Below are 57,671 nucleotides of genomic sequence, written 5' to 3'. Positions count from 1 at the left end.
TGGAGCGCACCCACTTACCAGCAAGATCGCAATTGTCTCGGCGAGTACCGAGTCTGGGGTTGATCTCGACTATGAGTTTCTTCAGGTTGGCGTCGAGACCGGTGAGGTAAGCCGAGCTCAGACGTGTGGGAATCTGCTTGCCGGCGTCGTTCCATTTGCAATCGAGCGAGGAATCCTTGCGCCCGGTGCCGAGCGCACGAATGCCGTTGTTCGACTCACCAACACTGGCAGCCTCGCAACGGTCGCGTTTGCGAGCGCCGGCGGAGTACTCAGCTATGGCGGAGACTACGAACTGGCGGGAGTTCCTGGTTCGGGGAATCCAATTGAAGTGGCTGTCCAGAGCGGCGGTAAGCTCTTGCCGACCGGAGTGCCCGCACAGGAAGTGCTCGGGGTCGCAGTCACGCTGATCGACAATGGAATGCCAGTGGTCGTATTGCGTGCGGCCGATCTCGGGATTTCTGGGGACGAGGCGCCTGGGGTGCTCGAGGAGATGGTCGCATTGCGCGACAGGGTTGAATCGATCAGGCGCGCGGCTGGGAAGCTTTTTGGTCTCGGGGATGTGACAGAGCTATCAGTGCCGAAGATGATGCTCGTCTCGCAGCCGCGAGCTGACGGGGACATCACGGTTCGTGCTTTCATTCCGCGCCGAGTGCACCGGGCGGTTGGCGTTCTCATGGCGGCAGGTGTAGCTGCCGCCAGCAAGATTCCGGGAGCTGTCGGTGCTGAGTGGGGAACAGACAGCGAAGAGGTCTCAATTGAACACCCCGCTGGAATCTTTAGATCGCGAGTGAAAGTCGAGCGCGACCCAGAGGGGGAGTGGCGCGGCAGCTCGATCTCAGTGCGCACGGCCCGAAAGTTGTTTGATGGGCGCGTTTTTCCCATGCCAGTGAGCCCGTAACACTTTCTGTCGGCTTCGTAACAATTGTGTTATCCAAATTGTTAACGAAATGCTTGCCGATATTGAATACATCAACTAGCGTCGATGAACATCACGCGTATCAGGAGTCAAAGATGACAATCGTTGCAATGCTCGGTCTCGGTGAGGCTGGAGCTATTTATGCCCGCGGACTTCGCGATGCCGGTTACGAGGTTGCTGGGTACGACCCGTTCACCACGATTGACGAGCCAGGAATTCGGCAAGAGAAGCAACTGAGTGCGGCTCTCGAAGGGGCAGAGCTTGTGGTGAGTCTCGTCGGCGCTCGAGCCGCGTCAGGCGTCGCGGGTGAAGCGTTTGCACGCCTGACGGCTGGCACCGTGTATGCCGACCTCAATACGGGCAGCCCCGCGCTCAAGGAGCAGCTCGAGCATGAAGCCTCCGCTCGAGGCGTTCTGCTTGCAGATGTCGCCGTGCTCGCGCCGGTTCCGCGCTCAGGTGTTCGTACACCGCTCATGGTGAGTGGGCCAGGTGCGGCGCGTTTTGGTGAGTTGATCCAAGCCGCCGGTACCCCGGTCGATGTAGTCGGCGGCAAGGCCGGCGAAGCTGCCGGTAGGAAGCTGCTGCGCAGCGTATTCATGAAGGGTCTTGCCGCAGTGGTAATTGAGAGCGTCGGGGCGGCTGCGCTTGCGGGCGCTGAGGCATGGTTACGTGACCAGATTGCTGCTGAACTCGCTGGTGATGCGCATGCACTGATTCAGCGGTTGATTGATGGCTCATCTCTGCACGCGGCCCGCAGAGCACACGAGGTGGCAGATGCCAAGGAATACCTCGAAGAGCTTGGCCAGCCCACATGGATGAGCGCCGCTACGATCCAGTGGTTCGATGAGTTGCTCGGCAGGGCAAATGCAGCGCACACAAGCGAAGGAGCTCGCGCATGACTATCAAGATTGAAAACCTCACCCTCAGCTACGGTGATTCGGTTGCAGTGCGCAACCTGAGCCTGGAAATTGAACAGGGCGAGGCCCTCGTTTTGCTCGGCCAGTCAGGCTGCGGGAAGACGAGCACGATGCGTTGCATCGCTGGCCTGGAGACGCCTGACGAAGGGCGGATCTCGGTTGACGGTGAAGTGCTGTTCGACGCGGATCGAGGGGTCAACCGCCCCTCGCACAAACGCAACATCGGCATGGTGTTCCAGTCTTATGCGATCTGGCCGCACATGACAGTGTTCGAAAACGTTGCGTTCCCGCTGCGCATGAAAAAGCTCCCAAAAGCGGAGGTCGCTCGTCGCGTCGAGGAGGCAATCACTGTCGTGGGGCTCGACGGCTTTGCTGAACGCGGCGCGAGCATGCTCTCAGGAGGGCAGATGCAGCGTGTCGCTCTCGCCCGCTCGATCGTCATGGAGCCATCGGTGATGCTCCTCGACGAGCCGCTGTCGAATCTCGACGCGCGGCTCCGTCATCGCCTGCGCACCGATCTTCGCGAGCTACAACACCGCCTCGGTCTCACCGCGGTCTATGTCACCCACGACCAAGAGGAGGCGCTCGCGCTCGCCGACCATATCGCAATGATGCAGTTCGGCAGGATCGTACAGATCGGTCGCCCAGACGAGATCTATGGCCGGCCGCTCAGCGCGTCCATTGCCGACTTCCTCGGCGTCGCAAACATCATCCCGGTGCGCCCGCTTGACGCGCGCAGTGTCGGCTTTGAAGGCACTGACATCGGAATCCAGGTCGAGCCCTACGACGATCGTGCTGGTGAATTGCGTGCCTGCATTCGGGCGGAGGACATCCTGCTCGGGGACGATGCTCCGGCCGAATCCGCGAACACGCTCGAGGGCGAGATCGTCGCGCGCGAGTTTCTCGGCGCGACGGCGACCTTCCGAGTGCGGATCGCACCGGGCGTCGAACTCGACGTATTCGGCACGAAACAGCAGGCCAACCGCACCCGCGAGGGTGAGCGAGTGCGTGTGCACCTTCCAGTCGAGGCGATCCAAGTTCTTCCGACAGAGGCTCCTGAGCTCGCGGAGCACGTACGGGAGGGCGCAGCGTGACCACTCACACCTCACCACCGGATGCCACGGGAGTGATCACGACGCCGCGTGGATCGAAACGGCGCCCCGCCTCCTCGGCACAGGCCCAGCCACGCAAGGTTGCCGGCATCGTTGCCCTCTATGGCGTACTCGGGATTCTTATCCTTCTTCCTGTCGCGCTTGTTGTGCTCTCGGCGTTCACCTCTGAGACGCCGCGCCCCGGAAATATCTCGCTGTCGAACTTCACGCTGTCGAACTTTGGGACTGTGTTCGGGCCTGGAGCAATGCGGGCCGCGGGGAACTCGTTGCTTGTTGGCCTTGGGGGCTCAGCTGTCGCTCTCCTGTGTGGCGGGTTTCTTGCTTTTGTCACCGCCCGAACGAACGCGCCCGCGCGAAAGTTCCTGTACTTTGCGGGACTCGTCCCGATGTTTCTTCCGAGCTTTGTCGGCGCACTCGCCTGGGGGCTGCTCGGCGGCCCCAATGCAGGGCTGCTCAACATTCTTGCCCGAGACCTCGGGTTTGCGCCGTTCATGAATATCTACACCCTTCCCGGGCTCATTGTGTTGTTGGGCATCTATTACGCCCCGTACGCCTTCCTGCTGATTCACGCCTCATTCAGCCTGATGAACCCAGATCTCGAGGAGTCGGCTCGAGTGCACGGTGCGACCCCCGGGCAGGTGCTGCGTCGCGTGACTTTCCCACTTGCAACGCCCGCTATTCTTGGCGCCGCGATCCTCATCTTCACTTTGACCGTAGAGAACTTTCCGGTGGCGCAGATGATTGGTTCGGCTGGCGGGCTTGATACGCTCCCGACCTATATCTTCAGGCTCATGAACTCCGCGCCGTCGCGCGGCAACGAAGCTGCTGCTGTGGCGATCGCGCTGGTGCTTGTTGTGCTCATCGTCACCGCCTTGCAGCGTCGGGTGATCTCGAAGCGCACGTTCACCACAGTGTCGGGCAAGGGGCTGAAACCGGCGAAGGTCGACCTTGGGTGGTTCCGTGTACCGGCCCTCATCCTTGGGGTCCTGTACTTCGTCATTACCGCGGTGCTGCCGATCGGTGCGCTGCTCTTCGTGGCGATGCACGACTCACCGTATGTCGCGAGTGTGATCGGATCGATCCAGGCGGGCAATCTGAACTTCAACGCCTTCGCAGAGGTGTTGACAAATCCGACAGCACACAAAGCAACGATGAACTCGCTTGTGGTGTCAATCTCGGCCGCGGTGATCGGCACCGTGATCGCGTTCATCGTCTCCTACGTTGTCAACCGCACGCGGGTCCCGGGCCGCGCCGGTCTTGGATACATCAGTATGATTCCGCTCGCGGTGCCGGCCATTGTGCTGGGCCTCGGCCTCCTGTGGACGTGGCTGCTCATCCCGCTCCCCGTGTACGGCACGCTTGTCGTGATGGTGATCGCGTTCACCGCAGCGCAAATGCCGCAGGGATTTCAAGGGGCGAGCGCTGGCATATTGCAGATTCACCAGGATCTCGAAGACAGCGCCGTCATGCACGGTGCGAACCGGATCCGGGCTATCTGGCGTGTCACGGTGCCCCTGCTGCGTGTGCCGCTCACGTCAACATTTCTGCTGCTCCTCATGCTCTCGATGCGTGAACTGACGGTGCCGCTGTTCCTGTTCACCACAGACACGCGGCTGCTCTCAATCGTCATCTTCGACAACTACGAGAACGGCATCCTCCAGAGCAGCGCTGCAACGAGCGTGCTGTACTGCGTACTCATCTTCCTGCTTGCCTGGCTCGCGCGTCGATTCGGCGAAGAACGACAAAGAACTTCATGACCCACTCCGCACACCAAGTCAACGAACCACATTTCAGAGAGGAAATGCAATGAAAACACGGATCATCAGGGGGATAGCGGTTGCCGCAACTCTTGGGCTGCTCCTCGCAGGTTGCTCCGCCGGTGACACAGGCGAAGACTCCCAGGCGCCGGCGGCTGGTGAGGACTTCGTAGTAGATGGCGAACTCATCGCATCTGCTGAGGTCTTTGAGGCCGCAAAGCAGGAGGGCACCCTCGTCTTCTACACCGGCGCAAGCGAGGTCTCGGAGAAGGAAGTCACCGATGCATTCACGGCGCTGACCGATATCCCGGTAGAGATCGTGCGCCTCGCACCGAATAAGCTGCAGGAGCGAATTCTCAGCGAGAACGCCGCGGGCAAACTCGGTGCTGATATCGTGCGTATCTCGGGCGAGGACCTTATTGTGGCGCTTGCGGAAGATGGGGTCTTCCAAAAGACCGAGCTGACCGATGATATTGCTGGATCCCTTATTGCTGGTGCCACTTTTGACGACGGCCTCTATTACAACAGCTTCGACAGGGTCTACAGCTTCGGCTACAACGATCAGGTGATTGCCGAGGCTGACGCGCCGAAGAACTGGGCAGATCTTACGTCGGCCGACTATCGGAGCCAGGTTGGGCTTGTGCAGGTCGGTGCGGGCGGCAGCACAGCCGCGCTCACACGCTTCCAGTTCGATGAGCTCGGTGAGAAATGGATGAAGGATCTCGCCGCGAATGATCCGCGTGTGTTCGATTCCTCTGCAAACCTCACAGACGCTCTCGCCCGCGGCGAGATCGGTGTGGGCATGGTTCCGATCGGGACGGCGTACTCCGCGATTCTCTCCGGGGCACCGATCACTATCGCTATGCCCGAAGAGGGTGCTGCTGCCTACCCGTTCTACCTTGGGCAGACGAAGTCGACCGCGAGGTCGAACGCTGCGACGGTATTTGTGAACTGGCTGCTCTCAGCGAATGGGCAGTCACTCGCAGCTTCCATTGGGGACTACCCGGTGAATGAGCAGGCTCCGAACCCGACAATCGGGGACGTGGAATTGCCAGCGCTGGACTCCAACTTCCTGTATCGCTCAACCCTTGAGGAGTCGCTAGCGAACCTCGAGGCAGATGCGAAGCTCTGGATGCAGATCTTCGACTACACGGGATAGCCCGACTCGCTAGGTACAAGCTCAGCGGGCCGCGGGTGGAGCGGAATGCTCCATCTACGGCCCGCTTGACGTTTGCAGAGGAGAAGACGCGGTGAGACCCTCATCTCGAACAGGTGGCGAATCCGCCCACGTCCTGTTGCTCGTGCACGCTGCGCTGGTGCAAGTCATGAGCTATGGGCTGCGCGCCGCAATTGCCTACGAACTGCTCGCGCTTGGCAAAGATGGAGCGTGGCTCGGGTACTCGGCAGCTGCATTTGCGTTACCACCTCTCATGCTCGCTCTTCCTTCCGGGCGGCTTGTAAGGCGATTCGGCGAACGCACATCGATGGTGATCGGTGGAGCCGCATTCCTTGTTGCCGTTCTGATCGTGCTCTGCGCCGGCACGAGCCCGGCGGGCCTGATCGCCGCTTCGGCAATGATCGGCTGCGGGGTACTGTTCTCTGTTGTCGGAGAGCAGAGTTGGGTGATGAGCGTAGTGCCCGGGGGTCGACTTGATTTTGCCTTCGGAATATACACGCTCGCGACCTCCACCGGTCAGATGCTCGGTCCCCTCTTACTGCTGATCCGACCTCTCTCACCCGCGGCCGGTGCGCAGCCCGCCGCCACCGCACTGGCCGAGATTGCGTGGCTCTGTTTCGCGCTCGCTTCGGTTGCGCTCCTGCTTTCGTGCGTCATCTCTCCGAGCGGGGCTGGGGGAGCGGCGGCTCCTACTGGCGGAGTGCTGCAGCTGCTGCGCAGCCCCGGTGTACCAGCAGCACTCTACGCGAGCTCCATCGTGCTGACCTCCCTCGACATCGCGATAATGTATCTGCCGTTGCTCGCTGAGAGCCGGGGCATCTCGGCTGGTTGGGTGAGCGCGATGCTTGTCGCGCGTGGTGCTGCGACGATGCTCTCTCGGGTAACGCTTGCCGCGATGACGCGAACGTTTGGGCGTCGGGCGGTGCTCATTGGCGGTGGGGGAGTCGCAGGGCTCGCGCTCATTAGTCTGAGCCTGCCACTGCCCCCTCTCTGGGCTCTCGTATCTTTTGCGCTCTATGGGCTCGCTGCTGGGACGGTGCAGCCGCTCACGATGTCGTGGATGACACTCATTACGACACTTGATCAGCGCAGTATTGCGGCGTCGCTTCGACTGCTCGGGAATCGAATCGGCCAGACTGGGGTGCCGCTCGTCGCCGCGAGCCTCTCGTCATTCGGAGGCGCAGCAGCCGTGTTCGGTGCCGTGGGAACCGGACTGTTGGCGGCTGCTGTCTTGTCACGGGCCGCGCCGAACGACACCCAGTAGGCTACAGCCCCAGGTACTCCGGGATGGCCGCTACCGAGTCGAGCACCGCGGTCGGGCCCTCGGCCTCGAGGCTTGCGCGGTCGAGCTTGCCTGTGAGCACGCCGATCGAGATCGCGGCGCCCGAGTTCAGGCCCGAGCGCACGTCGACGGCGGTGTCGCCGGCGACGAGCACCTCGGCGACGTTCGCCACGCCCGTCGCCTCCATGACCCGGTGGATCATGTACGGAGCCGGGCGCCCCGCGGCCACGTCGTCGCCGCACGACAGCGCGTCAACGCGCACGGCGTCCACCTGGCTGGCGTCCACAGCGTCCGGCGCGCCAGCTTCCCCAACGGCCCACCCGAGCCCGCGCAGAATGCTCTCCGCGACGTCGCGCGAGAACCCGGTCGTGAGCGCCACCTTGATGCCGGCCGCCTGCAGCGCGGCGATCGCCTCGGGCACCCCGTCGATCGGGGTCGGTGGCTCGGCGGTGTAGTACTCGTCGAGCAGCGCGCGGAAGCGGGCGAACGTCGCGCTCACGAGGTCCTCTGAGACAGTGCCGCCGCCGAGCTCGATGAGGGCGGTGATGGCCTCGCGCTTCTCGACGCCCATCCAGGTCTGCAGGTTCTCGGGGGTGACGGTGACGCCCGTCTCAGTGACGGCATTCGAGAGCGCCCGGTAGACGGCGCCGCCGTCGTTGATGGTGGTGCCTGCCATGTCGAATGCGGCGAGGGCGACAGCGGGAGAGATGGCGGGGGAGGTCATGCGTAGTCCTTCATAGGTGTTGCGGCGTTCGCTGATTCGCGAATGAGCCTGGTGCGGTGAGCTGCGGTGTTTTCGATTGCGAATGTGGTCATTGATGGGAGGTGTCGGTCGTCGGCGTACTCGATGACAGTGCCGTCTTCCGTGGTCGAGGTACGGCGGGCCCGCAGCAGGGGGAACCCGGGCGAGACCCGCAGCCACTCGGCGTCGAGTGGGTGCGCGGCGACGGCGTCGATGACGTGGCGCGCACGGGCGGGAACGACGCCGATGCGCGCGAGCTCCTGGTAGATGCTGCCGCCGTCGAAGTCTGCGGCGAGCATGTGGCAGCCGATTTCGTATGCGAATGACGTGCGCTCGAACAGCGCGGGCTCGCCGTCGAGCGTTCGCAGCCGCACGATCTCGACGACGGTGTCCTCTGGCTTTACGCCGAGCTCGCGCGCGACGGTCTCGGTCGCCGGCCGCTTCACTGCCTCCACGACGTGCTGGCCGGGGGTGAACCCCGAGAGCCTGGCCCACTCGGTGAACGAGAGGAAGGTGCCGAACGACTGCGACGGCACGCCGCGCTGCACGCGGGGCGGTGCTCCCCGCCCGCCGGTGATGACGCCCTCGGCGCGCAGCGCTGCGAGCGCCTGGCGCACCGGGCCGCGCGAGGTGCCGAACTCGGCGACGAGCGACTTCTCGCTCGGCACGCGCTGCCCGGTCTGCCATTGCCCGGAGCGAATGCGCTGTGCCATCTCTTCATAGAGCTGGATGTGCAGCGGCTGGTTCTCGGTCATGTTGGTCAGCGTACAACTTGTCGATACCGATTTCGGGGCGGATCGGTGCCGCCAAGGTGAACGATTGGTGAGCGTTTTCTGGCCCGCTGGTGCGCCGGTGAACGTTCGACGAACAGGCTCGCGAAAAGTTGTCATGACTACTTTTGAACCCGCATTCTCGAAGCATGACTTCGCATATCGCAATCGTCGGCGCCGGGATCGTGGGCCTCTCCCACGCGGTAGCCGCCCTCGACGCCGGATACCGCGTCACCGTCATCGAGGAAGGCTCGGCGGCGCAGCTCGCGAGCATCCGCAACTTCGGCCACGTCTGCACGTCGGTGCAGGCGGGAGAGGTGGGCGAGCTCGCCCGCGAGGCGAACCCGATCTGGCGTTCGCTCGCCGAGCGCGCGGGGGTCGAGGCGCGGGTGTCTGGCACGCTCGCGGTCGCCCGTTCGGCGGCCGAGGAAGCCGTGCTCGTCGAGCTTGCCGGCCGCACTGCCGCGAACGAGCGCGAGCTGCTCACCGCGCAGCAGGTGGCGCGTGAGCTGCGGCTTGCAGAGCCGGGCGCGATCCGTGCGGGCCTCATGCTTGCGGGCGACCTCACCGCGAACCCGCGTACGGTCGTGGCCGACCTTGCGGCGTGGGTCGACGCGCACGAGCGCGGCGAGATGCGGTTCAGCACTTCGGTGCGGGGCATCCGCGAGGGCCAGCACCTCACGGTCGAAACGAATCGCGGCGACATCGCGGCGGATCGCGTCATCGTCGCAACCGGCCACCTCGTCGGCAGGTTGTTCCCCGAACTGGCCGAAGACGTGCGCGAGTGCGTGCTGCAGATGGCGAGGGTGCGCGCCCCGCACGACATGGGCCTCGGCCCGGCCGTGCTGAGCGGCACCTCGATGCTGCGCTACGGCGCGTTCGCCGGGCCCGCGCAGGAGGCGTTGCGGGCTGAGACGGCGCGGATCCGCCCCGATCTGCTCGACATCGGCGCGAACGTGATGTTCACTCAGCAACCCGACGGCACCCTGCTCGTCGGCGACTCGCACGACTACTTCGACACCGCCCCGCCCTTCCTCGACGAACGCTGGTCGGAGCTGCTGCTCGCAGACGCGGCTGCCCTGCTCGGGGCCCCAAGGCTCGAGGTGCTCGAGCGCTGGCAGGGTATCTACGCCTCGAGCTCCGAGCGCGAGCTGCTGCGCGAGCAGCCCATTCCCGGGGTGCACGTCGTCACCGTGACCACCGGCATCGGCATGACGATCGGCCCCGCGCTCGGCGCGCGCACCATCGCCGCGCTGTAACCCACATTCTTCCTGACCGCAGTACCCATTCCAACCCGCTTCACAACACCATCACCACAAGGAGCATCGTGAAGAAGAACACCCTCCTCGCCGCCTCGGCGATCGCCCTCGTCGGGCTCGGCCTCACCGGCTGCTCGCCGGCCGCAGACGAGTCTGGTGCAACCGCAGACGCCGCGAGCGTGACCTGCCCCGACGGCAAGATCCGCTTCGGCATTCTGCCCTACGAAGACCCGGAGCGCCTCGAGCCCGCCTACCAGACGCTCGCGGCCGCGCTGTCAGAGAAGCTCGACTGTGAGGTCGAGGTGCTCATCACCGAAGACTACGCGGCAGAGGTGCTCGCGATGGAGAACGACCAGCTTGAGATCGCGCAGTTCGGGCCCCTCGGCTTCGTGTTCGCGAACGAGCGCGCCGACGCGACCGCTATGGTCTCGTTCGGCGATTCCGAGGGCAAGCCCACCACCTACACCGGTGGCATCTGGGTGCCGAAGGATTCGCCGGTGCAGACGATCGAAGACCTCAAGGGCAAGACCCTTGCACTCGGCAGCCCAGGCTCGACCTCGGGCGACGCCCTCCCGATGTCGGCGCTCGCTGACGCCGGCATCGTCGACGACGTGACCGCTGACTACGCCGGCGGCCACCCCGAGGCGCTGCTCGCGCTCGTGAACGGCACCGTCGACGCCGCGCAGATCAACTCGCAGACGCTCGCGACCGCGACCGCGGAGGGCACGTTCGACGAGTCGCAGTTCCGCCAGGTGTGGGAGTCGGAGGAGATCCCGAACGACCCGATCACCGTGCGCGGCAACATGCCGCAGGAGTTCAAGGACGCGGTCTCCGAGGCGCTGCTCAGCCTCGACGCGGCAGACGTCGAGAAGGTCTCGGGCTTCCTCGGGGTTGACCCGGCCGGCCCGCTGATCCCGGTCACGAACGAGACCTACAAGCCGCTGTTCGACCTCGCCGAGACCATGGGTCTCACCGAAAAGGACGTGTAACCCGCATGACGATCACCGCGCACAGCCAGACCGCCCACGCAACCCGAAGCACTGAGCCCGAGGTGCTCCTCGACGTGCAGGCCATCTCGAAGAGCTTCGGCGGCCGCGTCGTGCTCCAAGACATGAGCATGCGCGTGCACGCGGGCGAGGTCGTCGCGTTTCTCGGGGCGAACGGCTCCGGGAAATCGACGACGCTGCGCGCGGTGAACGGCATCATTGAGGCGGACTCCGGCGACATCGAAATCGCTGGGGTTCGCCTCACCGAGGCGAGTGCGGCGAGGCGGGCAGAGGCCCGTCGATCCGCCGCAACCGTCTTCCAGAAAATCCACCTCGTGCCCCGGCGCACCGCCCTCCAAAATGTGTGCGCTGGCGGGTTCGCTCGGCTCCCAGCCTGGCGCTCGATCCCGCCGCTGTTCGGCGCCGAGCTCAAGGAGGAGGCGATGGCCTGCCTCGACCGCGTCGGCCTCGCCGACCGTGCCCACGACCGTGCCGACAGCCTCTCGGGCGGCCAGCAGCAGCGCGTCGCCATCGCTCGTGCGCTGTGCCAGCGGCCGCGTATGATCCTCGCAGACGAGCCGGTCTCGGCGCTCGATCCGCGCGCCGCCGACGACGTGATGCGGCTGCTTCGTCAGCTCGCCGTCGAGGAGGGCCTCGGCGTCGCCGCCGTGCTGCACCAACCGCACCTCGCCCGCGCCTACGCCGACCGCGTTATCGGTCTGCGTGACGGCCACCTCGTGTTTGACAAGCCCGTCGCAGAGCTCGACGACACCGAGCTCGCAGCCCTCTACCTCTAGGACACCCAGTGACTCACAGCTCAGCCGCCACCCGCCTCGAGGTGCCCCGCGACCCCAAGACCGTGTACCGCGCGGGGTCGTGGTCGGTCATTGTGGTGGTGCTTATCGTACTCCACGTGCTCGCGTTCGAAGCGACGGAGTTTCGGCCCGAGGCGCTCGTCACGGGCGCGAAGGGCATGTCGAACTTCATCTCCGAGGCCTTTCCGCCAGACCTCAGCGCCGAGGTGCTGCAGAAGGGCATCTCGGCCGCGCTGACGACCCTGTGGATCGGCCTGCTCGGCACCACCGTTTCTGTGCCGTTCGCGCTGCTACTCGCGGTGTTCGCGGCCCGCACGACGACACCGAACCAGGGCGTCTACCAGGTCGCGCGCGGCATCCTCTCGTTCTTCCGCGCGGTGCCAGACATCGTATTCGCGCTGATCTTCGTGACCGCGGTCGGCCTCGGCCCCTTCGCCGGTGTGCTCGCGCTCATCTGCCACAACACAGGCGTCATGGGCAAGCTCTGGGCAGAGGCGATGGAAGACGTTGACCAGGGGCCGGAGCAGGCGCTGCGCACCGCGGGCGCCTCGCGCTGGCAGGTTGTCGCGAACGCGACGATCCCGAATGTGCTGCCCCAACTCACGGGGCTGCTGCTCTACCGCTTCGACGTCAATGTTCGCTCGTCGCTCGTGCTCGGCCTCGTCGGCGCAGGCGGCATCGGGCTGCTCATCAACAAGGCGATCAAGACGTTCCAGTTCGACGAGATGCTGACCTATCTCATCATCATTCTCATCGTGATCATCGCGGTGGATCTCGCCTCGGCCTGGATCCGCAAGCGGCTGCAGTAGGGCGGGTTGGGGCTCGCCCGCCCCGGCCCGCTCCCGCCTCGCGCATATGGCAGTTCTGGTCGCCTGAACGAACGTTTGGCGACCAGAACCGTCATATGCGCGCTGCTCGTTACTCTTCGGGCCGCTCCTCGCCGGCGTGCCGGGAGCAGCGGGCGGCCGGGCCGTCTGCGGGCAGCTTGTCTGCAGACGCGTTGAACCGGTGCAGCCCGGAGCGAAGCGCCTCGAGCTCGGCGGGGCTCCAGTCGGCGAGGCGCTCGCGATACGCGTTCGCCCAGCGCTCGCGCACGCCGTCAAGCAGCTCGCTCGCATGCTCGCTCACGGTGAGCAGCTGCACTCGCCGATCCTCTGCCGACTCCGTCGCGACGATCAGGCCGAGGTCGCGCAGCTTGGCGACGTGCCGGCTCACGAGCGACTTGTCCATGTCGAGCCAGTGCCCGACTCCGGTCGCGGTGATCGGGCCCCGGCGAAATACGATCTGCAGCACGAGCATGCTCACCCCGCTGAGCTCCTGGCTCACCTCGTTCGCGTAGCGAGTCCACCGCGTGCGCGAGAACGCGAATGCCTCGGTGAACTCGGTGATGATGCCTGCGACGATCTCCTCTTCGTGTGCTGCAGAAGACATAGCCTGTCCTATCGTTGGGCCGAGCGGTCGGTGCCGGGGCGGTTGTGCGGCAGCACGATCGGGCCGGTGGTATCGATAAGAACCCTATCGACTGCGCGGGTAGCGCCAGCACCGACTGCAGATTCTTCACTGCTGTTTGCAAGGTTTGCGGCGTCGCCCCTCGCCGGCTCCGCGCCGCCGAGGTCGGCCTCGGCTGCCTTCAGGTCGGCGATCCGCTCCGCGTTGCTCTTCGTGTCAAGCGGAATGTTCGGCAGCAAGATGATCGCGATGAGCGCGACGATCGCGACCGGGGCTGCCGCAAGGAAGACGTTGCCGATCGCGTGGCCGTACGCCGACTCGACGACATCGCGAATCGGGGCGGTGAGATCTGCGATCTTGGGCAGCTTGCCGTCGGCGAGCGCCTCGGCCCCCGCGAGGTCTTTCGGCGCGAGCTTCGCGAGCCCCTCCTTGACGTAGTCGGCAACCTGATGGCCGAGCATCGCGCCCATCACTGAGATGCCGGCGGTGCCGCCGACGGTGCGGAAGAAGGTGACAGACGAACTCGCGACGCCCATCTCGAGCGGCGACACAGTGTTCTGCGTGACGAGCACGAGGTTCTGCATCGTCATGCCAACGCCCGCGCCGAGCACGGCCATCGAGATGCCGACGTACCAGTAGTTCGTGTCGTAGCGCAGCTGGCCCATGAGCACCATGCCGACGAGCAGCGCGACGGCGCCGGCCACCATGTAGCGCTTCCACTTGCCGGTGCGCGTGATGATCTGGCCGACGATCGTCGACGAGATGAGCACGCCGGCCATCATCGGCAGCGAGAGCAGGCTCGACTCGATCACCGAGCGGCCGCGCGCGAGCTGCATGTACTGGCCGAGAAACACCATCGTGCCCATCATGGCGAGGCCAACGGCGATCGAAGCGATCGATGCCATGGTGAACGTGCGGTTCTTGAACAGCGTCATGGGAATCAGGGGCTCGTCGACCCTGAGCTCAACGAACACGGCAACAATGAGCGCGACGATGCCACCGCCGACCATCAGCGCCGACTGCCACGACCACCAGTCGAAGTTCGTGCCGGCGAGGGTCACCCAGATGAGCAGGCTCGAGAAGCCGAGCGAGATCAGGGCCGCGCCCCAGTAGTCGATCTTGATCTTGCGCTTGGTCGTCGGCAGGTGGAGGGTGCGCTGCAGCATGACGATCGCGACGATTGCGATCGGGGCGGCAACGTAGAAGTTCCAGCGCCAGCCGACCGTGTCGGTGAGCAGGCCGCCGAGCAGCGGGCCGCCGACGGTCGCCACGGCCATGATCGCGCCGAGGATGCCCATGTACTTGCCGCGCTCGCGCGGGCTCACGATCTCGGCGAGTACGATCTGCGCGAGCGCGCCGAGGCCGCCGACGCCGATGCCCTGGAAGACGCGGCACACGATGAGCCACGTTGGATCTTGCGCGAAACCGGCGAGCGCCGAGGCGAGGATGAAGATGATGAGCGAGACCTGCAGCAGCATCTTCTTGCTCGTGAGGTCGGCGAGCTTGCCCCAGATGGGCGTTGCGATGGCGCTCGCCAGCATCGTCGCCGTGACGACCCAGGTGAAGGCCGCCTGGGTGCCGCCAATGTCGGCGATGATAATCGGCATCGAGGTGCCAACGACGTTCATCGCAAGCATCGATACGAAGTTCGCGAGGAACAGGCCTGCGAGTGCCAGGTTTTTTGCGCGGCCCGTGAGAATCTCGGGTTTGTCTTCCACTGCGGGCGCGGCGGGTGCGGCGGGTGCTGCGGGGGTGGTGCGGCTCATGCGGCTGAGGGGGTCCTCTCAATAGTTGATGACGGTCAACTATATAGCGATGGTTGATACAAGTCAACTAACGCTCGGGCTGGGTGCGGCATTCCCTGGTGCTGGCCGGCCAGTGGGGTCGCGCTGCGTCAGTCGATTGACACCCCTGGTCTACCCCTGCTGAGCCCCTGAGCAAACCCTGATTCGCCCCTGATGAGCCCCTGAAACCGGGGGTTTCTCACAGCGTGGCGACTGTACGCTGTGGAACGTGACCAGGCCGGAAGACGACGCCGAGAAAGCCGCGCGACTAGGTAAGCCCATCGCGCGATTCATGGCGCGCTGGCGAGCCGCAATTCGAAAGCGGCCATGGCTCGACGCGCTGTACCGGGTACTCATCACTGTGCTTGGAACGCTCATCGTGGTGGTGGGGCTGATTCTCGTTCCACTGCCCGGGCCCGGTTGGCTGATCGTGTTTATTGGCCTGACAGTGCTCGGCTCTGAGTACCACTGGGCCAGGCGGGTGCTCGGGTGGCTCAGGCGCGCGCTTGCCCGCTTCTGGGAGCGCTGGAACGCCTGGCGGGCGAGCCGCGCAGCCCGCCGCGCGGCTCGCTGACCCGGCCGCTGCGCAGCGCGCCGTGCCGGTCACCGAAATGCAAGCGGGCGGCCCGGGCAATGCCCGAACCGCCCACGCGCAGTGCGCTAAGAGCTACTTCACCATCGGTGCGTTGAACAGGAACGGATCGGTGCCGCCCGAACGGTAGGTCTCGCTCACCTTGGCTGCGGCCATGATGTGGAGAATCAGGCCACCGATGTGCGCCACGGTGAGCACCAGGCCGCCGATGAACGGGATAGCAACCAGAATCCAACCGAAGACGAGCAGCGCGGTGCGCAGCAACGAGAAGTTGAGGTTGGCGGCGTGCAGCGCGCGCACCTGCGGCGACGACTTCGGGCCGTCGACGAGGAAGAAGATCAGCGCGGGCACCCAGAAGAAGAATACCGACAACCAGTAGCTCGTCGTGAGGTTCGACAGCGGGTTCGCCTGGCCGGGCTGGGGCTGGTAGTAGCCCTGCGGAGCGCCGTAGGGCGGCTGCTGGGGAGCACCGTAACCCGGCTGCTGCGGAGCACCGTAACCAGGCTGCTGGGGAGCACCATAACCCGGCTGCTGCGGAGCGCCAAATGCAGGCTGCTGCGGCGTACCGTAACCCGGCTGCTGAGGAGCGCCGAGGGGCGGCTGATCGTAGCCGGCGGGCTGCTGCGGCGCTCCAAACTGCGGTGCGGGCTGCTGCGGCGCGATAGGCGCCTCGGTGCCCGCGGGGTACTCGGTGCCCGGTGCAACTGGCTGCGAAGCGTCGGCCGGGGCCGCGGGAGTTGCCGGGGCCGCGGGAGTTGCCGGGGCCTCAGGGGTTGCCGATGCCGGCGTCTCCGCTGCGGCGGGCGTGGCCGCCGCAGGGGCGCCTGGGGTGTTTTCCGAAGGGTTGGTGCCCTCTGGCGGAAGCGTGGTCATCGGAGTGTTCTCCTTTATTGTGCGTGTCTCGCGCGCGGTGTATGGGCGAACCCTCGTGACGCGCACTTCGAGACTACCGCGAAGCCTCAGCCTCGCCTAGAAGAAATCGGGGCTCGGTGACGACGCTGGCAGAATCGAAACGTCGGCGTGCCGGTCAAACCGGTACCCGGTGCCGCGCACGGTGCGCACGATGTCTTGGTAGTGAGCGAGCTTCACCCGGAGCCTGCGAATGTGCACGTCGATCGTGCGCGCGCTCGGAATCTCTTCGCCCTCGGCGTCTGCCCAGAGGGTCTCGATGATCTCTTCGCGGGCCACGGTGCGGCCCTCGCGCAGCACGAGGAACTGCAGCAGCTCAAACTCGCGGAACGTGAGGTTCGCCGGCACGCTGTCGAGCAGCACGCGCTTGCGCGAGAGGTCGAGCACGACGCCGCTGGCCGCGCGGTCAGCGTCATCCTGAGGCTTGCGGTGCGCGTGAGCGGCGGCAGGGTCGCCGAGCGCGAGGCGCACAACGTCGACGTCGCGGCCGCCCGTGCCCTCGGGGGCGAGCGCTACTGCCGCGTAAGTCTCGGCGTTCGGGGCGAGCTGCGCGACGAGGCGCTTGATCTCGTTCACGACGGCGCCGATTGTCGGGTCGGTGGAGTTGAGCTTGTCTTCGGAGAGGCCGACGTAGAGGGCGAAGCCGCGCACCTCGCTGTCGGAGGGTCGCTGACGGGTCGTGGCCTGGGCGGGGGTGGTGGCGATCGTTGCCATGATGATGAAGTCCTTTAGTGGGCTCCGGTGCGGAGCGGTGCTGCGAATGGGTGCGGCGGGCCGGGGTGGGCGAAGACTAGCGATCAGTGGATCGCGAGAGCCCGAGAGCGCCCGGCGCCAGAAACGAAGAAACGTGTGTGGCAGTTAGTTGCACATTCGGCAGCACATACCGTCGCGACCGGCCATCATCATGCCGGTAGTCCCAAAGTTCACCTCGGAGGCGGACTGGGTGCGAGCGAAAGTATGCATAACGCTAAGTTAAGCGAGGGCTTGCCTTTCTGTCAAGTAACTTCGTCGGGATTGTGCGTGGGGGAGAGCGGTTGTTCTAGCGCCCACGTTGACCCGGTGTGTAAACGACGCGCCTCCAGCGTTCGTTTCACGTGGGGGTAGCGAATAACGGCCCACACGGCAGCAGCGGCAGCGAGGGCGCCGATCGCAACGAGAACTGGGGTCGAAACTCCGGTCGACACGAGTAGGTAGCACTGGTAGAGAGAGATTGCCGAACCGAGCGTAACGAGTACCCAGTGCGTGCGGAGCCCGAGCTTGAACGGTGCTGCGCGGTGCATTTCGGGCCGCAACGCTCTCAGGCGTAGGGATGACACCAGTACGAAGACGAAGATGAGTTGAGCTGCTCCAGACACTGCGCTCGCGAGCTCGCCAAGTGGCACGCCCGCGAGTACGGGTGCGAGCCCGAGCAAAAGGAGAATGGTGAGCAGCCAGTGTGGGGTGCCAAACCTCCCGCTTACTGCACCGAGCCACTTGGGGAACCAGCCGTCGTCGATAGCGGCGAGCAGGCTCTTAGTTCCCGTGAGCATCTGTGAGTTCATCGTGCTGACGACCGCAACCATTGCCCCGCCGATGATGAAAAACACCCAGGCACCCGTGGGGAGAAACTCGCGCCCGACGATGCTGAGCGGTTGGTCGGCAACCTCAGAGATCGGGAGCACCCCCGCAGAGACCAGCGCAATCAAGATGTACATGCCCCCGGCAAGGGCTGTTCCTCCGATAAGTGAGATCGGAATAGCCCGCCCGGGGTTCTTCATTTCGCCACCTAGCTCAACGACTACCGTCGCCCCACCCGTCGCAAACGTGAGCAGCGCGGCGGCCTCGAGGAGATTGCCAAACCCGTCGGGGAGCACCGGTGGGTAGTTGACCCAGTCGACGCTTTGCAGGCCAACCGCAATGAATGTCGCGAACGCTGCGAGCATGATGAGGCTCAAGACAAGCCCCACGCGAGAGCCAATCACTGCCCCAGCTGTGTTTGCCAGAAAGAAGGCAACAATAATGACGACGGCGACGACCGTTTCGTGGAATGCTGGGTTCAAACTCTGCATGTATTGGCCAGCCGAGAGGCCGTACAGGCCGATGCTTGATTGGGCAAGGAAATTCACGAAGAGGGCTACGTACCCGGCACCTGGGTGGATGAGCCGTGAGGAGTATGTGTAGACGCCGCCCACCGCGGGCATTGCGGAGCCAATTGCGGCATAGGGAATCGACACAATAATGATCGTGGTGACGGCGATCGCGAAGGCGACGCTCACCCCGCCGCCGGTGAGGGCAATCGCGACGCCCGTGAGCGAGACAATGCCGCCCCCTACAATCTGGTTGAAGGCGACGCCAATCGCGCCGGGCGTGCTGATGGTTCGTTTAAGGTTGCTTTGATTGAGCTGCTCTGCGGTAGACATCGTTGTCTTCCCTCCGTGTTGCATCGGCAAAGTGGGTAGTGCAATCGGATAGTGCAATCGGCCAGGGCCGGTCAGCGTGCGGAACAACGGCGGCCCATCTTGGCTGGGAATTGAAAGTATCAACGCAGAGACAACCATTGCAACTCCTATTTGAAGTCGTTTACGATGTCGGGAGAAGCCGATCCTGGAACGGGAAGGTGCGAATGAACGTTACGCAGAGCATCGACGGTGAGCGCCTCATCGCCGTATTCACCGCGGTGGTCGAGCAGCTCGGGCGCGCGCTGCCGAGAAGCTACGAGCTCGTGCTGCACGACCTCAGCAAGCTCCCGAATTCGATCGTCGCCATCAGCGGCGAGGTGACCCCCAGGCTCGTCGGCGGGCCCGCGACCGACCTGCTGCTGAAACAGGCAGCGACCGGAAAGTTCGAGAGCAAGCTCGACTACGACACCCACGCGGCCGACGGGCGCAAGCTGCGCTCCTCGACGATGATCATCGAAGACGTGAGCAGCCGGCCGGTCGCGGCGCTGTGCATCAATGCCGATCTATCGGTGTGGGAGGAGCTGCAGGCAGTCACGCAGCAGCTCGTGCTCATGAACGCGTCTCCGGGGCTCGCGGAGGCGGCTCCCGCGGCTCCGCCGCCCCCGAGCCGGGGTGAGCGGGGGCAAGAGACCTTTGTGCGCGACGTTGACGAGCTCGCCGCGATTCTCATCGACGAGGCGATTCGGGGCATCGGGGTGCCCGCGGAGCTCATGCAAAAACAACACAAGGTTGAAGTGGTGCGCGATCTGAAGGCCCGTGGGCTCTTTCTGTTGAAAGACGCCGTGCAGCTCATCGCGACTGAGCTCAGCGTGACGCGCTTCACGATTTACAACTATCTCAACCAAATCGCCGAGGAAGAAGAGCCCGCAGGGCAAGATCCGGCCCCATCGGAAGGAACGTCACATGAGTAACCAATCATTTGCAGAGCGTGCCGATGCGATCACCGCCGCGGATTTGCGCGCGATCGGCGGCACCAAGTGGGCAGACCCCCAGGTCACCGGGGTTTTCGTTGCCGAGATGGATTTCGGCGTGGCCCCCGTCATCAAAGCCGCTCTTCACGAGGCGATCGACGAGGGCGCATTCGGGTACACCCCGCAGAAATACGTGAACGCGCTCAAGGTCGCTACGGCCGCGAGGCTGCGCAGCCACCACGGCTGGAAGATTGACTCCGACCAGGTGTTTCCCGTCGCCGACGTCATCACGGCGCTCGAGGCCGCGATCCGCCACTTCACCGCACCGGGCGCAAAGATCATCGTGCCGACCCCCTCGTACATGCCGTTTCTCAGCGTGCCGCCGATGCTCGGTCGCGAGGTCATCGAAGTGCCCATGATCGAGGTCGACGGGGTGTGGCGGTTCGACCTCGACGGCCTGCAGGCGGCCTTCGACGAGGGCGGCAGCTGCCTGATTCTTTGCAACCCCAACAACCCGCTCGGGCGGGTGTTCAGCCGAGAGGAGCTCACCGAGATCAGCGAGCTCGTGGAGCACAACGGCGGCCGCGTGTTCTCCGACGAGATCTGGGCGCCGCTCGTGTTCGAGGGCTCCGAGCTCGTGCCGTACGCGACGCTCAACGAAGTGGCCGCCGGGCACACCATCACGGCGACCGCCGCCTCGAAGGCATGGAACCTCCCCGGCCTCAAGTGCGCCCAGCTCGTGGTTTCAAACGATCGCGACCAGCAGACGATGGATGAGATCGGTCGGGTCGTCGGTCGCGGCACCGCGACGCCCGGCCTCATCGCGAGCACCGCCGCATACAACGACGGCGATGAGTGGCTCGGCGAGGCGCTCAGTTACCTGCAGGGCAATCGCGACGAGCTCGCCGCGCTCGTCGCCGAGCACCTGCCCGGGGTGCGCATGACGGTGCCCGAGTCGACGTACATCGCGTGGCTCGATTTCCGTGACACGGGGCTCGACAACCCCGCCGAGTTCTTCCTAGAGCGCGCCGGCATCGCGATGACCGACGGCGCGGCGTGCGGGGTGGCCGGCCGCGGGTGCGCGCGGTTTGTGTTCGCGATGCCGCGCCCGCTGATGCGCGATGCGATTGCGCGCATGGGTGAGGCGCTGCGGGTGCGGTAGCCGCCGGCGGTGCGGGATCCGCGGGTTCCGCTGGCGGTGCGGGATCCGCGGGTTCCGCTGGCGGTGCTGCATCGGCGGGCGGCGAGCGTGCGCGGTAGCCGACGGCGGTGCGGGATCCGCGGGTGTCGGGGATCCGCCGACTGTCGCGGATCCGCCCCCTGCGCCCGGCCGCGCTTTCCCCGCGCGCCCGGGCCCCGCAACCCTGGAAGAATAGCCGGGTGAGTGAAACATCCGTTCCCGAGCCCGCAGGCCCCTCTGAGGCGCACCCCGAGCGCACCACCGCGGGGGTCGGGCCGTGGCCTGGCGGCCGCGACGAGTGGCCGAGCGAGGCGCACTACGACCCGGAGCTGCTCGAACACGGCGACAGCCGCAACGTCATTGACCGCTACCGCTACTGGAGCATGGAGGCGATCGTCGCCGACCTCGACGAGCACCGCCACCCCTTCCACGTCGCTATCGAAAACTGGCAGCACGACATGAATATCGGCTCGATCGTGCGCAGCGCGAACGCGTTCGCCGCCGACACCGTGCAGATCGTCGGGCGACGCCGGTGGAACAAGCGCGGTGCGATGGTGACCGACCGGTACCAGCACGTCGAGCACCGGGAAGACATCGCGGGCCTCGTCGAGTGGGCGGCGGCCGAGGGCATTCCGATCATCGCGATCGACAACGTGCCCGGCTGCGTGCCGATGGAGACCTTCGACTGGCCCGAGCGCTGCGTCATGCTGTTCGGGCAAGAGGGGCCGGGCCTCTCGGCCGAGGCGATCGCGGCCGCGGCGGCGGTCGTTGAGATCACGCAGTACGGGTCGACGCGCTCGATCAACGCGTCGGCGGCGGCCGCGGTCACGATGTACTCGTGGGTGACGCGGCACTCGCCGCTCGTGCCGCGGGTGGGCTGAGCGCTGCGGTAGCGGGGTGGATCGGCGCTCGCTAGGTTCGAGAGCGCCGGTGGCGGCAGTGGCTGTGCAGATCGCCTGCGGTTGTGCAGATGGGGTGCGGGCCCGGGGGTGCGGAGCCCGTGCTGGGATTTTGCGGTAGCGGGGTGGATCGGCGCTCGCTAGGTTCGAGAACGCCGGTGGCGGCAGTGGCTGTGCAGATCGCCTGCGGTTGTGCAGATGGGGTGCGGGCCCGGGCGCTAGAAGAGCCTGCCGGCGACCGCGGCCTCCGGCTCCTCGAGCGCGAGCAGCACGCGCTTGCGCTCGAGCCCGCCAGCGTAGCCGGTGAGCGACCCATCTGCGCCGAGCACCCGGTGGCACGGCACGATGATGCTTACCGGGTTGTGCCCAACGGCCTGGCCGACGCGCTGCGCGAGGGCGCGATTGCCGAGCGCCTCAGCGAGCGCCCCGTACGTCGAGGTCTCGCCGAACGGAATCTTGCCGAGCATGCTCCACACCTGCCGCGAGAACTCGTCGCCGCGGGGCGCAACCGGCACATCGAACTCGGTGCGCTCGCCCGCGAGGTACTCGCGTAGCTGCCTGGCCGCCTGCGTGATCACAGGGTCTTCGGGCTCGTGGCCGAGTGCCTCGCCGATCTCATCGGCCTCTGGAGGGTAGCGGTGGTCGGGGAAGTAGACCCCGACGAGCGCGTCGCCCGAAGCGACAAGCAGCAGCTCGCCGAGCGACGTCTGAACGAGGCCGTGGCGCGTATGCATGCCGCCAAGTGTAACGGGCTGAGAAAAGAAGTGGAGGGGCCGACGGGAATCGAACCCGCGTTCTCAGCTTGGGAAGCTGATGTCTTACCATTAGACGACGGCCCCGAGGGGCGCTACCGGGAGAAACTCCCGCACCACACGAGCGTAGCAGAACACAGCGTGCCGCTCCGAACCGGAAGCGGCACGCCGCGACTTTTAGCCCTCGGGCTCGGCCTCTGGCGCCGCCTGGCAGACCGCGAGCTCGCCGAGGCGGGCGCCCTGATCTTCGGCCGACCACGGCAGCTCAGCGCCCGTGAGTGCAGCGAGTTGGAACGCCAGCGCCTGCGCGAACGTCGCGCCAGCAGACGAGTTGTTCAGCGCGACGACGACCGTGAGACCGGTCTCCGGGTCGGAGTAGGCCGCGGTGAGCGAACCTGTCATGGCGCCGCTGCGGCCCGCGAGCGGCCCAACCTTCTCGACGCCGAAGCCCATCTGCGTGCCAGCGGTGTCGGGCTCGGTCGTCGGCTCGCCCGCCTCGTCGCGCTCGGGGTTGTTCGCGGGGCGGAACTCAGCGACAGCCTTCGCGCCCTGCTCGCCGCCGAAGCCGCCCGAGAGGTACTTCGCGTAAAAATCTTTGAGGTCGGTGACCGTGGTGAGCGTCGCTCCCGCGCCCCGAATCATCGACGGCGACAGCGCCTGCACTTCGGTGACACCGGCATCGCACACGGGGGCGCCACCCGAGCTCGGGTAGGTCAGGGGCTTGAGGCTACCCGCGGGGAGCTCGGTGTCGCTGAAGCTCTTTGGGTAGCTTGTCGCGGTCATGCCCGCTGGCTCGAACACCTGGCGCCGCAGCAGTTCGTCACTGTTCTCGCGCGAGTTCAGCCGAATCGCGCGATCGAGAACGATGGCGTTCGTGTCAGAGAGGTAGACGTTCTTGCCAGGCCACGGCAGCGGCGAGCTCGCGAGGCCGTTGGCGATGAGCTCTTGCTCAGGCCACGGTCGCGTCGGGTTGTTCGCGAACCGGTCGGCGAACGCGGCCTTGTAATCGTCGAGACCAGACGTCTGATCGCAGAGCTGCGCATACGTGACATCGGTGATGCCTGGCTGGCGTGCGAGGTCTTTCTCGACCTTGCGCCCGAGCGCGAGCTGATCTTTGCCGACCATGTCGAGCAGCAGTGCGCACACGACCGGCTGCGCAGCCTGAGCCCCGCGGAAGGTCGTCGCCGCGGTCACGCCGTCGCCGTAGCCGCGCACATAGGCGGCATCGTCGCCCTGCCAGACGCCGACGACGGCCTCGGTCGATCCGCTCAGCGCGAGAGCGTTCGCAACCGCGTCGTCAACCGCTGATGCGAGCTCTTGCGTCACCGTGTTCTGGTCTGAGTTGCCCGACCCGGCGTTGCTCCCGGTGCAGGCTGTGAGGGTGAGCCCCACCACCGCGAGCATGCCAATCGCCGCCAGGGGGCCAACTCGTTTGACTCTGGAAAACACGAAACCGCCAATCTCGACCCGCAGGCGCGCGGGAGCACGAATCACTCGATGATACTCCGTGCCGCTTCCGGTGTGGCTGTGCCCGGCCGACTCCCAGTGTCATTACGGGCGTGAGGAGCATAGAATGAAAGATGTGATGAATTTTGATGCCGCAGTGATTTCTGCCGTTACGGGCCACATGAATGACGACCATCGCGATGACAGCCTGCTGATCGCGAAGGCATTCGGGTACCCCGAGGCGACTGCGAGCACCATGCTCGGCCTCGATGCGCAGGCTGGTCTCTGGCGGGTCACCGACGCCTCGGGCGAGCACGAGCTGCGCGTGGAGTGGCCCGGCGCGCCGATCACGGAGCGCCCCCAGGTGCGCCGCCAGGTGGTCGAGCTCTACAACGCTGCGTGCGAGAAGCTCGGCGTGCCCGCACGCGACGAGCACGCGCCCGCCGAGCAGGCCGCGCACGGCGGCCACGGTGAGCACGGTCACGGCAACCCGCACGGCGCGCACCCGCACGGCCCGCACCCGCACGGTGCACCAGCAGCGCCCGCCGAGGGCGACGGCCCGAAGCCGTTCTCGCGCGTGGTGCGCGAGAGCTCGTGGTCTGACCACTCGAGCAGCGAGGGCGCGAACTTCATGGAAGACATCATGCGCGGTGTCGCCTCGAAGCAGGATTACATCGACCTCGTCGCCCAGCACTACTTCATGTACGAGGCCCTCGAGGAGGCGTCGCAGCTGCTCGCTGCCGACCCCGCGTACGCTGACCTTCACCCCGCGGCGCTCGTGCGCCTCGGCACGCTCGAGGTCGACCTCGAACACCTGCTCGGGGCGAACTGGCGCGAGGAGATTCGCCCGGTGCCGGCGAGCGCTGAGTACGCCGCGCGGATCCGCGAGGTTGCAGCCGAGGGCTGGCTCCCGGGCGTGGTCGCTCACCACTACACCCGCTACCTCGGAGACCTGTCGGGTGGGCAGATCATCGCGAAGCGCGTTGCGCGGCAGCACGGCTTTGAGAGCGCAGGCATTGAGTTCTACAACTTTGCGTCGCTCGGCGACCTGAAGGCGTTCAAGGAGACGTACCGCGACGGGCTCGACCGCATCGGCGAGACCCTCGGCGAAGACGAGCAGCAGCGCATGATCGAAGAGGTGCGCACCGCGTACTCCTTCAACACGGCCGTGTTCGTCGACCTCGCAGCCCAGAAGGCCGCAGCGGCGTAGGTCGCCTGCGGCGCGAGCGGCCCGAGCCGGGTGCGCTAGCCGCGGGTGTGTGCCCACACGACGGCCTGCAGCCGGTCGCGCACGCCGAGCTTTTGCAGCACGTTTGAGACGTGCGTCTTGACCGTCGCCTCGCCGAGGAAGAGCGCCTGCGCGATCTCGGCGTTCGTGTGGCCGCCCGCGAGCTGCAGCAGCACCGCGCGCTCGCGCGGGGTGAGGCCCGCGGCGTCCATGGCGAGTTCGAGGGCCGCTGACTCGGTCAGCGAGGCGGCCTCATCGGCCCCCGTCGCAGCCGCAGGCGTTCGCTCCGGCGCTGGTGCCGTGCCGTTGGCATGCGCCGCGCCGAGGCCCGGCGCCCGCCGAACGCGGCTGAGCACCGCACCCGTAACCTCGGGCCCGAGCAGCGACCCGCCCCCCGCGATCACGCGCACGGCATCGATGAGTTGTTCGGCGCGCGAGGTCTTCAGCAGAAACCCGCTGACTCCCGCAGCGAGCGCGTCGAACAGGTACTCGTCGTGCCCGAACGTGGTGAGAATGAGCACGGCGGGGGCATGAGCGGCCGCCACTGGGGCGGCTGCTCGGGTGGAATCCGGGGGCAGGTGAGACATCTGGGGCCCGAGGATCCGCCGCGAAGCCTCGATGCCGTTCATCTCGGGCATCTCAACATCCATACAAATGACGTCGGGGGCGAGGCTCGCCGCGAGTGCGACCGCCTCGGCGCCATTCGCGGCCTCGCCCACCACCTCGATGTCGGGCTCTGACTCGAGAATGATGCGAAAACCTGAGCGCACCAGCGCCTGATCGTCGGCGATGAGCACGCGGATAGTGGCCTGGGTAGCGGTAGTCACGCGGTTGCCTCTGTCCAATCGGTGAGCGGCACGCGTGCGCGCACCATGAACCCTTCACGCTCGCGGCGGCCCGCCGACACGGTACCGCCGACCGCACCCATGCGCTCGCGCATGCCGCGCAGCCCGAGCCCACCGTCGCCGCTCTCGGGGCTCGCCGCGCGCTCGCCGGTCGACGTGAGCCTGCGAGCGATGCCGGTGTCGCTCACCTCGAGCTCTACGGCATCGCCCATGAAACGGATCCTCACGGAAGCCTCGGCGCCGCGCCCCGCGTGCTTGCGCACGTTGGTGAGCGCCTCTTGGGCGACGCGATACAGCGACACGTCGACCATGAGCGGGAGCGGCCGGGACTGCCCGGCGACGATGAGTGTCGTTGGCACGCCTGCCCCCTGCGACTCGGCGACGAGCAGCGGCAGGTGCGCGATGCCGACGGTGGTCGAACCGCCCTCGGTCTCGGGGGTGCGCAGCGTGTGCACGAGCCGCCTGAGCTCGGTGACCGTCGCGTGTGCGCTGTCTTCGACAACCGCGAGCGCCTGCGCGGCTCGGTCTGGGTCTCGCTCGAGGCTGCGCCGCGCCGCCGCCGCCTGAATGCCCATCACCGACACGTGGTGGGCGACCACATCGTGCAGCTCGCGGGCGACGGAGATGCGGTCGAGGGCCACCGCCTGGGCGGCGCTCGTCTGCCGCTCGAGCTCGAGCTCCCTGCCCTGTGCGACGAGTTTCGCCTGCGTGCGGGCGGCCACCCATGCGCGCTGCCCAAACCAGATCGCGCCGCCGAAATACAACAGGTTGGTGATGATCTGGATCACCGCGTAGGTGGCGAACGCCGAGAAGATACCCGAGCGCGGGGCGCCGAAAAAGTCGTCGGTCGACGACGACGCGATGATGAGCGAGATCACGAGCCAGGTGAGCATCGCGACGGTGATGGCGATGAGACTCCACACGGCGAACGTGCGCCTCGGCTCCCACGCGGTCACCGTGTACATCGCGATGAACAGCGAGATGTTGATGATGAGCACCTCGGGAACCGCGAATTCGCCGCACACGAAAAACCCGATCGCGATGACGATCGCGACGGGAACGGGGGCGATGCGCCTGGCCGCGAGTGGCAGGGTGCAGAGTGCGAGGCCCAGGATCCACACCCAGAGCGCGGGTGGGTCCCCGAACATGCCCATGCGCGCGTAGAGCAGCGACGTGGTGGTCGCGCTGACCGCGAGGGTGAGCGCGAGCAATACGTCGAGGCGCAGCGCCGCGCGGCCGGGGCGGGGCCGCGCCCACTGTGCGCCGACGGGAACCGAATGCGGAATGGCCCAGCTGCGCAGCGTGCCCCGCCAACCGCCGCGAGCGGGCCGGGGCGGTGTCGGTGTCGGTGTTGGTGTCGGTGCTGCGGCGTCTGCCGGTGTTCCGCCAGCTGGTGTTGCCGTGAGCGTCGAGCCCGGCTGGGCGCGCTCGGGGCTCGGCGCGGGCTGTTCACTCATGCTCTAAGCGTAGGCGTTCGCGCGCGGGGCCGCCTCCGTCTGGCGGGGGAAGCGCCGGGCGGTCGCACCGCGGTAGCGCCGGGCGATCGCACCGGGCGGTCGCACCGCGGCTGCGCCTGCGTGGTGCCTTCGCTGTGCCTGCGCCGTGCCTGCGCCGTGCCTGCACCGTGCCTGCGCCGTGCCGCCAGATTCAGTCGGATGGGGGAGGCGCCTCGCCGATCCGCCCCCATAGCCTTGAAGCAACGAAAGGGGCAAGATGATTGAGATCTCGGGAATCTCCCGCAGCTTCGGTGATCGCCTGGTGCTCGACGACGTGAGCTTCGGCGTCGAGGGCGGCAGAATGACGGGGTTCGTCGGGGCGAACGGCGCGGGCAAGACGACGACGATGCGGATCCTGCTCGGCGTGCTCTCGGCCGACCGCGGCGCGGTGAGCCTCGACGGCACCGAACTCACCGCGGCCGACCGCGCGCGGTTCGGCTACATGCCTGAGGAGCGTGGGCTCTACCCCAAGATGGCGGTGCTCGACCAGCTCGTCTACCTCGGCCGGCTGCACGGCATGTCGACCGGCGCGGCGCGCACGTCGGCGAACGAACTGCTCGTGCGGCTTGGCCTCGCCGAGCGCGCCGGAGATACGCTCGAGAGCCTCTCGCTCGGCAACCAGCAGCGCGCCCAGATCGCCGCGGCGCTCGTGCACGAGCCGATCGCGCTCGTGCTCGACGAACCGTTCTCCGGGCTCGACCCGATGGCCGTCGAGGTTGTGCTCGGGGTGCTGCAAGACTTCGCGGCGAATGGGGCGCCCGTGCTCTTCTCGTCGCACCAGCTCGACATCGTTGAACGGCTGTGCGACGACGTCGTCGTGATCGGCGGCGGCAAGATTCGCGCGCAGGGCTCCCGCGAGGGGCTGCGCGCCGAGCACGCCGGTCGGGTCTTCGAGCTCGACCTCGCGGGTGCCGCGGCAGACGCGGGCTGGGTGCGCGAGCAGCCAGGCGTGTCGGTCACTCACCTCGACGGCGGCTTCGCCAGGTTCGAAGCCGACAGCGAAGCGGCCGCGCAGGCGGTGCTCGCGCTCGCCGTGCAGCAGGAATCGACCGCCGTGCGCAGCTTCGCCCCGGTCACCCCTTCCCTCGCCCAGATTTTCCAGGAGGTCATTCGATGAGCGACACACAGATTCGGCCCGCGGGTGTGGGTGGTGCTGGCGGGGCCGCTGGCGGTGCGGCTGGCGGTGCGGCGCAGCGGCAGCTTTCTGCCCCGCAGGGTGCGTGGATCGTCGCCGAGCGCGAGATCATGACGCGGCTGCGCAGCAAGGCGTTCGTCATCTCGACCGCGATTCTGCTGCTCGTGGTGCTCGCCGGCGTGGTGATCGGCGGGCTCGTGTCGCAGAGCGGCGGGTTCGGCGGGCCGACGAAGGTCGCGACCGTCGCGGGCGACGTCGCCGGTGACGGCACCGGCGCGGGGGCGCAGCTGGGTGCGCTCGGCGAGGCGTTCGAGGTGACCGAGGTGGCGGATCGCGCGGCCGCCGAACAGCTCGTGCGCGACGGCGACGTTGACGCGGCAATCGTGGCTGGAGGCGACACCGCGGTGGGCCTCACCGTGATCGCGAACGACAGCCCTCCTGGCGACGTGATTCAGGCGCTCTCGGCCGCACCGGCTATCGAACTGCTCGACCCGAGCGAGACGAGCTTCATGCTCGGCTACCTCATCGCTATGGGGTTCGGCATGGTGTTCTACATGACGGCGATGACGTTTGGCATGACTATCGCGCAGAGCGTCGTCGAGGAGAAGCAGACCCGCATCGTTGAGATCTTGCTCGCCACGATCTCGGCCCGCACGCTGCTCGCCGGCAAGATTCTCGGCAACAGCATTCTCGCGCTCAGCACCGTTGTCGCTGCGCTCGCGCTTGCCTCTGTCGGCATGCTCGCGACCGGGCAAGATATTCTGCTCGGGGAGCTGGGCACAGCACTCATCTGGTTCGGCATTTTGTTCGCGTTCGGGTTCGTGTTGGTCGCGGGGCTGTACGCCGCGAGCGCCGCGCTCGTGTCGCGGCAGGAAGACATCGGCTCGGTGTCGAGCCCCGTGATGATGCTCGTGATGATTCCCTTCTTCTTGATCATCATCTTCTTCGACAACCCGCAGGTGCTCGCCATCATGAGTTACGTGCCGTTCTCGGCGCCGACCGCGATGCCGATGCGGCTGTACTTCGGCGACGCCGCGTGGTGGGAGCCGATCGTGTCGCTCGCGGTGCTGCTCGTGTCGATCGTGGTCGCGCTGTGGATCGGATCGCGTATCTACGAGAACTCCATCATGCGCACCGGTGCCCGCGTGAAGCTCAGTGAGGCTATTAAGGGGTAACCCTTTGGCGCGGCTTCGTTGCTGCTGTGTGAGGCCCTCGGATCTGTGATTCGGGGGCCTTGCTGTGTGTGCTGTGTGCGCTTCGGAGGCTTCGGAGACTTCGGGGACTTCGGGGACTTCGGGGACTTCGGGGGTTGGGGCTTGGGGCTTGGGCCGGGGTCTGCGGTAGCGGGGGTGATCTGCGGTGGATCGGGCCGAGGGCGCGGGTTCGGGGATTTCTTGCGCTGATCGCCTATCTACGGCAGGGCCGGGTGCGCGAGCCTTCGGGCGGTGGGGAGCCGGTTGCCGCGGGCGTGGCTGGGATCGTGGCTGTGGGTGCGGGGGCTCCCGCGATGCTCGGGGCTGCGGTGTGCAGGTGGTCGGGGCGGTTGGGTTGCGGGTGCGGTTGTCGGGGGCCTTGCTGCGTGTGGGGATTGACAAAGTCGCAATAGGCTCGTAGGTTCATTAGTGAAGTAATGAACCAGAGAGGTGGATAGGATGCAGACAGGGAAATCTTGCCCGCGAATGACGAGGTGATGTGTGTTCGAGGACTCAAAGCCGATCTTTCAGCAGATCGCTGAGGGAATCGTCGACGACATTCTGCGCGGTCGCTACGCGGAGGGTGAGCAGGTGCCCTCGACCAACGAACTCGCTGCCTACCTGCGAATTAACCCGGCAACGGCCGGCAAGGGCCTCGGCCTGCTCGTTGACCAGGGCATCCTCGTGAAGCGCCGCGGCATCGGCATGTTCGTCGCAGACGGGGCGGCCGCCCGCGTCGCTGCCGAACGCCGCGAACGCTTCGCCACAGACTTTTTGGCGCCGCTGCTCGCCGAGGCCCGCAACATTGGGCTCGACAGGGAGGCGCTGATTCGCCTCATTGCGGAGTCAGCACCCGCGGATCCGCCACGAACCGACTGACCGCCGGCCGCGCGCCCGGCCAGCCACAACAGGATTGAGAATCACATGACCTACGCGATAGAAGCCCGCGGGCTCACGCGAACCTACGGCGCGACCCACGCCCTCGACGACGTGACCGTGAACATTCGGGAGAACACCATCACGGGCCTACTCGGCCGCAACGGCGCGGGCAAGACGACCTTCATGTCGCTCGCGACGGCGCAGGATCGTCCGAGCTCGGGCGAAGTGCTCGTGCACGGCGAGCAGCCGTTCGAGCACGACAGGGTTCTCGAGAAACTCTGCTTTATCCGCGACAATCAGCGCTACCCCGATGACTACAAGCTCATCCACGCGCTGCGCGCAGCCCGAATCTTCTACCCCAACTGGAGTCAGGAGCTCGCCGACGAGCTCGTCGGGCTGTTTCGCATTCCGAAAAAGACCGTCGTGAAGAAGTACTCGCGCGGGCAGCTCTCGGCGCTCGGCATCGTGCTTGGGCTCGCGTCGCGTGCGCCCGTCACCTTTTTCGACGAGCCCTACCTTGGTCTCGACGCGACAGCGCGCGGCTACTTCTATGACGTGCTGCTGCGCGACTACCAGGAGGTGCCGCGCACGATCGTGCTGTCGACGCACCTCATCGACGAGATGGATCGGCTGCTCGAACGCGTCGTGATTCTCGAGCAGGGGCGCGTGGTGCACGACGCAGACGTCGACGAGCTTCGGAGCGCGGCCCACTCGGTCGCGGGGCCCGCAGGCGCGGTCGATGACTACGTTTCCGGTCGCACCGTGCTGAGCACTCACCGCGTCGGCGGGCTCGCCACGAAAGTTATCGAGGGCGGTGTCACCGCGGAGGATCGCGAAGCTGCGCTCGCCGCAGGCCTCGAACTCGGCCCGGTGACCCTCCAGGGGCTCGTCTCTGCCTATGGGGTTGACCGTGATGAAAGCCCCGCCAGCGTAGTCAGGGGCGCGGCTCGCGAGGAAAGGGCAGGCGCATGAACCGCATCTTCAAGGTGACAAGGCTGCACCTCAACAAACCGCAACTGATGTTCAGCGCGCCAGCGCAGATCGTCGGCGCTGTGCTTATCATGACCGCGCTCATCGCAATCGTGCTGCAGCGCGCGGGCCTCGACCCGTCGCAGCCCGACTTCGTCGAGGGCGCGCGCATGAACTCGGGCATGATTTGGGCGCTGCCCGGCTTTCTCATCTACTACGGCGTGCAGGCCGTGGCAACGACGTATCCGTTCGCGCTCGCGCTTGGTGCCTCCAGGCGCGCGTACGTGCTGGGCACCGCGATCGCGAACGCCATTCTCGCCGCCTTCCTCACCGCACTCATGCTGGTGCTGCTCGGGCTCGAGCTCGCGACGAACCACTGGTTCGCAAATATCTACGCGCTCGACGTCTACCTGCTCGGTGCCGGCGACCCGCTCGTGCTCGCGCCGACAGTGTTTCTCATCGCGTTCGTGTCGATGAGCATCGGCGGGTACTTCGGTGCCGTGTGGGTGCGGTTCGGAAGCAAGGGGCCGACGATCTCGGCGATCGGCCTCGGGCTGGTGCTCGTGGTGCTGCTGCTCGTCTTCGTGCCGCAGGCTGGGGAGATCTTGGCCGCGGTGACCCGGCCGGTGCTTGCCGCGGTGGCCGTTGGGGTTGCACTGCTTGCGCTGCTTGGGACCTGGCTGGCGATGCGGCGGGCCTCGGTGCGGTAGGGGTGCTTGGTGCTTGGTGCCGGTGCTTGGCTGGATTTTTCTGCGGTAGATCGGTGAACTGCGGTTCGTAGGTCGAAAGCTTGAGGTTTTGGCCTGGGGAGTGCGGATCTGGTCTGATTGGGCAGGTGCAGGTGCAGGTGCAGGTGCAGGTGCAGGTGCTGGTGCTGGGGTGAGGCGCCTCGGGTGAGGCACTGAGCCTCGGTTAAGGGGTGGCAGCACGAGGCGACAACGGTGCGTGCAACAATGGGGCTGTGTACTTGACGCTGAGCACCACCACCGAACCTGTCGAAGACCTCACGTACCTGCTGCACAAACACCCCGGTCGAGCGCACACGCGCAAGCTGTCGGTGGGGGCGACGAGCGTATTCTGCACCGAGCTGAGCGATGTGCGCTGCACCGTTGCGCTGCTGCTCGAGGTCGACCCGATCGGGCTGCTGCGCGGGCAGGGAGCGGCGCTCGAGAGTTTCACGCTCGGCCAGTACGTGAACGACAGGCCCTACGTTGCGTCGTCGCTGCTGACGGGAGCGGTTCGCGGCGTGTATGGCACGGCGCTCGCCGGTACCTGCGACGCGCGGCCCGAGCGAGTGAACGTGCCGCTCGACCTCGAGGTGCACCTGCCGACCGTGGCCTGCGCCGACGGCCAGCAGCTCATCGAGCGACTCTTCGCCCCGCTCGGGTGGCGGGTCGAAGCGGGGGCGCTGCCGCTCGACCCCGAGGTGCCGGAGTGGGGCGACGCGAACATCTTCGACGTGCGACTGACAGGTACCGCCGTGCTGCAGCACGCACTGCAGCACCTCACGGTGTTGCTCCCCGTGCTCGACAACGCGAAGCACTACTGGGCAGACCAGACTGAGCCAGAAAAGCTGCTGCGGCACGGCGGGGGCTGGCTCGGTGACCACCCCGAGCGCGAGCTCATTCTGCGGCGCTTTCTGCGGCACCAGCGAGACCTCATCGAGGCCACGGAGGAGGCTGCGAGGGAAGCCGCGAAGGGAGCCGCGGAGGAGGCTGCGAAGGGAGCCGGGGAGGAAGCCCCGGGGCGTGCGGAGGCAGGTGCGCGTACAGGTCCAGGCCCGGCCGCCGGCTCCGGCCTCGGCTCAGACTCCGAAACCGGCCCCGGCTCAGACCCTGGCTCCGGCCCCGGCTCAGGCCCCGCGCCAGCGCCCGCGGTTCGCGCACCCTCCCTCGCCACGCAGCGGCGCGACGCCGTGCACGCGCAACTCACGAAGCTCGGAGCCGCGAGCGTGCTCGACATGGGCTGCGGCCAGGGCGCGCTGCTTGCCCCGCTCGCCCGCGATCCGCGCATCACCAGGCTCGTCGGCGCCGACGTCTCGGCGCGCGCCCTCGACCAAGCGGCACGCAGGCTCGGGCTTGAGAGCGCGCCCGACGCCCTGCGCAACAAAGTGGGGCTCATTCAGGCCTCGCTCACCTACCGCGACGACCGCCTCGCAGGCTTCGACGCGATCGTACTCATGGAGGTTATCGAGCACCTTGACCTCGAACGGCTCCCCGTCGCCGAGCGCACGGTGTTCGCCGACGCGCGGCCGAAGCACGTGCTGGTGACGACGCCGAACGTCGAATACAACGCCGCCTACCCCGGGCTCGCCGCCGGCGAACTACGCAACCACGATCACCGCTTCGAGTGGACCCGCGCTGAGTTCTCGGCGTGGGCCGAACGCGTCGCGTCGGCCCACGGCTACTCGGTAGAGTTCGCGGGCATCGGGCCCGAAGACACGGCGCTCGGCGCGGCCACGCAGCTCGCGGTCTTCAGTCGCGAAGCGGGCGCGGGGGCTGGCGGCGAGGCGCGATCCACCGCGATGCCGCAGGGAGGGGCAGCATGACCGAAATCTCCGTTCCCGAGGTCGCCCTCGTGCTGCTCGTTGGGGCGTCTGGCTCGGGCAAGAGCAGTTTCGCGCGCGAGCACTTCGGGCGTTACGAGACGGTGTCGAGCGACGAGTGCCGTGGCATCGTGTCGAACGACCCCAACAACCAGGCGGCGACGCAGCCCGCGTTCGAGCTGCTCCACACGATCGCGGCGAAGCGCCTCGCGGCGGGGCTGCTCACCGTCATCGACGCGACGAACGTGCAGCCCGACGCGCGCGCCTCGCTCATCGCGCTCGCGAAAGACCACGACGTGCTCCCCGTCGCGATCGTGTTCGACCTCGCCGAGGCGGTGCTCACCGAGCGCGACGCCGCCCGCGCCGACACCCCGCGCGGCGCCAAGGTGATTCGCCGGCAGCAGGGCCAGTTGCGCCGCTCGATGCGCGGCCTCAGGCGGGAGGGGTTGCGCGGCGTGCACGTGCTCAGCACGCCAGAAGAGGTCGCATCAGTGCGGATCACCAGACGCAAACTCCTCACCGACTTCCGCGACGACCACGGCCCGTTTGACGTGATTGGCGACGTACACGGCTGCCTTGCCGAGCTCGAGGAACTGCTCGGCGCACTCGGCTACGCGATCGTGCGTGATGACGCGGGGCGGGCGGTCGACGCGACCCACCCCGAGGGGCGCCGCGCGCTGTTTCTCGGCGACCTCGTCGACCGCGGCCCAGACTCGGCCGGCGTGCTCAGGCTCGCGATGGGCATGCACAAGGCTGGCCATGCGCTCGCGGTGCCCGGCAACCACGAGGAAAAGCTCGTCGCCGCCCTCGATGGCAAACGAAAAACGCTCACCCACGGGCTCGCAGAGACCATGCTTGAGCTCGCGGGCGAGAGCGACGAGTTTCGGCGCGAGGTGCGCGACTGGGCGCACGGGCTCGTCTCGCACCTCGTGCTCGACGACGGGGCGCTTGTCGTCGCCCACGCCGGGCTGAAAGAGGCGTACCACGGGCGCAGCTCGGGTCGCGTGCGGGCCTTCGCGCTCTACGGCGATACGACGGGCGAGGTCGACGAATACGGGCTGCCGGTGCGGCTCGACTGGGCCGCGGACTACCGCGGCAAGGCCATCGTGCTGCACGGGCACACCCCCGTCGAAAAGGCCGAGTGGTTCAACAACGTGATGTGCCTCGACACCGGCTGCGTGTTCGGCGGCAAGCTCTCTGCGTTGCGCTACCCCGAGCGCGAGCTCGTGCAGGTTGCTGCGCTGCGGCGGTATGCCGAGTCGATCAGGCCGCTTGCGGCGCCGCGGGGGAGTGTGGCGGATCGCGCTGGTGCTGGTGCTCCTGGTGCTGGTGCTCCTGGTGCGGGCTCTGCTGGTGCGGGCTCTGGCCTTGAGGGTGCTGCGACCCCGCGTGCTGCGGCCCCGCGCGCCGCCGGCGAACTGCGCGCGAGCGACGTGCTTGGCAAGCGAGTCATCGAGACCTCACTCCACGGCCGCGTCGGCATTCGTGCGGAGCAGGCGGCCGGCGGGTTCGAAACGCTCAGCCGGTTCGCGGTCGCGCCCGCGTGGTTGCCGTACCTGCCGCCGACCATGGCGCCCTCGCCGACGAGCGCGGAGCCCGGGTATCTCGAGCACCCGCGCGAGGCCTTCCGGGTGTTCGAGGCCGCCGGAATTGAGCGGGTCGTCTGCGAAGAGAAGCACATGGGCTCGCGCGCGGTCGTGCTGCTCTGCCGCGACGCCGACGTTGCGGCGCGGTACTTCGGGGGCGAGGGCGCGGCGGGCGGATCGGGTGGTGAGGGCGGCGAAGGTGGCTCGGTCGGGGCCACCGGCATGGTCTACACCCGCACCGGGCGCGCCTTCTTTGACGGCCCGACGACCGAGCAGTTTCTCGCGGGGCTTCGCGCGGCCGTCGACGCTGCCGGGCTGTGGAGCGAGCTAGACACTGACTGGGTGCTCTTCGATGGGGAACTGTTGCCCTGGTCGCTAAAGGCAGGGGATCTGCTGAAGCAGGTCTATGCGCCGGCTGGGGCCGCTGCGCGGTCTGGCCTCGGGGCAGCTGTGTCGGGGCTTTCGGCCGCGGCCGCCCGCGGGGTCGACGTCGCCGCGCTCCAGCAGCGAGCGGCCGAAAGGCTCGCCGACGCCGACGCGTTCACACGCGCCTACCGCCACTACGTCTGGCCGACCGCGGGGCTCGACGGGGTGAGTTTTGCACCGTTCCAGGTGCTCGCAACGCGGGGGCGTGCCCGCTACGGCGATCCGCACCCCTGGCACTTGCAGATCGCCGACCGCCTCGCCGACGCGGCTCCCCAGCTCGTGCGCCGCACGCGGGCGCTCACCGTCGAACCCGCGCAGCCCGCGAGCGTCGAAGCCGGCGTGCGCTGGTGGGAGGAGCTCACCGCGGCGGGCGGCGAGGGCATGGTGGTGAAGCCCGAGCAGTCGGTCGTGCGCGGCAAGAACGGGCTTGTTCAGCCGGGGCTCAAGGTGCGCGGTCGGGAGTACCTGCGCATCATCTATGGGCCCGAATACCTCTCGCCGAAGAACCTCACGCGCCTCCGGGAGCGCGACCTCGGGCGCAAACGCTCGCTCGCTGCGCGCGAGTTCGCGCTCGGGGCCGAGGCGCTCGATCGCTTCGTTGGGGGCGAGCCGCTGTGGCGGGTGCACGAGGCGGTCGCGGCGGTGCTGGCGCTCGAATCTGACCCGGTGGATCCGCGGCTGTAGGGGTCGGGGCCGCGCTTGGGGTTGCGCTGCTGTGGTCGGGGCTTGCTGCGCTGCGGTCGGGGCTTGCTGCGCTGTGGTCGGGGCTTGCTGCGCTGCGGTCGATCGGGGATCTGCAGTAGAACGGGAGTAAGCCCGCGGATCGGGCCTGGGTTGTGCTGTTTGCCTCTTCAGTGCAGACGGGAGGACCTCGGGGCTTGGCGCCTGTGATTGCGCTGAGCAACAACAGTCAGAACGCACTGCACTAGCGGTGAGAAGTGAGCTCGGCAGCCTTCCGGAGGGTCGGTGAGCTTTGCGGTTTCAAGGTGTCGGCTCGGTGGCCCGAGCGAGGTCTGTGGCTTGGTCTGGGCCTTGGCTTGGGTCGGGGCCTGGGGCTACGCCTAGAAGGTGTGACTTCGTGCTGCAAGCTGGCACCTGGGGGAGTACCGTGGGGGCAGGAGGCATCATGCGAGATATCGAAGTGCAGCTGGCGAGCGGCGAAACCCGCAGGTTCGGGGAGCTGGCACCCGGCGCCGCCCTGGTGGTCAATGTTGCCTCGAAGTGCGGGTTTACGCCGCAGTATGCTGGCCTCGAAGCACTGCACCAGGAGTTCGGGCCGCAGGGGCTCGCGGTGATCGGGATGCCGTGCAACCAGTTCTTGATGCAGGAGCCAGGCAGCGACGACGAGATCGCCGAGTTCTGCTCGCTGAACTACGGGGTATCGTTCCCGCTCCTCACAAAAGGCAAAGTGAACGGGCGAGGCGCCGCGCCGCTGTTCAAGGAGCTGCGTCACGGGAAAGACCCGGCCGGCGGGGCGGGCCTCGTGCGCTGGAATTTCGAGAAGTTCGTCGTGAGCCGCGACCCCGAGGGCGGTGGCGCTCCCCGCGTCTGGCGGTTTCGGTCGTCGACAGAGCCGGGCGACCCCGCGATTCGCGCGGCAATAGAGGCGGCGCTCGCCGACTGACACTGACGGTTGCCGCCAGCGCCCTTCGGCCTAGAGCTCCCGGCCCGGCGGTGTGGGGTCACCGCAGCCAGCCCTGCACTTGCCTACGAGAACACCCTGTTGTGTTGGGAGGTAAGTGGGTGGGCTCGGTGGCAAAGTTGGGGTTCGTAGGTGAGCGGACCCGTTGGGCAGGCCGGGTGAGTGGGCCCGAGGGGCATGCAAGCCTGGGTGGCCCGATGGGCTCACCGCCGTCAACCCTGCACTTGCCTCCGAGAGCACCCTGTTGTGTCTGGAGGTAAGGGGGTGGTCTCGGAGGCAACGTGAGGGTTCGCGGGCTGGAGGGCGGGCCGGGCGGCCGGTGGGCCGGCGGGCGCGGGCCGCTGGCGGGCGGGGCGGGCGGGCAGTGGGCGGGTGGGCGCGGGCTTGAGGGCGGGGCGGGCGGCCGGCGGGCGCGGGCCGCTGGCGGGCGGGCGCGAGCCCGGTGCCAGCCCAACCCAGCCCAGCCCAGCCCAGCACCAGCCCACCCAGCCCCATCCCTAGATCCGCGCAATCTCCTGCCGCGGGCGCACCGCGAGGTCGGTGAGCTGCACGTCAGCCGGGGCGTCGACGACGAAGCGCACGGCCCCGGCGACCGACTCCGGCCTGATGTAGCGGGCAGCTTCGTACGACGCCGGTGGAATGTTGCGGCGCAGCATCTCGGTGTCGGTTTGACCCGGTGCGAGCGTGACGACGCGCACGCGGTGCGGCTCCTCGTCGATGCGCAGCACGTCGGCGAGGCCGCGCAGCGCGTGCTTCGTCGCCGTGTACACGGCGCTGCCGGGAGCCGGGCGGGTGCCAGCGCCCGAACCGATGAAGATGACGGTGCCCTCGGCTGCGCGCAGCAGTGGCAAGGCGAGCCTGGTGAGCTCGGCAGGCGCGGTGACGTTGACGGCAAAGGAGTCTGCCCAGTCGTCGACGGTGGCTGATTCGACGCTTAGGGATCCGCCCCGCGCGGCAGCGTGCACGATCACGTCGAGCCGCGCGAGCTCGGCGACGCGGCTCGCGAGCGCGGCGCTGTCGGTGACATCGACGGCCCAGGTCGTCGCGCCGGTCTCGTGCGCGAGCGCCCGCAACTTGGCCCCGTTGCGGCCGACCGCGATCACGTCGTGACTCCCGGCGAGGTCGCGGGCGATCGCGGCCCCCATGCCTCCGGTCGCGCCGGTAATGAGGGCCGTGGGGCGGGAGTTAGGCACGGAGTGCTCCTTCGAGGGTCGGGGTTGCGGAGGGGGAGGGGGCTGGTGCCGGGTTCGGCGCGGCGGCGGCCAGCCGAGCGGCTGACGCGCGCCGAGCGGCGGCGAGGGCGCTGAGCGCGACCCTGTCGGTCTCGCGCAGCATCGGTGGGTCGGTGCCGGGCATCGGGCTGATGACGGTGCCGTGGAGGGTGTCGTCGACGGGGATCCCGGCGTAATGCACAGCATCGTCAACTTGCCCAGTTTCGCCGATAATTCTGCCGGTTGCCTGATCGATGTCGATGCCGCCGGTCGTGACCGGCTCGCCCGTGCGCGAGGCGACCGAGAAGACGCGCGCCCGGCCGGCGCTGAGCAGCGACAGGGTGAACGGATCGATGCTCGCCCTCGCGTCGTGGAAATGCATCCAAGCGTCGATGAGGGCGCGCGCGGTCACCTCGGAGCCAGCGACGGCAGGTGAGGATGCGACGAACCCGCTGCCCCCAACCGAAACGCTGGCCTCGGGGCCGATGAAGCGCACGATGCCAGCGGCGGTGAGCGCCAGCAACTCGTTGTTGCGGAAGGCGGGCGGGCCCGAGCCGACCATGCCGCCCAGCGCGGTGAGCAGGGCAGCGCCGTTCGCCCGCGACTCCGCGTCGAAGCCCCCGAGGGTGCCGATCTGCTGGGCGACCCCGCGAGCCGAGCTCACCGACCACAGCCCCGCCTTCACGGGGCTCCGGTCGCCGAGGTCTACCTCGCGCAGGTCTGCGGCGACGCGGCGCTGCACCCACTCGTCGAACTCGTGTGGCGAGGAGAAGGAACCTGCTGCCGGGCGCAGCTCACCGGCGAGGTCGAAGCGCTCGGCTGGGTCGGCGATGAACGGCGCGACGGCGGCCGCGACGGCGTCGACCGTGGCCTCGAGGGCGCCGGGGTCGCCCGGCGTCGGTGGGGTGCCGGGCGTCGGTAGGGTGCCGGGTGTCGTGGAGGTAGCGGGCGGGCCGGAGATAATCGGGGCGATCGCGGCGCGCACCGCGGCCTCGATGTCGGCGAGGGTTGCGGCGGTATCGTGCTCGGTCAGCCCGAGCGCCTCTGGGCGCACCCGCCCGAGCGTCTCTGGGCCCACCCGCCCGAGTGCCTCTGGGCGCACCCGCCCGAGCGTCTCGGCGTGCGCGAGGAACGCGTCGCCGACGATGCGAGGCCAGAGCTTCGTGTCGAAGTTGATGGGGCGCGGGGCCGCCGCCCAGTCGACTTCGCGCAGCAGGCGTTGGGCTGCGCGCGGGGGCAGCGAGCCGTAGCGCGACTTCGCGCGAAACGGCACACCGCGCCGGGACGTCACGTGCAGCACGGGTTCGCGCCCCGAGGGGGCGTAGCGCAGCCCGCCCGGCGCGGTAGCGTCGGCGACATAGCGCCCGCCGCGGCCAAGGGTCAGCAGCGTTGCGGTGTCGAAAAAGCCCATGCCGAGGCCTCGCACGATCACGGGTTCGCCCGGGCGGATCCCGCCGAGCTCCTGCTCAACCGGGCTCCCCTGGCGCACCCAGGTGAGGTCGGCTCGGCCCGCGGCCTGAGCCGCGAGCGCGGCATCGGCCGAGGTCGGCGAGCGGGGGAGCCAGCCGGTGGCGGCGATGACCGCGTCGACGGTGAGCGTGGTTGTGGCGCCGCTGCCCTCGCGGCGGAGCGTGATGCGCTCGCCGCCGCGCTCGCTGGCCCCGGCGCGCTCAATAGCAACTGCGCGGGCCCGGTGGTGCGTCACGGTGACCCACTCCGGCAGCTCGGCAATGGCGCGCTTGAAGAACCACGACAGGTACTCGCCGTAGAGCGCGCGGCTGGGGTGCGACTCGGGTCGCAGGGACGCGAGCTCTTCGCGGTAGTCGCTGGCGAGCCCTGCGCGAGCGGGGTAGGCGGCGAACGTCGCGGCTCGCGGGCGTGGGATCGCCGAGCCCGCTGGCCCGACCGCAGTTTCGCGGGCCAGCACGCACCACTCGTAGAGCGTCGGCCCCTCGACGACGTCGCCGGTGACGGTGCTGCCCGGTTCGGTGAAGAGCGTCACGGCGTCGGCGAGCGTGTTCATGCAGAGCTCGCGCGGCTGGTCGGTGCGCCAGATGCGGCCGGGCCCCGGCTGTGCGTCGTCGATGAGATGCAGCTCGAGCGCCGGGGCGCGGTGGATCGGGTCGGGTTCAGCGCTCGGCCCGCCGCCCGGCAGCGCCGAGAGGTGGGCGCCGAGTCGCTCGACGAGTGAGGCGCCGCGCGGGCCGAGGCCGATGATGGCGAGTCTCGCGGGCGAGGAAGCCGCGACGCCGTGCGCGGGCGAGGGCTCGGCAGGGTGGGGCGCCGCGGGAGGAGGCGCTGCGGGGAGGGGCATGAATACGAATCCAAATGTGTTGCGATAATTATGTGTCCCATAACCCTATCTTGGGTTGTGGGGAGCGCGTCGCTGCGCTCTCGCGGCGTTACGCAATGTGACGCAGCCTGCGGGGGCCGCGTTGCGCGGGCTCGCCGCCGTGTGCAAGGATAACTTCTCGTAATGCCTCGCAGAAGAAAACAATATGTTTCGCGAGTTCCTGCCACCGAACCACGGAGACCGAATTTATGTCACGCATACGTCGCACGGCCCTCACCGCGCTGTCACTGGCCGCAACGACCGCGCTGCTCGCGGGCTGCGCGGGCGCAGCCCCAGGCGGCGAGGCCCCAGCGGGCGAACCGGTGACGGGCGGCACGCTGAGCTACCTCGAGCCGCAGACGTGGACGACGCTCTACCCACCGGCCGGCGGCTTCTACCCGAACGGCGCGATCGTGAACAACATCACCGACCGGCTGCTGTACCAAGACCCAGAAACGCTCGAACTCGAGCCGTGGATCGCGACCGGGCTCCCCGAGGTCAACGCAGACGCGACCGAGTACACGTTCACCATTCGCGACGACGTCACCTACTCCGACGGCTCGAAGCTCACCGCCGAGAACGTCGTGAAGAACATCGACCTCTACGGCAAGGGCGACGCCGCCCGCGCGCTCACGCCCTCCGAGGCGATCAACAACTACGACCGAGGCGAGGTCGTCGATGCGACCACCGTGAAGTTCTTCTTCACCGCGCCGTCGCCGGGCTTCGCGCAGGCGGTGTCAACGATCAACTCGGGCCTCGTTTCTGATGCGACCCTCGATCTCGACAGCGAGGGCTTTGGGCCAGGCAGCGCGACCCAGGTCATCGGCAGTGGCCCCTTCGTCATCGAGGGTGAGAAGCTCGGCACCGAGACCCAGCTCGCGGTGCGCGAAGACTACGACTGGGCCCCCGAGGGCGCCGAGCACGACGGGCGCGCCTACCTCGACGGCGTGACGCTCACCGTCGCTTCCGAGAACAGCGTGCGCGTCGGCACGGTCGTCGCGAAGCAGGCCGACATTGCCCGTCAAATCCCGGCTCCCGACGAGCCGCAGTTCGCGGCTGACGGCCTCGGCATTCTCGCCGCCTCAACGAACGGGGTGACGAACAGCCTGAACTTCCGCTTCACGAACCCGCTGCTCAGCGACATTCGCGTGCGCCAGGCGATCATCGCGGGCATCGACCGCGAGAAGATCGTCGAGACGCTGTTCACCGACAGCTACCCGCTCGCAACCGGGGCACTCGCGACGACCGCGGCCGGCTACGTCGACACCTCCGAGAACTACACCTACGACCCGAAGCAGGCGGCGAAGCTCCTCGCCGACGCGGGGTGGAAGGCCGGCAGCGACGGCGTGCTCGAGCAGGGCGGCACGAAGCTGAGCCTCACCTTCAACGAGGCAATGCCGCAGCCCCGCTCGAAAGAGGTCGTCACCCTGATCCAAGAGCAGCTCGGCGAGCTCGGCATCGAGGTGAACCTGTTCTCGGGCGACTACGCCGCGCAGACCGCCGCGAGCCTCGACCCCGACACCATTCAGGTCTACCACTCGATGGTCGGTCGCGCAGACTACGACGTGCTGAAGTCGCAGTTCTTCTCGACGAACCGCAACACGCTGCTGAACTACGACACCGAGACTCAGCAGAGCGCAGACCCCAAGCTCGAAGAGCTGCTCGCCCAGGTCGCCTCGGCGCCCAGCCCCGAGGAGCGCGCGGCGGCATCGGAGGCGGCTCAGCGCCATCTCGCCGAGCAGGCATATATCTTGCCGCTGTTCGAGGAGCCGCAGGTCTACGGCCTGACGACCGCGGTGCAGGGGTTCGCGACCGAGAGCGTCGGCCGCCCGAACTTCTACAGCACCTGGGTCACCCGCTAGCGGCACAGGCGCCCGGGCCCGTTGGCGGCCGCACGCGCTGCGGCCGCCAACCGCCACCCGGCCGACACGAAGCCACCCGCCGAGAAAGGAGAGTCCGATGCCCTACGTCGCCAGACGCCTGCTGCAGGCGCTCGCCGTGCTCGTGCTCGCGTACACGGTCGCGTACGTGCTGCTGTCTGCCCTGCCGGGCGACGCGGTGCTCGCCCGCTACGGCAGCCCCGAGCTCGGGCTGTCGCCCGAGCAGCTCGACGCGATTCGCGAGAGTTACGGGGCGGATCGCCCACCGCTCGAACGCTACGTCGACTCACTGCTCGCGTTTCTGCGTGGCGACTTCGGCTACTCGGTGAACAGCGGGGCCGCGGTGTCGACGCTGCTCGCGACCGCGCTGCCGTCGAGCCTCACGCTCGCGCTGGCGAGCCTTGTCGTCGCTGTCGTGCTCGCCGTCACCATCGCCTTCACCGCCAGTTACGGCGGCTGGGGGTGGCTGCGCCGCTTCTTTCGGGGGCTGCCGCCGCTGTTCGTGTCGTTGCCGGTGTTCTGGATTGGCATCATGCTCATTCAGGTGTTCTCATTCAAGCTCGGGCTGGTGCCCGCGATCGGGGCGACGGGGTTGCAGGGCCTGATTCTGCCGATGCTCACGATCGCTATTCCGATCGCGGCGCCGCTCGCGCAGGTGCTGCTGCGCTCGATCGACGAGGTGCGCACGCAGCCGTTCGTGACGGTCGTGCGCGCCAGGGGAGCGAGCACCACGTGGCTGCTGTGGCGCAACGTCGCCCGCAACGCGCTGCTGCCGACGCTCACGATGGCCGGGGTGCTGTTCGGCGAACTCGTTGGCGGCGCCGTCGTCTCTGAGACGGTGTTTGCCCGGGCAGGCATCGGCCAGCTCACCGCGCAGTCGGTGGCGACGCGCGACACCCCCGTGCTGCTCGTGATCGTCGTGCTCGCGGCGTTCACCTTCGTCATCATCAACCTCGTGGTCGACCTGCTCTACCCGGTGCTCGACCCGCGGCTGCGCGCGAAGACAGCGGCCGCGCCGAAACTCCAGGGAGCCACCCGATGAGCACCATCACGCCGGCCGCATGGGATGCGGGCGCGACCCACGACACCGCCACGATCGAGCTCCCCGCGCCCGAGCAGGCCGAACCAGCCCAGCGCGACCAGCCCCAGCGCGACCAGCCCCAGCGCGACCAGCCCCAGCCCAAACGCCCCCAGCCCGAACAGCCGCAGCAGGGCCAGCCAACGGGCCGGGGCGGCCGGCCGCGCGCGGCACGATCCACCGCGAGACGACCGAAATCGCGGTTTCTCAGCGCAGGGTTTCTCGTGCCGGTCGCAGCCATTCTCATCGGCCTCGCCTGGGCGATAGCCCCGGGCCTCTTCGCCACCGGCAGCCCGACCGAGACCGTGGGGCCAGCCCTGCAGGCGCCGAGCGCCCAGTTCTGGTTCGGCACCGACGCGACCGGGCGAGACCTCTACACCCGCGTGATTTTTGGCGCCTCGGAGTCGATCGTCGGCGCGCTCGTCGCGGTGCTCGTCGGCTTCGCTGCAGGCACGACGATCGGGGTGCTCGCCGGGGCCGTCGGCGGCGTTCTCGACGAGGCCCTCATGCGGCTCGTCGATGTGCTGCTCGCTATTCCCGCGCTGCTCCTGTCGCTGAGCATCGTGATCTTGCTCGGCTTTGGCACGACGAACGCGGCGATCGCGGTCGGCGTCACCTCGATTGCGGTGTTCGCGAGGCTCGCGAGGTCGCAGGTCGTGAGTGTGCGCGTGAGCGAATACGTCGAGGCAGCCTACGGCTCGGGCGGCACGTTCTGGTCGGTGCTGTGGCGGCACATTCTGCCGAACTCGCTCACCCCTGTCGTTGCGCTCGCCGCGCTGCAGCTCGGGTCTGCGATCTTGCAGATCTCGACCCTCGGCTTCCTCGGCTACGGTGCGCCGCCGCCCACCCCCGAGTGGGGTCTGCTCATCGCCGAGGGCCGCAACTACGTCGCCACCGCCTGGTGGCTCACCGTGCTCCCGGGGCTCGTGGTCGTCGCGATCGTGCTCGCGACGAACCGGCTGAGCCACTTCATTCGAGGAGGAGACCCAGCATGACCGACACACCGCTGCTCAGCGTGCGCGACCTGCGCGTCACCTACGACACCCCAGCCGGCGAGGTGCAGGCGGTGCGCGGGGTCTCCCTCGACGTTGCGCCAGGCAAGGTCACGGCGCTCGTTGGCGAGTCGGGCTCGGGCAAGACCACGGTCGCCCAGTCGGTGATCGGCCTGCTCGCAGGCAACGGCGCCGTCACCGGCGGCGAGATCACGCTCGCGAGCGCCGCGCACGGCACCGACACGCTCACCGGGCTGTCTGAGCGGGCATGGCGCGGCATTCGCGGGCGCCGGGTAGGGCTCATTCCGCAAGACCCGGGCAACTCCCTGAACCCCGTCACCCGCATCGGCGCGAGCGTCGGCGAGGCGCTGCGCATTCACGGCTGGCGCGACCGGCGGGCCGTGAACGCCCGCGTGCTCGAGCTCCTCGACCGGGTCGGCATCGACGACCCCGAGCGGCGCGCGCGCCAGTTTCCGCACGAGCTCTCGGGCGGTATGCGCCAGCGCGTGCTCATCGCCGCGGCGCTCGCGCTCGAACCCGAGCTCGTGATCGCCGACGAGCCGACGAGCGCGCTCGACGTGACGATTCAGCGCACCGTACTCGACCTGCTCGACAGGCTGCGCAGCGAGACCGGCATGGGCGTGCTGTTCATCACCCACGATCTCGCGGTCGCGGCAGATCGCTCGGACTCCATCGTCGTGATGCGTGCCGGCGAGGTGCAAGAGGCCGGCCCGTCGCGCAAGGTGCTCGCGGGCCCGAGCTCGGCCTACACGAGGCAGCTGCTCGCCGACGCGCCGTCGCTCGCGCCCGCCGTTGTGCGGGAGCGCGCGGTGGTTGTGCGCGAGGCGGGCCCCGCAGCCGCGCCCCTCGTCGTCGTGTCGGGGCTCAGGCAGGAGTTTCAGACCCCGGGCCGTGGAGAGGCGTTCGTCGCCGTCGACGACGTGTCGTTCACGGTGCCGCGCGGCACCACGCACGCGCTCGTCGGCGAATCGGGCTCCGGGAAGACGACGACGGGCCGCGCGATCGCGGGCTTTCAGACGCCGACCGCAGGCCGCATCGTGGTAGGCGAGACCGAGCTCACGGCAGCCGCAGGCAGATTCGGCCGTGGTGGCCGCCGCGGGCCCGGCCGTGAGTTTCGACGGCACACGCAGCTCGTCTACCAAAACCCATACGGTTCGCTCGACCCGCGCCATTCGGTCGGCGCGACGCTCGCCGAGCCGCTGCGCAACTTCGGCATCGGGCGCCAGGCAGACCGCGGGCAGCGCATCGCCCGCGCTCTCGACCTCGTCGCGCTGCAGCCGGCCATCGCCGAGCGCAGGCCGCACGAGCTCTCTGGCGGGCAGCGGCAGCGCGTCGCGATCGCCCGCGCGCTCATCGTCGAGCCCGAGCTCGTCGTGCTCGATGAGGCGGTGTCGGCGCTCGACGTGACGGTGCAGGCCCAGATTCTGCGACTGCTCGCCGAGCTGCAGCGCGAGCTCGGGCTCACCTACGTGTTCATCTCGCACGATCTTGCGGTTGTGCGCCAGATCGCCGACACCGTTTCGGTGCTCAAGCGCGGCAGGCAGGTGGAGCACGGGTCGACTCGGCAGATCTTCGAGCACCCCGCAGACCCATACACGCGGGCACTGCTCGACGCCATCCCTGGCGGGGCGATCGGGCCTCAGACAGTCTCGGGCCGCGCGCGCACAGCCGCCACCCGCTCCGTGCCAGCGCCGCACGACCTCGCCCTCCAATCGATCGAGCCGCTCGCGCGCGAGACCGCGCCGGCGGTCGGCATTCAGCCCACCCAGTAAGGATTCGCCATGACCACCACCCCGACCGCCGCCCCAATCGCAGCGGCAACAACAGCGCCACCGGCCGCCCCGGCCGCCTCATCGTCCGACCTCATCGACCTGCTCGCGGGCATCACGCCGGGCAGCGCCCTCGCGGGGCTGCGCGAGCGGCGCGCCCAGGCACGCGAGCACGCCCAGCTGAGCTTCAATGCCCTGCTCGAGCCAGAGCACCCCGGCACCTTCACGCTCGCCGAGCGCTACGCGGTGGCGCTCTTCGTCGCGCAGCTGCACGGGTTCGCCGAGGCCGAGGAGTTCTACGCAGACGTGCTCGGCGACGAGGCACCCGCGCTCGTGTCGCTGCTCTCGGGGCCAGACGGGGTCGCGGCCGCAGCGATCGCGGCCGGGCCGCGGGGGGCCTACCGCGAGCCCGGGCTTTTCGCCGAGAGCACCGCCGCCGCGCAGTGGCAGCCAGACGCTGCCGACGCGGCGGCGGTCGGTGAGCGGCTCGCAGCGGCGCTCGCGCACGCCCACCTGCTCGTGACGCGGCCGCGCGAGGCGACTCCCGCCGCCCTGCGCTCGCTCGCCGGGGCCGGCTGGTCTGCCGACGACATCGTGTCGCTGTCTCAGCTCGTTTCGTTCCTCGCGTTTCAGCTGCGCACCGCGTGGGGCCTGCGGGCCATTGCCGGGCAGTTCCCGGGGCGGCCGGCGCCGTTGGCCGGGGGCGCCGGGGGTGGCGGATCCACAACGGCTATCGGATCCGCCCCCGCGCAGCGCCCCCGCCCCACCAACCCGGCGCCCGTCACTGACTACCCCGAGCTGCGCCGCCCCGAGCACTTCACCCAGCAGGGGCTCGGCTGGGTGCCGTGGCTCGAACCGGTCGCGAAGGCCGATCTCACCGCCGAGCAGCTTGACGCGCTCATCGAGCCGACCCGCGCGAACATGCCCTACTTTAGGCTGCTCGCCCGCGACCCGGCGGCACTGAAGGCGCGCACCCTCACCGACCTCGACATTTTCTTCAACGTCACCGACGGCGTCGGCCGGGCCGAGCGCGAGCTCGCAGCGACCGCCGCCTCACGGCACAACGGCTGCGTGTTCTGCGCGTCGGTGCACTCGGCCGCGGCGACCCGCGAGTCTGGCCGCACGGGCGACGTGCAGCGGCTGCTCGACGACGGCGTCGGAGCCGACCTCGGCGACGCCACCTGGAACGCCATTGTCAGCGCCTCGGTGTCGCTCACGAACACCCCGCTGAGCTTCGGCGGCGACGACGTCGCCCGGCTGCGCGAGGCTGGGCTCGACGACGCCGAGGTGCTCGACATCGTGAACGGCGCAGCCTTCTTCAACTGGGCAAACCGGCTGATGCTGTCGCTCGGTGAGCCCGAAGTGCCTGCCGGGCGGGTGCGCGCCTGAGCGCTCGCGCTCAGCGCTCCCGCTCAGCGCTCGCGCTCCGCGTTCCCGCTCCGCGCTCCCGCTCCGCGCTCTCGCTCAGCGCTCCCGCTCGTCGGAGCACACGTTATTCACCGGAGCACACGAAAATCAGCGCAAACTTCGTGTGCTCCGGTGAATAACGTGTGCTTCGGTGGAAGGCACGGCCCCACCGCGCAGCGCCGCGGGCCCGCCCCACTACCCAGCCGACGCCGCGGCCTGCTTCGGCTGCCGGTCTGAGAAGAAGCGCACCACGTTCGGGTCGACGATCACGTCGCGGGGCTGCAGCGGCCGCGCGAGGTAGAGCCCGTCGAGCGAGCGCACGCGGCTGAGCGCGACGTAGGTCTGGCCGGCGCTGAAGGCCCGCGGCCCGAGGTCGATCGCGGCTGCGTCGTAAGTGTGTCCTTGAGATTTGTGAATGGTGACGGCCCAGGCGAGGCGCAGCGGGAACTGCTCGAACTCCGCGACGACCTCCTTCTCGAGTTTCTTGGTGTCGGCGTCGTAGCGGTAGCGGAACCGCTCCCACGTCGCTGGCTCCACCTCATACTCTTCGTCGCCGACGTCGACCCACACGGTGCCCTCGATCTTCGAGACCGTGCCGATCGTGCCGTTCACCCAGCGCCCGTCGGGGTCATTGCGCAGAAACATCACCTGCGCGCCAGCCTTCAGCTCAAGCACCTCGTCTGCGGGGTAGGTGTTCTCGCGGAACTCCCCGGTGATCTCGGCTGCGGCCTTCAGCCCCGACCCCTTGATCTCGGCGAGGCGCTCGGCGTTGATGCGGTTCACCGTCGCGTTCGTTGTCGCCAGCGTGATGACGTCGCGCGGCGCCGGCCTGGCGCCCGCGGAGTTCAGCTCGTTCGCCTGCGTCTCGTCGACGACGCCGTAGCGCACGGCTCCGAGTATCTGCTTGAACCGGTCGTCGCTCTGGCGGTGCACCTCGGTGAGCTCGATGACGTCGAGCGGCGTCTCTTGCCACACCTTCGAGTCGAAAAACCAGAGCGACCGGTAGGTGTCGTCGAAGTACGCCCGCTCGTGCGGGTCGCGCGGCGGCACGGGCGGCAGCTGAAACGGGTCGCCGAACATGATGATCTGGGCGCCGCCGAACGGGTCGTGCCACTTGCCGCGGGCCTGGCGCAGCGAGCGGTCGATCGCGTCCATGAGATCGGCAGACACCATCGAAATTTCGTCGATGATGAGGGTGTCGATCGAGGCGAGCATCTTCTTGAGCTCGGTGGGCTGGTCGAGCTCGTGGTCGGCGATCACGCCGGTTGGCAGGCGCAGCAGCGAGTGGATCGTCTGCCCACCGACGTTCAGTGCCGCGACGCCGGTCGGGGCGCACACCGCGATGATCTTCGAGGTGTGCCACGAGAGGTGGTTGAGAATCGTCGATTTGCCGGTGCCAGCGCGCCCCGTCACGAAGATATGTTCGCGCGTGTGCTCGATGCGCTCGTAGACGTTGAGCTGCTGGGGGCTGAGTTCGGGGCGAGGCACTCGAATAGGCTACCCCGCAATGCGATACTAGTGCGGTGCCCTCGCGCGCGGGCCGGTCTCGAGCCCCGAATTTTTCACGGAAGGCGGCAAGCTCGTGCCCCAACTCACCACGTCTCGGCGAAACCTTGCGCTCTTCGCGCTTGCTCTCGGCGGTTTCGCAATCGGCACGACCGAGTTTGCGACGATGGGGGTGCTCCCCGAGATCGCGATGGATTTGCTGCCGGGCTACGAGGCGGATCCGCAACGCGTGATCGCGCAGGCTGGCAACATCATCACCCTTTACGCGCTGGGCGTGGTTGTCGGTGCTCCCGTGTTCGCCGTGCTCGGCGCGCGCATGTCGCAAACGAAGCTCGCCATCTGGTTGCTGGTCTTGCTGATCGTTGGCACGGTCGGCTCGGCCGCGGTGCCTGGGTTCGCGACGGTGTCGGTGTTCCGTTTTATTTCTGGCCTGCCGCACGGCGCCTACTTTGGCGTCGCCTCGCTGCTCGCAGCGCGCCTCATGGGCCCTGGCAGCATGGGCAAGGGCATCGCGCTCGCGATGAGCGGCCTGACGGTCGCGAACGTGATCGGGGTGCCGCTGTCGACGGTGCTCGGCCAGCAGTTTGGGTGGCGCTGGGTGTACGGGCTCGTCGCCGTCTTGTTCGTTGCGACGCTGCTGCTCGTCGCGCTCTTCGTGCCGCGCTTTCCCGGCAACCCGGAGCGGAGCCCGCTGCGTGAACTCACCGCGCTCGGCAGTGCGCGGGTGTGGATCATGGTGGGCGTGCTCTCCATTGGCTTCGGGGGCTTCTTCGCCGTCTACTCCTATATAGCGGAGGTCACGACCCGCGAGGCTGGCCTCGGTGCCGGCATGGTGCCCTGGGTGATTGCGACGATGGGCATCGGCATGGTGCTCGGCAACATCATCGGCGGTGTGCTCACCGACCGCTTCCCGATCGGCAATGCGATCTGGGGCTTTGTGCTGTTCATCTCGTCGTTCGTGCTGTACGCCCTGTTCGCGGGGCACCCCGCCTGGTTGTTCGTGTTCGCGTTTCTCGTGAGCCTCGCCTCGTCGATCGTGCTGCCGACGCTGCAGGCCAGGCTCATTCGCATGTCGAGCGAGGCCGCGCTGCTCGGCGCGGCACTCAACCACGCCGCGGGTAACGTCGCGAACAGCCTGGGCGCGTGGCTTGGTGGCCTCGTGATTGCCGGAGGCTTCGGCTACCTCGCGCCGGGGTGGCTCGGCGCGGTGCTCGCTGGCGCCGGGCTCGTGCTGCTGCTCGTGAGCCTCGCCGTGCAGCGCCGCGACGGCGGCAAGAGCCTCGACACCGCAGGCATTCCGGTCGGCTGACGCCGGCAGCCGAACTCCGCTGGTAAGGAGCGTGACCATGAACGACGACAAGTACAACGGGCGACGGTTGTTCTTTCTGGCTTATGTCGCTGATATTGTCGGCACCGGGCCCTTGGACTGGGACGATGAGTCATACGGGGAGTAGATCTCAAGGCACCTCTCGCTGCTCAAGCCCGGGAGATGGTCGGCGTATATTCTTTGGCCGGCGCCTCCCGGGGTGGGCCATCTCGATCTTGTTCGTGACGATGTGCAGCCGGTCACGTTCATGCAGGCTGCGGGTACGGCTGAGTGTATGACGATCGAGTGGAAGACGAACCGTGATGGTGTGTTTCGTCAGTATGTGCTTGGTCGTGGTGGTGAGCGTTCTGGTGAGCCGAACGTTGACATTGTGTACCCAGATGGGTCGACGCGTACGAGGGTGTTTGCTGATGAGGCGTTTGCTCATGATGAGGCGACGCGAGTGTTCACGTATTACACGGAGCATGATTGCCCGCCGCCTGAGTACGTTTTGCGAGATCTCGAGCTCGAGCTGGGGCCTGATGGCAAGGGCGTTTCGAAGTGATTGCGCTCGATACCCGGGCCGTTGCCGCGACGGCCGTGCTGAATAGCGCCGAGAACGCAGTTCGCAATCTCTGGAACTAGGCGGTCATCGACTCCGCGGCCTCGGGCTTTCGCACGAATACGAGCGTCATGATGAGACCGATAGCGACGACGATAATCAGGCCGAGGATCCCGAAATGCGTGGCGCCAAACCAGCCAATGAACGCGGCCCACAACCACGGCGAGAGAAAACTCATCACCCGCCCCGTCGTCGCGTAGAGGCCAAACACCTCGCCCTGCATGTTCGCCGGAGCCAGGTGGGTGAGCAACGATCGGCTCGAGGCCTGCGCCGGGCCGACGGCGGCCGAGAGAATGAGGCCACCGACCCAGAAAATCGCCTTGCCCTCCTCGCGGAAGAAGAATATGAACAGGCCGCTCGCAACGAGCGCAATGAGCGACATGACGATGATCGCGCGCGGCCCGAACCTGTCATCGAGCCGGCCAGCGATGATCGTCGAAACCCCGGCCACAAGGTTCAGCGCGACACCGAAGATCATCACCTCGGTCGCCGAGAAGCCGAACGACACCGCCGCGAGAATGCCGCCGAACGCGAAGATGCCAGCGAGCCCATCGCGGTAGACGGCGCTCGAGACCAGAAACCAGAATGTTTGCCGGTCGTTGCGAAACAGCGAACCGAGGTCGCGAACGAGCACTCGATAGCTGCGGAAGAACCCGACACGGGGGCGATCGGTGCGGGCCGGCGGCTCGGGAACCCACAGCACGAACGGGAGTGAGAACACGACCGTCCACACCGCGGCGCCCACAGCGATGAGGCGGTAGGCGAGGCCGTCAGAGACGTCCATGCCGAACCAGTTGAGTTCGGTGAGCGCGACCACGATGATGAGCGCGACGATTCCGCCGATGTACCCGAGCCCCCAGCCAAGGCCGCTCACCCGGCCCACGGTCTGCTTCGTCGAGACGTCGAAGAGCATGGCGTTGTAGCTCACACCGGCGATCTCGCTCGCGACCGAGCCGAGCGCAACCGCCGCGGCCCCGAACCAGAAGAACTGCGGGTCAGAGTACACAAAGAACAGTGCGAACTGGATGAGCGCGAGCACCGCGGTGCCGATGACGACCCAGCGCTTCTTGTTGCCGCGGGCGTCGGCCTGCTGGCCGAGCACGGGCGCGAGCAACAAGATGAAGATGCCGGCTGCGAACGTCACCCAGCCGTAGTTCGCCGACAGCTCTGCGAGGCCAGTGCAGTAGGCGGTACCGGCGTCGGCGGCCTGCGAGCAGGCGAGGCTGCCGTCTGCGTTCTGCGCAGCGACGTCGTCGGGGAGAAACGCGTCAGACACCAGGTAGAGCGACACCCACACGAAGGTGAGAATCACGGAATTGAACGGTTGCGTCGCCCAGTCCCAGAGCGCCCAAGAGGCGACTGTCCGCTTCGTTGCGGGGACTCGGTTCGGTGCGGGGGCTGTCTCGCTCACAGCCCCAGGCTACTGCGTGCCGGCGGCCGCCGGCGGGATTGCTGGGGTAACCGTGATGTGAACACTGGGTTGCGGCCGGTGGGTTGCTGGGTGCTGGGTGTGGGTGGCGGGTTGCGTGTTGCGTGTTTGGTGCTGGAATGTGGGGCGTCGCTCGTGCGCCGCGGGTTTGTGCGGTGTAACTCGTGCGCTGTGGTTCGTGCTGCCGCCGATGCTTCCACCGTGCACCGAACCTCGAAGTCCATGTCAGTTTGCCCCTGAAAGGCCGCGGTTTTGGCCATCTAAGTGGGGCAAACTGACATGGACTTGTGGAGGTGGGGCCTCCGGGTGTTAGCCGCGGGCGCGCAACAACGCTCGGCGGGCAAGCAGCAGCGCGCCGCCGAGCAAGGCGAGTGCTGAGGCCGCTACCGAGGCGACGAGGCCCGAGCCACCGGTCTGGGCAAGCGTGGCTTCGCCGTGACCCTTCTGGCCTTGGTTGCCGCTCGCAGGTGTGCCGTCGCCGGTGTTGCCAGTGCCGCTTGAGTTGCCTGCGCCCGAGCCCGAGCCCGAGCCCGAGCCCGAGCCCGAGCCCCCGCTGCCTGAGCCGCCCGTTCCGTTCCCGCCGCCGTCACCATTGCCGCCGCCGTCACCCTCACCCGCACCCCCGGTGCCGGGCTCCGCGTGGTCGGTTGGGGTGTGCACGATGTCGACCCACTTGCTGGCGTCTGCCTGGTCGATGACCCGGTAGGTGAATTCGGTGGCGGTGAGTACGGTGATGGGCACGGTGCGTTCGAAGAGTACGGCGCCCGCGTCGTTCTTTGCGGCGATCCAGCGGCTGGAGCCGTCTGCTGCGACGGTCCAGTCGCCCTGCATCTTGGGCTGGTCGTCGGGGGTGTACATGCGGAAGGTGCCTGCGGTGTTGTAGTAGGCCCAGCCGACGTAGTTGGCTGCGCGGGCGTCGTCGAGGGCGACGGGGTTGCCGTCTTGGTCGATGGCTGAGGTGGTCTGCCAGGCGGTCGACGCCAGCACAGCCGAGTAGTCGATGACGCCGGGGTCGGTGTTGCCGCCCTCACCCGTGCCCCCGGTGCCGGGCTCCGCGTGGTCGGTCGGGGTGTGCACGATGTCGACCCACTTGGTGGGGTCTGCCTGGTCGATGACGCGGTAGGTGAATTCGTCTGCGGTGAGCACGGTGATGGGTACGGTGCGTTCGAAGAGTATGGCGCCCGCGTCGTTCTTTGCGGCGATCCAGCGGCTGGAGCCGTCTGCTGCGACGGTCCAGTCGCCCTGCATCTTGGGCTGGTCGTCGGGGGTGTACATGCGGAAGGTGCCTGCGGTGTTGTAGTAGGCCCAGCCGACGTAGTTGGCTGCGCGGGCGTCGTCGAGGGCGACGGGGTTGCCGTCTTGGTCGATGGCTGAGGTGGTCTGCCAGGCGGTCGCCGCCAGCACAGCCGCGGGCGTCGAATCGGTGCCGGCCACCGTAGAAGCGGCGGCCGCCGATGCGGCAGCCGCCGCCGGTGCCTCAGCGGGCCCGGCCGCGAGCGCCGGCGAGGCCGAAGCGAAGCAGACGGCCGCGGCGATCATTGTCGAGGTGAGAATCGTCGTGCGCGCCGGGCGGCGTGAGGTGCGAGTCATGTGCGCTGCTTTCGTTCGTGGGTCAGAGTCGCGGCCGGGCAGGCGGGTGCCTGCGGCCGTGACTCAACGCTACGAACGCTCGCGCGTCGCCACATCAATCGATCGGTTGAGCGTGAACTACAGCCTGATGATTCCCCGCTTGAGCGCGATAGCGATCGCGGCTTGGCGGTTCGACGCATCGAGCTTCGTGAACGCGTGGTGCAGGTGGGTCTTCACCGTCGCCTCGCTGAGCAGCAGCTCAAGCGCGAGCTCGCGGTTCGACAGGCCGGTGGCCGCGAGCGTGAGCACCTCGAGCTCGCGCGCGGTCAGCGTCTCTTCGTCGAACCGGCCGCGGTCGTGCAGCCGCGCGGCGATGGGGGCGGCGAAGGCGGGCTGGCCGGCGGCCGCTGCGCGCACGGCGCGAAACAGCTGCTCCGGCGCGCTGTCTTTCACGAGGTACCCGGCGGCGCCCGCCTCCATCGCGCGCACCACATCGGCGTCTGAGTCGTAGGCGCTGAACACGATGACCCTCAGCCCGGGCGCGTGCCGCACGAGCTCGACGAGCGTCGCGATGCCGTCGGGGGCGTCTGCGCCGAGGTCGAGGTCGACGAGGGCAACGCCTGGCGCGCGCCCTTCGCCGGTGGCGGCGGTGAGCGCGGCGACGGCGTCGTCGAGCCCGCCAGCCTCGGCGATTACCTCGAGGTCTAGTTGCGTGTCGAGCAGTGCGCGAAGGCCGTGGCGCAGCGTCGGGTGGTCGTCGACGAGCAATAGGTGGATCACGCGGGCTCCTTCCCAAAGTTCTCTCCGGTGGTCGCATCGATGCCCCCGGCCCCACCGGCCAGGATTGCGCCTCCAGGCACGTCAGCAGCGCTCGCAGAACCCCCAGCCCCGCTTCCAGCAGCCCCGCCAACCCCGACCGCACGCGGCGCATCTGGCACGGTCGCCGCCACGGCCGTGCCACGGCCAGGCGCCGACTCGATGGTGAGCGTGCCGCCGAGGTTGCGGATCCGCCACCCCATCGCCCGAATACCGAAACCTGACTCGCCCTCGCTGGCCGCCTTGCGCGCAAACCCCGCCCCGTCGTCGGCGATGTCAACCCCGACAGCATCAGGGAAATAGTTCAGGGTGACCTTCGTGTGCGTGGCCGCGGCGTGCTTGCGTACGTTGGTGAGCGCCTCCTGCGTGACGCGCTGTAGGGCGTGGGAGGCTTCGTCTGGGAGCGTGCGTTCCGTGCCGGTGACCTCGAACGTTGCCCGCGCCTCGCCGGCGAGCGCGCGGAGGGCGTCGGTGAGCCCCGCCGGGCGCGCGGCGCGCGGAGTGACGAGCCCGAGCATGAACTCGCGCGTCTCGGTGAGCGCGAGCCTGAGCGCGCCGCGGGCCTCGTCTGAGGTCGCGCCGCCAGCCGACGCCGCGTGCTCCGCCTCGAGCCTCAAGAGTGCCTCGGCGGTGCGCTGGGCGACGGTGTCGTGCAGCTCGCTCGCGACCCGCTCGCGCTCCGCGGCCGCGCCGGCGACGCGTTCGGTGCGGGCGAGTTGCTCGCGGGTGTCGAGCAGCTCGGTGTTGAGCCGCCGCTGCTCGCCGAGCGCGCGATCGAGCGCCCAGTACGCGTACGCGAGTACGAGCCCGCCGAAGAACGGCCCGAGCACGAGCCCGAGATCTGCCCCACCAGACATGAGGTACAGCCCGATACTCACGGCGACGACGATCGTCGCTGACAGTGCGAGTGCGCGGCCGCCGCTGAGCACGCGGTGGATCGCAAAGAACAGTGCAAACGCGCACCACCCGAATGAGGGAGCGAGCACAACAAGCGGCAGCCAGATCGCTGTCGCCGCGAGTAGCCAGGCGCGCTGCCACGCCCCCGAGCCCTGCGGGTTCGCCGCGGGATGCTGCGCCAATGGCGCGTTACCCGAGCCCGGAGCGCGCCCGTCACGAGCTCGACGCCCGCCGAGCACCGCGGTGGCGTAGCTCAGGCCCGATGCGATCGCGAGGGCGAGTACGAGCATGCCGGTTCCCGCGAGCTCGTGGAACGCAAAGTAGCGCAGCCCGCAGACCACGAGCAGCACGCCGAAACCCGCGTCGACTGCGATGTCGACGGCGAGCGACGCCGTGGGCTTTTGCGTCGCAGCGGTCGGAGTGACAGATTGCATGCGCTCAGGGTACCCGGTGCTGCCTGGGCGGCACCCGCCGCCAACTCGATGTCAGTTTGCGCCGCGGATCCGCCCTGATTCGCCCAAAACCTGGGGCAAACTGCCACCGACTTGCGCCTGCGGGCCAATTCACGCCGGGGGCACCTGCCCCACCCAACGGGCGCGGCGACCTCGTCGGTCGGCGGGAGCCTGGCCTCCAATAGCGCCCTTGGGCACCCCGCCCACGAGCCGCCCTGCCGCCCCGGCAAGTCCCATCTGCAGCGCCGCGCTCACCCCTCCCGCTCACCCCGCCCGCTCACCCCTCCCGCTCACCCCTGCCGCCCACCCCTGCAGCCCACCCCTCCCGCCCACCCCTGCCGCCCACC

Annotated in this window: 48 protein-coding genes and 1 tRNA gene (1 of these 49 cut by a window edge); 30 read left to right on the top strand and 19 right to left on the bottom strand. The window is 67.9% G+C overall.

The window, feature by feature from the left end:
* From ABD115_RS08050 to ABD115_RS08025, 6 genes are all read left to right on the top strand, one after another.
* Window positions 1-898 carry the 3' portion of a PrpF domain-containing protein gene (locus tag ABD115_RS08050; RefSeq protein ID WP_343960063.1) on the top strand. 170 nt of this gene lie to the left of the window's left edge, so only the last 898 of its 1,068 coding nucleotides appear in the window; the start codon falls outside the window, past its left edge; the stop codon is at window positions 896-898.
* A 26-nt stretch (window positions 899-924) separates the two neighbouring features.
* Complete coding sequence (locus ABD115_RS08045) at window positions 925-1,815, top strand: NAD(P)-dependent oxidoreductase (protein ID WP_343960061.1); 891 nt, start codon at window positions 925-927, stop codon at window positions 1,813-1,815.
* Window positions 1,812-2,927, top strand: coding sequence for an ABC transporter ATP-binding protein (locus ABD115_RS08040; protein WP_343960059.1), 1,116 nt, complete (start codon window positions 1,812-1,814; stop codon window positions 2,925-2,927). Before ABD115_RS08045 ends, ABD115_RS08040 begins: the two co-directional genes overlap by 4 nt.
* Complete coding sequence (locus ABD115_RS08035) at window positions 2,924-4,702, top strand: ABC transporter permease (RefSeq protein ID WP_343960056.1); 1,779 nt, start codon at window positions 2,924-2,926, stop codon at window positions 4,700-4,702. Before ABD115_RS08040 ends, ABD115_RS08035 begins: the two co-directional genes overlap by 4 nt.
* 49 nt (window positions 4,703-4,751) lie before the next feature.
* Window positions 4,752-5,861 carry an ABC transporter substrate-binding protein gene (locus ABD115_RS08030; protein WP_343960053.1) on the top strand — a complete coding sequence of 370 codons (1,110 nt, stop codon included), beginning with the start codon at window positions 4,752-4,754 and terminating at the stop codon, window positions 5,859-5,861.
* 166 nt (window positions 5,862-6,027) lie between these two features.
* Window positions 6,028-7,143, top strand: a complete 1,116-nt coding sequence (locus ABD115_RS08025; RefSeq protein WP_343960092.1) for an MFS transporter — start codon at window positions 6,028-6,030, stop codon at window positions 7,141-7,143.
* Between the two features lies 1 nt (window position 7,144).
* Here ABD115_RS08025 and ABD115_RS08020 read toward each other — a convergent pair whose 3' ends face one another.
* Complete coding sequence (locus tag ABD115_RS08020; protein ID WP_343960051.1) at window positions 7,145-7,885, bottom strand: phosphonatase-like hydrolase; 741 nt, start codon at window positions 7,883-7,885, stop codon at window positions 7,145-7,147.
* The gene (locus tag ABD115_RS08015; RefSeq protein WP_343960049.1) at window positions 7,882-8,658 is read right to left on the bottom strand and encodes a GntR family transcriptional regulator; all 777 of its coding nucleotides are present in this window, start codon (window positions 8,656-8,658) and stop codon (window positions 7,882-7,884) included. Before ABD115_RS08015 ends, ABD115_RS08020 begins: the two co-directional genes overlap by 4 nt.
* Before the next feature lie 164 nt (window positions 8,659-8,822).
* Between ABD115_RS08015 and ABD115_RS08010 the strand changes: the two genes are divergently transcribed.
* The 4 genes from ABD115_RS08010 to phnE all read left to right on the top strand — a co-directional run bounded on the left by ABD115_RS08010 (window position 8,823) and on the right by phnE (window position 12,542).
* Window positions 8,823-9,932 carry a TIGR03364 family FAD-dependent oxidoreductase gene (locus ABD115_RS08010; RefSeq protein ID WP_343960047.1) on the top strand — a complete coding sequence of 370 codons (1,110 nt, stop codon included), beginning with the start codon at window positions 8,823-8,825 and terminating at the stop codon, window positions 9,930-9,932.
* A 68-nt stretch (window positions 9,933-10,000) separates the two neighbouring features.
* A complete protein-coding gene (locus ABD115_RS08005) occupies window positions 10,001-10,921 on the top strand; it encodes a phosphate/phosphite/phosphonate ABC transporter substrate-binding protein (RefSeq protein WP_343960045.1) in 921 nt (306 codons plus the stop codon).
* 5 nt (window positions 10,922-10,926) lie between these two features.
* Window positions 10,927-11,715 (top strand): phosphonate ABC transporter ATP-binding protein, encoded by a 789-nt coding sequence (locus ABD115_RS08000; protein WP_343960043.1) that lies wholly within the window; start codon window positions 10,927-10,929, stop codon window positions 11,713-11,715.
* A gap of 8 nt (window positions 11,716-11,723) precedes the next feature.
* On the top strand, window positions 11,724-12,542 hold the full coding sequence (gene phnE, locus ABD115_RS07995; protein ID WP_343960041.1) for a phosphonate ABC transporter, permease protein PhnE: 819 nt from the start codon (window positions 11,724-11,726) through the stop codon (window positions 12,540-12,542).
* A 109-nt stretch (window positions 12,543-12,651) separates the two neighbouring features.
* On the opposite strand, the gene ABD115_RS07990 is transcribed toward phnE, so the two are convergent.
* Window positions 12,652-13,164: a MarR family winged helix-turn-helix transcriptional regulator gene (locus tag ABD115_RS07990; protein ID WP_343960039.1), complete on the bottom strand. Its 513-nt coding sequence runs from the start codon at window positions 13,162-13,164 to the stop codon at window positions 12,652-12,654.
* An 8-nt stretch (window positions 13,165-13,172) separates the two neighbouring features.
* Window positions 13,173-14,948 (bottom strand): MDR family MFS transporter, encoded by a 1,776-nt coding sequence (locus ABD115_RS07985; protein ID WP_343960037.1) that lies wholly within the window; start codon window positions 14,946-14,948, stop codon window positions 13,173-13,175.
* 247 nt (window positions 14,949-15,195) lie between these two features.
* On the opposite strand from ABD115_RS07985, the gene ABD115_RS07980 reads away from it, so the two are divergent.
* Complete coding sequence (locus tag ABD115_RS07980) at window positions 15,196-15,540, top strand: TIGR02611 family protein (RefSeq protein WP_343960035.1); 345 nt, start codon at window positions 15,196-15,198, stop codon at window positions 15,538-15,540.
* A gap of 93 nt (window positions 15,541-15,633) precedes the next feature.
* Here ABD115_RS07980 and ABD115_RS07975 read toward each other — a convergent pair whose 3' ends face one another.
* From ABD115_RS07975 to ABD115_RS07965, 3 genes are all read right to left on the bottom strand, one after another.
* Window positions 15,634-16,431 carry a magnetosome magnetite crystal formation protein family gene (locus tag ABD115_RS07975; protein WP_343960033.1) on the bottom strand — a complete coding sequence of 266 codons (798 nt, stop codon included), beginning with the start codon at window positions 16,429-16,431 and terminating at the stop codon, window positions 15,634-15,636.
* 96 nt (window positions 16,432-16,527) lie between these two features.
* The gene (locus ABD115_RS07970) at window positions 16,528-17,181 is read right to left on the bottom strand and encodes a winged helix-turn-helix domain-containing protein (RefSeq protein WP_343960031.1); all 654 of its coding nucleotides are present in this window, start codon (window positions 17,179-17,181) and stop codon (window positions 16,528-16,530) included.
* A gap of 281 nt (window positions 17,182-17,462) precedes the next feature.
* Window positions 17,463-18,866, bottom strand: coding sequence for an APC family permease (locus ABD115_RS07965; protein ID WP_343960029.1), 1,404 nt, complete (start codon window positions 18,864-18,866; stop codon window positions 17,463-17,465).
* Window positions 18,867-19,069: 203 nt separating this feature from the next.
* Here ABD115_RS07965 and ABD115_RS07960 point away from each other — a divergent pair, with 203 nt between their 5' ends.
* The 3 genes from ABD115_RS07960 (at window position 19,070) to ABD115_RS07950 (ending at window position 21,877) form a co-directional block, all read left to right on the top strand.
* On the top strand, window positions 19,070-19,816 hold the full coding sequence (locus ABD115_RS07960) for a helix-turn-helix transcriptional regulator (protein WP_343960027.1): 747 nt from the start codon (window positions 19,070-19,072) through the stop codon (window positions 19,814-19,816).
* Complete coding sequence (locus ABD115_RS07955) at window positions 19,809-20,978, top strand: MalY/PatB family protein (RefSeq protein ID WP_343960025.1); 1,170 nt, start codon at window positions 19,809-19,811, stop codon at window positions 20,976-20,978. The genes ABD115_RS07960 and ABD115_RS07955 overlap by 8 nt, the downstream gene beginning before the upstream one ends.
* Window positions 20,979-21,196: 218 nt before the next feature.
* Complete coding sequence (locus tag ABD115_RS07950; RefSeq protein ID WP_343960023.1) at window positions 21,197-21,877, top strand: TrmH family RNA methyltransferase; 681 nt, start codon at window positions 21,197-21,199, stop codon at window positions 21,875-21,877.
* 236 nt (window positions 21,878-22,113) lie between these two features.
* Here the strand turns inward: ABD115_RS07950 and ABD115_RS07945 are convergent, their stop codons facing one another.
* The 3 genes from ABD115_RS07945 to ABD115_RS07935 form a co-directional block, all read right to left on the bottom strand.
* Entirely contained in the window at window positions 22,114-22,629 is a 516-nt protein-coding gene (locus ABD115_RS07945) for a methylated-DNA--[protein]-cysteine S-methyltransferase (protein ID WP_343960021.1), read from the bottom strand.
* Window positions 22,630-22,660: 31 nt separating this feature from the next.
* Window positions 22,661-22,734, bottom strand: a tRNA-Gly gene (locus ABD115_RS07940).
* Between the two features lie 90 nt (window positions 22,735-22,824).
* Window positions 22,825-24,141, bottom strand: coding sequence for a serine hydrolase domain-containing protein (locus ABD115_RS07935; protein WP_343960019.1), 1,317 nt, complete (start codon window positions 24,139-24,141; stop codon window positions 22,825-22,827).
* A gap of 91 nt (window positions 24,142-24,232) precedes the next feature.
* Between ABD115_RS07935 and ABD115_RS07930 the strand changes: the two genes are divergently transcribed.
* Window positions 24,233-25,303 (top strand): biliverdin-producing heme oxygenase, encoded by a 1,071-nt coding sequence (locus ABD115_RS07930; protein ID WP_343960090.1) that lies wholly within the window; start codon window positions 24,233-24,235, stop codon window positions 25,301-25,303.
* A 35-nt stretch (window positions 25,304-25,338) separates the two neighbouring features.
* On the opposite strand, the gene ABD115_RS07925 is transcribed toward ABD115_RS07930, so the two are convergent.
* Both ABD115_RS07925 and ABD115_RS07920 read right to left on the bottom strand, forming a co-directional pair.
* A complete protein-coding gene (locus ABD115_RS07925) occupies window positions 25,339-26,148 on the bottom strand; it encodes a response regulator (protein WP_343960016.1) in 810 nt (269 codons plus the stop codon).
* On the bottom strand, window positions 26,145-27,623 hold the full coding sequence (locus ABD115_RS07920; protein ID WP_343960013.1) for a sensor histidine kinase: 1,479 nt from the start codon (window positions 27,621-27,623) through the stop codon (window positions 26,145-26,147). The genes ABD115_RS07925 and ABD115_RS07920 overlap by 4 nt, the downstream gene beginning before the upstream one ends.
* A gap of 256 nt (window positions 27,624-27,879) precedes the next feature.
* Here ABD115_RS07920 and ABD115_RS07915 point away from each other — a divergent pair, with 256 nt between their 5' ends.
* The 8 genes from ABD115_RS07915 (at window position 27,880) to ABD115_RS07880 (ending at window position 38,019) form a co-directional block, all read left to right on the top strand.
* A complete protein-coding gene (locus ABD115_RS07915; RefSeq protein WP_343960011.1) occupies window positions 27,880-28,779 on the top strand; it encodes an ABC transporter ATP-binding protein in 900 nt (299 codons plus the stop codon).
* A complete protein-coding gene (locus ABD115_RS07910) occupies window positions 28,776-29,972 on the top strand; it encodes an ABC transporter permease (protein ID WP_343960009.1) in 1,197 nt (398 codons plus the stop codon). The genes ABD115_RS07915 and ABD115_RS07910 overlap by 4 nt, the downstream gene beginning before the upstream one ends.
* A gap of 519 nt (window positions 29,973-30,491) precedes the next feature.
* Entirely contained in the window at window positions 30,492-30,869 is a 378-nt protein-coding gene (locus tag ABD115_RS07905; protein ID WP_343960007.1) for a GntR family transcriptional regulator, read from the top strand.
* A 45-nt stretch (window positions 30,870-30,914) separates the two neighbouring features.
* Complete coding sequence (locus ABD115_RS07900; RefSeq protein ID WP_343960005.1) at window positions 30,915-31,841, top strand: ABC transporter ATP-binding protein; 927 nt, start codon at window positions 30,915-30,917, stop codon at window positions 31,839-31,841.
* A complete protein-coding gene (locus tag ABD115_RS07895) occupies window positions 31,838-32,548 on the top strand; it encodes a hypothetical protein (protein ID WP_343960004.1) in 711 nt (236 codons plus the stop codon). Before ABD115_RS07900 ends, ABD115_RS07895 begins: the two co-directional genes overlap by 4 nt.
* Before the next feature lie 251 nt (window positions 32,549-32,799).
* Window positions 32,800-34,386 (top strand): methyltransferase, encoded by a 1,587-nt coding sequence (locus ABD115_RS07890; protein ID WP_343960002.1) that lies wholly within the window; start codon window positions 32,800-32,802, stop codon window positions 34,384-34,386.
* Window positions 34,383-37,079: a polynucleotide kinase-phosphatase gene (locus ABD115_RS07885; protein ID WP_343960000.1), complete on the top strand. Its 2,697-nt coding sequence runs from the start codon at window positions 34,383-34,385 to the stop codon at window positions 37,077-37,079. Before ABD115_RS07890 ends, ABD115_RS07885 begins: the two co-directional genes overlap by 4 nt.
* 442 nt (window positions 37,080-37,521) lie before the next feature.
* Window positions 37,522-38,019 (top strand): glutathione peroxidase, encoded by a 498-nt coding sequence (locus ABD115_RS07880; RefSeq protein WP_343959998.1) that lies wholly within the window; start codon window positions 37,522-37,524, stop codon window positions 38,017-38,019.
* 515 nt (window positions 38,020-38,534) lie between these two features.
* Here ABD115_RS07880 and ABD115_RS07875 read toward each other — a convergent pair.
* Complete coding sequence (locus tag ABD115_RS07875) at window positions 38,535-39,230, bottom strand: SDR family oxidoreductase (RefSeq protein WP_343959996.1); 696 nt, start codon at window positions 39,228-39,230, stop codon at window positions 38,535-38,537.
* Entirely contained in the window at window positions 39,223-41,562 is a 2,340-nt protein-coding gene (locus ABD115_RS07870; RefSeq protein ID WP_343959994.1) for an FAD/NAD(P)-binding protein, read from the bottom strand. Before ABD115_RS07870 ends, ABD115_RS07875 begins: the two co-directional genes overlap by 8 nt.
* Window positions 41,563-41,789: 227 nt before the next feature.
* On the opposite strand from ABD115_RS07870, the gene ABD115_RS07865 reads away from it, so the two are divergent.
* The 5 genes from ABD115_RS07865 (at window position 41,790) to ABD115_RS07845 (ending at window position 48,709) form a co-directional block, all read left to right on the top strand.
* Window positions 41,790-43,442 carry a TIGR04028 family ABC transporter substrate-binding protein gene (locus tag ABD115_RS07865; protein WP_343959993.1) on the top strand — a complete coding sequence of 551 codons (1,653 nt, stop codon included), beginning with the start codon at window positions 41,790-41,792 and terminating at the stop codon, window positions 43,440-43,442.
* Between the two features lie 97 nt (window positions 43,443-43,539).
* Window positions 43,540-44,502, top strand: a complete 963-nt coding sequence (locus ABD115_RS07860) for an ABC transporter permease (RefSeq protein ID WP_343959991.1) — start codon at window positions 43,540-43,542, stop codon at window positions 44,500-44,502.
* On the top strand, window positions 44,499-45,533 hold the full coding sequence (locus ABD115_RS07855; RefSeq protein WP_343959989.1) for an ABC transporter permease: 1,035 nt from the start codon (window positions 44,499-44,501) through the stop codon (window positions 45,531-45,533). The genes ABD115_RS07860 and ABD115_RS07855 overlap by 4 nt, the downstream gene beginning before the upstream one ends.
* Window positions 45,530-47,323 carry a dipeptide ABC transporter ATP-binding protein gene (locus ABD115_RS07850; RefSeq protein ID WP_343959987.1) on the top strand — a complete coding sequence of 598 codons (1,794 nt, stop codon included), beginning with the start codon at window positions 45,530-45,532 and terminating at the stop codon, window positions 47,321-47,323. The genes ABD115_RS07855 and ABD115_RS07850 overlap by 4 nt, the downstream gene beginning before the upstream one ends.
* A 9-nt stretch (window positions 47,324-47,332) precedes the next feature.
* Window positions 47,333-48,709: an alkylhydroperoxidase domain protein gene (locus tag ABD115_RS07845; protein ID WP_343959985.1), complete on the top strand. Its 1,377-nt coding sequence runs from the start codon at window positions 47,333-47,335 to the stop codon at window positions 48,707-48,709.
* A gap of 213 nt (window positions 48,710-48,922) precedes the next feature.
* Here ABD115_RS07845 and ABD115_RS07840 read toward each other — a convergent pair whose 3' ends face one another.
* The gene (locus ABD115_RS07840) at window positions 48,923-50,215 is read right to left on the bottom strand and encodes an ATP-dependent DNA helicase (RefSeq protein WP_343959983.1); all 1,293 of its coding nucleotides are present in this window, start codon (window positions 50,213-50,215) and stop codon (window positions 48,923-48,925) included.
* A gap of 94 nt (window positions 50,216-50,309) precedes the next feature.
* Here ABD115_RS07840 and ABD115_RS07835 point away from each other — a divergent pair, with 94 nt between their 5' ends.
* A complete protein-coding gene (locus ABD115_RS07835) occupies window positions 50,310-51,542 on the top strand; it encodes an MFS transporter (RefSeq protein ID WP_343959981.1) in 1,233 nt (410 codons plus the stop codon).
* A 292-nt stretch (window positions 51,543-51,834) separates the two neighbouring features.
* On the top strand, window positions 51,835-52,104 hold the full coding sequence (locus ABD115_RS07830; protein WP_343959979.1) for a hypothetical protein: 270 nt from the start codon (window positions 51,835-51,837) through the stop codon (window positions 52,102-52,104).
* 76 nt (window positions 52,105-52,180) lie between these two features.
* On the opposite strand, the gene ABD115_RS07825 is transcribed toward ABD115_RS07830, so the two are convergent.
* From ABD115_RS07825 to ABD115_RS07810, 4 genes are all read right to left on the bottom strand, one after another.
* Window positions 52,181-53,572, bottom strand: a complete 1,392-nt coding sequence (locus ABD115_RS07825; RefSeq protein ID WP_343959976.1) for an MFS transporter — start codon at window positions 53,570-53,572, stop codon at window positions 52,181-52,183.
* 327 nt (window positions 53,573-53,899) lie between these two features.
* Window positions 53,900-55,180, bottom strand: coding sequence for a DUF4822 domain-containing protein (locus ABD115_RS07820; RefSeq protein ID WP_343959974.1), 1,281 nt, complete (start codon window positions 55,178-55,180; stop codon window positions 53,900-53,902).
* Window positions 55,181-55,297: 117 nt separating this feature from the next.
* Window positions 55,298-55,939 carry a response regulator transcription factor gene (locus ABD115_RS07815; RefSeq protein ID WP_343959972.1) on the bottom strand — a complete coding sequence of 214 codons (642 nt, stop codon included), beginning with the start codon at window positions 55,937-55,939 and terminating at the stop codon, window positions 55,298-55,300.
* Window positions 55,936-57,306: a sensor histidine kinase gene (locus tag ABD115_RS07810; RefSeq protein WP_343959970.1), complete on the bottom strand. Its 1,371-nt coding sequence runs from the start codon at window positions 57,304-57,306 to the stop codon at window positions 55,936-55,938. The genes ABD115_RS07815 and ABD115_RS07810 overlap by 4 nt, the downstream gene beginning before the upstream one ends.
* Between the last annotated feature and the right edge of the window lie 365 nt (window positions 57,307-57,671).

It is taken from the genome of Leucobacter albus (assembly GCF_039528015.1).
Taxonomy (GTDB): domain Bacteria; phylum Actinomycetota; class Actinomycetes; order Actinomycetales; family Microbacteriaceae; genus Leucobacter; species Leucobacter albus.
Note: the sequence above shows the minus strand (reverse complement) of the source record. Positions and strands in the feature narration are given on the sequence as shown.

Excerpts from the sequence above, each read along its gene's own strand:
- ABD115_RS08040 (WP_343960059.1), top strand. The coding sequence starts at position 1,812 with ATGACTATCAAGATTGAAAACCTCACCCTCAGCTACGGTGATTCGGTT.
- ABD115_RS08030 (WP_343960053.1), top strand. The coding sequence starts at position 4,752 with ATGAAAACACGGATCATCAGGGGGATAGCGGTTGCCGCAACTCTTGGG.
- ABD115_RS08025 (WP_343960092.1), top strand. The coding sequence starts at position 6,028 with ATGAGCTATGGGCTGCGCGCCGCAATTGCCTACGAACTGCTCGCGCTT.
- ABD115_RS08020 (WP_343960051.1), bottom strand. The coding sequence starts at position 7,885 with ATGACCTCCCCCGCCATCTCTCCCGCTGTCGCCCTCGCCGCATTCGAC.
- ABD115_RS08015 (WP_343960049.1), bottom strand. The coding sequence starts at position 8,658 with ATGACCGAGAACCAGCCGCTGCACATCCAGCTCTATGAAGAGATGGCA.
- ABD115_RS08010 (WP_343960047.1), top strand. The coding sequence starts at position 8,823 with ATGACTTCGCATATCGCAATCGTCGGCGCCGGGATCGTGGGCCTCTCC.
- ABD115_RS08000 (WP_343960043.1), top strand. The coding sequence starts at position 10,927 with ATGACGATCACCGCGCACAGCCAGACCGCCCACGCAACCCGAAGCACT.
- ABD115_RS07990 (WP_343960039.1), bottom strand. The coding sequence starts at position 13,164 with ATGTCTTCTGCAGCACACGAAGAGGAGATCGTCGCAGGCATCATCACC.
- ABD115_RS07985 (WP_343960037.1), bottom strand. The coding sequence starts at position 14,948 with ATGAGCCGCACCACCCCCGCAGCACCCGCCGCACCCGCCGCGCCCGCA.
- ABD115_RS07975 (WP_343960033.1), bottom strand. The coding sequence starts at position 16,431 with ATGACCACGCTTCCGCCAGAGGGCACCAACCCTTCGGAAAACACCCCA.
- ABD115_RS07970 (WP_343960031.1), bottom strand. The coding sequence starts at position 17,181 with ATGGCAACGATCGCCACCACCCCCGCCCAGGCCACGACCCGTCAGCGA.
- ABD115_RS07965 (WP_343960029.1), bottom strand. The coding sequence starts at position 18,866 with ATGTCTACCGCAGAGCAGCTCAATCAAAGCAACCTTAAACGAACCATC.
- ABD115_RS07960 (WP_343960027.1), top strand. The coding sequence starts at position 19,070 with ATGAACGTTACGCAGAGCATCGACGGTGAGCGCCTCATCGCCGTATTC.
- ABD115_RS07955 (WP_343960025.1), top strand. The coding sequence starts at position 19,809 with ATGAGTAACCAATCATTTGCAGAGCGTGCCGATGCGATCACCGCCGCG.
- ABD115_RS07945 (WP_343960021.1), bottom strand. The coding sequence starts at position 22,629 with ATGCATACGCGCCACGGCCTCGTTCAGACGTCGCTCGGCGAGCTGCTG.
- ABD115_RS07930 (WP_343960090.1), top strand. The coding sequence starts at position 24,233 with ATGAATTTTGATGCCGCAGTGATTTCTGCCGTTACGGGCCACATGAAT.
- ABD115_RS07920 (WP_343960013.1), bottom strand. The coding sequence starts at position 27,623 with ATGAGTGAACAGCCCGCGCCGAGCCCCGAGCGCGCCCAGCCGGGCTCG.
- ABD115_RS07915 (WP_343960011.1), top strand. The coding sequence starts at position 27,880 with ATGATTGAGATCTCGGGAATCTCCCGCAGCTTCGGTGATCGCCTGGTG.
- ABD115_RS07910 (WP_343960009.1), top strand. The coding sequence starts at position 28,776 with ATGAGCGACACACAGATTCGGCCCGCGGGTGTGGGTGGTGCTGGCGGG.
- ABD115_RS07900 (WP_343960005.1), top strand. The coding sequence starts at position 30,915 with ATGACCTACGCGATAGAAGCCCGCGGGCTCACGCGAACCTACGGCGCG.
- ABD115_RS07895 (WP_343960004.1), top strand. The coding sequence starts at position 31,838 with ATGAACCGCATCTTCAAGGTGACAAGGCTGCACCTCAACAAACCGCAA.
- ABD115_RS07885 (WP_343960000.1), top strand. The coding sequence starts at position 34,383 with ATGACCGAAATCTCCGTTCCCGAGGTCGCCCTCGTGCTGCTCGTTGGG.
- ABD115_RS07880 (WP_343959998.1), top strand. The coding sequence starts at position 37,522 with ATGCGAGATATCGAAGTGCAGCTGGCGAGCGGCGAAACCCGCAGGTTC.
- ABD115_RS07870 (WP_343959994.1), bottom strand. The coding sequence starts at position 41,562 with ATGCCCCTCCCCGCAGCGCCTCCTCCCGCGGCGCCCCACCCTGCCGAG.
- ABD115_RS07865 (WP_343959993.1), top strand. The coding sequence starts at position 41,790 with ATGTCACGCATACGTCGCACGGCCCTCACCGCGCTGTCACTGGCCGCA.
- ABD115_RS07860 (WP_343959991.1), top strand. The coding sequence starts at position 43,540 with ATGCCCTACGTCGCCAGACGCCTGCTGCAGGCGCTCGCCGTGCTCGTG.
- ABD115_RS07855 (WP_343959989.1), top strand. The coding sequence starts at position 44,499 with ATGAGCACCATCACGCCGGCCGCATGGGATGCGGGCGCGACCCACGAC.
- ABD115_RS07850 (WP_343959987.1), top strand. The coding sequence starts at position 45,530 with ATGACCGACACACCGCTGCTCAGCGTGCGCGACCTGCGCGTCACCTAC.
- ABD115_RS07845 (WP_343959985.1), top strand. The coding sequence starts at position 47,333 with ATGACCACCACCCCGACCGCCGCCCCAATCGCAGCGGCAACAACAGCG.
- ABD115_RS07830 (WP_343959979.1), top strand. The coding sequence starts at position 51,835 with ATGACGATCGAGTGGAAGACGAACCGTGATGGTGTGTTTCGTCAGTAT.
- ABD115_RS07820 (WP_343959974.1), bottom strand. The coding sequence starts at position 55,180 with ATGACTCGCACCTCACGCCGCCCGGCGCGCACGACGATTCTCACCTCG.
- ABD115_RS07810 (WP_343959970.1), bottom strand. The coding sequence starts at position 57,306 with ATGCAATCTGTCACTCCGACCGCTGCGACGCAAAAGCCCACGGCGTCG.